We start from the raw sequence: 53,646 nt of genomic DNA, 5'->3' as shown, positions 1-53,646 counted from the left end.
GGATCTGAACCCGAGCCAACTCGACGGCCACATCCCCGACGTCCGCGACGATGCCCGCCAACGCGGCGAGATAGTCCTCGCCACCGGGGGTTTCCGTCGCGTCCGCCATACCTGCACTCTGCCACCGACCACCGACATCGACGCCTGGAAAACCGGTCGAGAACATCCGTTGTGCACACCCTCAAGATGAGAATCCGCTCATCCGTTCGGCGGGCCTCCGGCCTGTTTCACCTCGCCGTCGCTCACGTCGACGATCGGGGTGTCCGGCGCATCCTTCGCCGGACCGATCCCCACCGGGAGTCCGGCTTCGGGATGGTGCAAGTCGAACGCCGGCCGCTCGCTGCGGATACGCGGAATGCGCGTGAAGTTGTGCCGCGGCGGCGGGCAACTGGTAGCCCATTCGAGGGAGGCGCCGTAACCCCACGGGTCATCGACGGTGATCCTCGGTGCTCTCCGCGCCGTGACCCAGACGTTCAGGAGGAACGGGATCATCGACGCAGCGAGGATCATCGAGCCGACGGTGGACAGCTGGTTCTGCCACGTGAAGGCGTCCTGGCTGGCGTAGTCGGCGTAGCGTCGCGGCATCCCGTCGGCACCCAGCCAGTGGTGGATGAGGAATGTCGTGTGGAAGCCGATGAACAGCAACCAGAAGTGCATGAGACCGAGTCGCTCGTTCAGCATCCTGCCGGTCCATTTCGGCCACCAGAAGTAGAAGCCGGCGAACATCGCGAAGACGACCGTGCCGAACACCACGTAGTGGAAATGGGCGACCACGAAGTACGAGTCGTGCACGTGGAAGTCCAGTGGTGGAGAGGCGAGGATGATGCCGGTCAACCCGCCGAAGACGAAGGTGACCAGGAACCCGAGCGCGAAGGCCATCGGCGTCTCGAACGTGATCGAGCCCCGCCACATCGTGCCGATCCAGTTGAAGATCTTCACGCCCGTCGGAACCGCGATGAGCATCGTCAGCAGCGCGAAGAAGGGCAGCAGGACCGCTCCGGTCGCATACATGTGGTGCGCCCACACCGAGACCGACAGTGCGGCGATGGCGATGGTCGCGTACACGAGTGTCTTGTAGCCGAAGATCGGCTTGCGACTGAAGACCGGGATCACCTCCGAGATGATCCCGAAGAACGGCAGTGCGATGACGTACACCTCGGGGTGGCCGAAGAACCAGAACAGGTGCTGCCACAGCAGCACGCCGCCGTTCGCCTGGTCGAAGATGTGAGCGCCGAGGATGCGGTCCGCCGCCGCCGCGAAGAGCGCGGCCGCCAGCACCGGGAAGGCCATCAGGATCAGGATGCTGGTGATGAGGCTGTTCCAAGTGAAGATCGGCATCCGCCACATCGTCATGCCCGGTGCGCGCATCGTCATGATCGTCGTGAGGAAGTTCACTGCGCCGAGAATGGTGCCGAATCCGCTCATGCCGAGGCCGAGCATCCACAGGTCGCCGGCGGCACTGGGTGTGAAATCGTCGTTGGCGAGAGGCTGGTAAGCCGTCCACCCGAATCCGGCCGCGCCCTCGGGGGTGAGGTAGCCGCCGACTGCGATGAGGGAACCGAACAGGAAGAGCCAAAACGAGAACGCGTTCAGCCGAGGGAAGGCGACATCCGGAGCCCCGATCTGCAGGGGGACCAGCGTGTTCGCGAAGCCGGCGAACAGCGGCGTCGCGAACATCAGCAGCATGATCGTGCCGTGCATCGTGAACAGCTGGTTGTACTGCTCCTTGGTCGGCACCACTTGCATCCCCGGCTCGAACAGCTCGGTACGGATGATGAGAGCCAGGACCCCGCCGAACAGGAAGAACATCATCGACGCGATGATGTACATGTAGCCGATCGTCTTGTGATCGGTGGAGGTGATCCACCGCACGACCGTGTTGCCTTTCGGGCTGTCGGGGACCTGCTGGGTCGCCTGTCTGGGTGACGTGGTCGTCATGGTGCTGTGGTCCTCCGCTCGGCGCTCTGCGGGCGCCCACGGAGCGTGGGCCTGCGACCCTGCATCCCACCCGGGGGTTGACATCGGCACAAACAGGGACGACGGCTCGCGGTCCCAGCGATGCCTCTCCTTCTGGGGTCCGCTGACTCGGAAAGTCAATCCCCCTGGAGGGAGTCGCGGGTGCCACCGACTCTTGCCGGGACAGGAGGCCATGATGGTCGCAGCAGGAGGCCCACGCACCCCTTCGCAGGTCACGACGACCTCCAGGCCGGGGGCGTCTCAGAAGTACACCGCGCGGACGCTCGGCGTGGAGGAGGAGTTCCTCGTCGTCGACGGTCGGACGTTGCGGCCCGCCCCGCGGGCTGACGACGTGTTGAGGGTGCTCGCGGAGGCTGCGAACGAGGGCAGCTCCCCGGCCCTCGGCTCCATCGCCTTCCACGCGGAGATGAAGCGCGAGCAGATCGAAGTCGTCAGCCCGCCGGTGCGTACGCGCAGCGAACTCGCCGCGGTCATCGGTGAAGGCCGGCGCCGTGTCGATCGGGCTGCGATGTCGGTGGGTGCTCGCGCGGTGCCGCTGGCTACGGCACCGCATGCGTGCGATTCGCAGGTCTCCGACTCGCCGCGCTACACCGAGATGGCAGCGCGATTCTCGGCCACCGCGCGGGAGCAGCTGACGTGCGGCATGCATGTACACGTCGCGGTGGACTCGCCCGAGGAGGGCGTCGGCGTGCTCGACCGGATCCGGCCGTGGCTGCCGGTCATCCTCGCTCTCAGCGCCAACTCGCCATTCTGGCGAGGAACCGACACGGGGTACGCGAGCTACCGCTACCAGGCGTGGATGCGGTGGCCGACGGCGGGCCCGACCGATCTCTTCGGCTCACTGGACGCGTACCGACGCGAGGTTGCGGCGATGCTCAAGGCCGGCGTGTGCCTCGACGAGGGGATGATCTACTTCGATGCGAGGCTCTCGACCCACGCTCCGACGGTCGAAGTGCGGATCGCCGACGTCTGCCTCCGAGCCGACGATGCCGTGACGCTGCCCCTGCTTGTTCGGGCGCTGGTCGATCGGGCTGCTGCCGACTGGCGAGCCGGGATCGCGCCGCCGGCATGGCCGACGACCATCCTCCGGCTGGCGAGCTGGCGGGCAAGCAAGGAGGGCATCGGAGGAGAGCTCATGCACCCCGAACTGTCGCACCTCGTCCCCGCTGACATCGCCGTCCAAGCTCTGTTGGACCACGTCCGTGGTCACTACTTCTCCGTCGTGGAATGCGACCAGGTCGAGGCGGGCGTTGCGTCGATCGTCGAGAAGGGGGCCGGGGCCGCGATCCAGCGGGACGCGATGCGCGTCACCGGCACGGCCTCCGCCGCATTGTGGGAGGCGCTCCGCTTCGGTATGGATACCTCGCCGGCGCAATGAGCGGCACGAGGCCCTTCTGAAGGCGGATCACGACTAACCCGCTCGTCGCGACGACGCAACCCTTCCTTCGATCCCTCCGCGCCCGCCTACCGTGGCTCGCAACGACCTGGAGCGGAGTGAGTGATGAGGACCTACGACTATCTGATCGTCGGCGGCGGAATGGTGGCGGATGCGGCGGCGCGCGGCATCCGGGAACTGGATCCCGACGGCACGATCGGCATCCTCAGTGCGGACATCGACCCGCCGTACACTCGGCCTGCTCTGTCGAAGAAGCTCTGGACCGACCCGGACTTCACGTGGGACCAGGTGCCGCTCGGCACGGAGGAGGCGACCGGCGCCGAATTGCGACTCGAGACGCTCGTCACTGCCATCGACCGTGAGGCGCAGACTGTGTCGATCGGCGACGGGCATGAGCTCGGCTACCGGCGACTCCTGCTCGCGACGGGCTCGAAGCCGCGCGAGGTCCCTGCGCCCGAGGACGACCGGGTGCTCTTCTTCCGGTCGGCGGACGACTACCGCCGGCTGCGGGAGCTTTCCGCGCAGGGAGGTCGCGCGGTCGTCGTCGGCGGCGGTTACATCGGCGCCGAGCTCGCGGCGGCACTCGTGCAGAACGGCCTGGAGACCGAGTTGCTCTTCCCCTCCGAGATCCTCGGCGACGGCACATTCCCGCCCGAACTGGCGCAGCGGTACGAGCGGCTGTTCCGCGACGGCGGGGTCGAACTGCACCCGAATTCCCGGGTCGAGGAGGTGCGCACCGAGGGCAACCGCCTGCACGTCGTCCTCGAGGGCGGGGACGAGCGTCCCGCCGACATCGTCGTCCTGGGGCTCGGTGTCGACCCCGTGACAGACCTCGCTGAGCAGGCAGGTCTCGAGGTCGACGAGGGGGTCGTCGTCGACGAACACCTCGTCACGAGCGACGACGCGATCTGGGCGGCCGGCGACATCGCGTCCTACCGCGACCCGATCCTCGGACGCACCCGCGTCGAGCACGTCGACAACGCCACCGAGATGGGCGCCGCCGTCGGTCGGTCGATGGCGGGTGAACGGCTGCCGTACACGCACACGCCGTACTTCTACTCCGCCGTCTTCGGCGTCCGGTGGGAAGCGGTGGGCAGCCTCGATCCCGAGAAGGATCCGCTCGTCGTGGACCTCGACGATGACCGCACGGTCGTCTACTACCGCGACGATTCGGGTGCCCCCGTCGGCGTGCTCCTCTGGAACGTCGAGGACGCCCGCGATCTCGCTCGTGCGGTGCTGGTCGACGGCGAGACGGATGCCGAGGTGCTGCGGACACGCATCGGCTGAGCGCGCGCGGGTGGCTCTCGTCGCTCCGATCATGATGTGGTCGCCCTCGCGCACGGCCTGTGTGGGGTCAGCCGAGAAGCAGTCAGGTCCATCGATCGCATGGAGCGGATGCCGGCTGTCGTCGATCCGATCGCATCACCGCGACGAATCATCATCGTGAGAGGAATCGGGCGCCGAGAGGTGATGTCGACGACGCGAACGCGGTTGACGACGGATGCCGAGGCTCTAGGCCTCCGGACGGTCCGCGTCGCCACGGTGATCGGCGTCGTCTCAGTGCGCGTCGGCGTTCGACGTGGACCGGTCGCCACGGTGTTCCTGCACGGCGCCGCGGGGTCCTGGACGACATGGACGCCTCTCCTGAGGGAAGCCGCGCACATCGGGGCGCCCGTGCCGAACGTCGTCGCGCTCGATCTCCCGGGCTGGGGCGAGAGCGAGCTGCCGCGCGAGGGAATCGACATCGCACGCACGACCACGGCCATCATCGAGGTCGTCCGCCAGCTGGGATATCGCCGCGCGATCGTCGTCGGACATTCCCTGGGTGGTGCCCTGGCCTTGGACGTCGCCGCCCGTGCCCCCGAGCTGACGGACGCGGTGATCCTCGTGTCCCCGTCGGGCGCGGCCGTGTTCGACGCCGTCCGGCGACCGATCCGTGGCGGGCTGCGCCTGCCCTGGTTCGCGGGAATGCTCCTCGCGATGCGGTTCCTCCGCAGCCTGCGGGGCGCGGCGACCGGCTTCCTACGCCGCCTCGAGCGTGCGGAAGCGCTCCGCGCCCTGAGCTCGCCCCTCTTCGCAGCGCCTCGGGACATCGACCCGACCGTCGTTCGTGCGCTCGCGGAAGAGATCCGTCCCGCGGCGTTCGTCGCCGCCGCGCACGCAGCCGCCGCCTACGACGAGACGTCGTGGCGCGGCATCCGCTGTCCGGTCAAGGCTGTTCGCGGCGATCGCGATGTCTTCGTGGGCGCCGGCGACGATGCGGCGCTGTCGGCGCTGATCGCGGACTTCAGTGAGACGACCCTGCCGGGCGTCGGGCACTTCGCCGCGATCGAGAGGCCCGCGGCAGTGGTCGCGCTTGTGCGTTGCGCCATCGATTCTTCCGTCGACCCCGTGACGCGCGCTGCTTGACCTGGCCCCAGGGGCATGGTCGAGGCTGAGCACGTGACCGAACATGACGAGTGGATGACCGCCGGACGATTCGGCGCGGAGACGCTGCTGACGGCGAAAGCGCTGCGCATCTACGCGGAGCGCGGGCTGCTGCAGCCGCGACGCATCGATGAGAGCACCGGCTACCGCTACTACTCGACCGATCAGGTGCCGACCGGGTGGCTGATCGCTCTGCTCCGCTCAGCCGATCTGTCGCTCGATCGGATCGCGGCGATCATCGCGGCCGCCGAAGCCGATCCCGCCGCTGCGGTCACCCTGCTGGACGACGCGGTCGACGCGATGCATCGCCGCAACGAGTCCAACGCCGTCGTGCTCGCTCGAGCGCGGCTGCATCTCACGAAGGAGAACCCCATGTCCACTGTCGAGACCGCGATCGAAGCCGACCGCCCCGTGCTCAGCGTGATGCGTCGGATGGCGCCGCACGAGATGGACGAGGTCATTCACGCCGAGGTCGGCCGTCTGCGCGACCTCGCCGCGCGCAACGGTTTGCGCCCGACCGGCGACGCGTTCGGCGTGTTCCACGCCCCGGTGACCGACGACTCCGACGGTCCGCTCGAGATCGTCCTTCCGGTCGACGGGCTCATCGACGAAGCAGACGGCGTGCGCAGCTACCGGATGACCGGGGGTCGGGTCGCGCTCCGACACGCGGAAGGGCGCGAGACCTTCTTCCCCGAGATTCTCGCGCTCTACGACGAGGTGCATGCGTGGATCACGGATGCCGGGGCGACCCCGGTCGGCCCGCCCCGGGAGATCTGGCACAACTCACCCCGCGACGACGAGCCCCTGCGACTCACCGTCGCCTGGCCGTTCGCGGGCGGAAGCGCCTGACCCCGGGATCCGCCGTCAGAGCCGCCGGACCATCGCGACGACCCGCTGTGTCGCGACGAATCCGACGCTGTCGTACAGCCGGTTGGCGCCGGTGGGGGAGTCGGTGTCGACGTCGAGCACCGCGCGCTCGAGCCCCTCGGCCTTGATCGCCTCGAGCGCCGCCGCGATGACGAGCGGCGCGAGTCCCTGCTTGCGGTGAGATCGGATCACGCCGATCAGGTCGATGTAGGCGTGGGATGCCCCGAGCGTCGCGAAGTCCTCCTCGTTCACCGAGGCGAGGCAGAACGCGACGATCTGCCCGTCGTCGGTGACAGCGATCCGTGACAGGTCGGGGCGGAAGAACTCGCCTCCGACGAACTGCTGCCAACGTTCCTCGTTCGAGGGGAGGCTTCCCCAGTGATCGCGGAACGCGTCGTTGCGCGCGGCGAGGGCGTCGGCATCCTGAGCCCGGTCGTAGGGCACGACCGAGATCCCGTCGGGGGTGTCGAGCGTGTCCACGGGCTGAGCAAGGTTTCGTTCCATCGTCGAGAACCACCGCTCGGCGGTGTACCCCTGGGCCGCGAAGATGGCCGCGTGGTGGGTGTTGGGCTCCTCGACGTAGGCCTTGATCCGCCCCTCCGATCCGCCGTTCTCGAGCGACTGCGCCGATCGTGCGACCTGCTGCACCGCGCGAGCGTCGAGCCAGCGCAGCAGCGCGGTGCCGATGCCGCGCCGCCGCCAATCCGGGTGCACCGCTCCGCTGAGGTCGACCGACAGCATCCCGCCCGCGCGCGAGGGGTGGAGGGCGCTGACACCGGTGGCGACGATCTCGCCCTCGGCGGTGACGGCGACCAGGGTGTCGCGGGCGGGGGCGATGTGGCTGGACTCGAAGGTCTCGGCGACGTCTTGCCGCGGCGTGGTCCAGGTGGGGTGGTCGACCGCGTCGGCCGCGCTGACCACGGCGTGGATCGCATCGATGTCGGCGGAGGTCGCCGAGCGCCAGGTCTCGATCGCCGGATGCGAGGGCAGCTGAGGCTCAGGGGTCTTCTCGAGCCGATCGGCGAGGTGCAGGGGACTCACCGGGCCGACACTACTCGACGCCGTCGTTGGCTCGACCGCGCGCGCCGACGTCGGTACAACGCCGTTGTCCTGGCGCCGTCCGCCCCCTAGTGTCCGGTCATGGGGACAGACACACGTGCCGCGCTCGAGAAGCGCCTGCAACAACTCATCGACGAACGCAACGACGCCACACTCTCAGGCCTGCTGGTTAGCGGGCTCACCAGCGGCTACTTCAACGAACGCGTCCACGAGCTGAACGACGAGATCGCCGCACTGAGGCGCGAGATCGCCGCGGCGCCCGGGGACTGAAATGGCAGATCGTATCCCGCGGGAGTCTCACGCGACGCCCTCGCCCCGGGTGGTGGGCATCATTTTCGTCATCGCGAGCATCGCCGGCGGAGTGGCGGCAGGCGGGCTCATGCCCACGCCGTTGTGGTCGATACCGTCGGCCCTGGCGTTGACGCTCTGCACCATCGGGATGGGTATCGGCGTGCTCTGGACGCTGAGATCGTCGTGGTCGGAGAAGTGGTGGGAGCGGCGGGGCAGCGACGTGCCGGCCGGGCTGCGCGCTCGCCGCGCGTTCCGCAACGTCGGGATCGTCCTGCTGACGCCCCTGCCGATAGCCGTCGCCGCACTCGCGTGGCTCATCAGCGAAGGTGACGTCGAATGGCCGAGGGTCCTGTACGGGGGCTTCTTGGTGAGTGCCTACGGTGCCAGCGGGGTGCAGCTCATTCGGATGTCGCGCGGCGCCCGCAGCTCTCCGGGAATGCGGGCATCAGAGCGCCCCGACGGACGAGAGGATGCAGGGCCGGGGTGGCATCCGCTCGGAGGTCCGCTCGGCAGCACCATGCTCGGCGCATCCCTTGCTCCGTATGGGTTGTTGGTGCTCGGTGCCGCGAGCCAGCTCTACCTCGCCTTCGACGATGGATCAAACGGCGCCGTGTTCGGGGTCGCCTTCATCGCGGTGGCCGCGGTTGTCGCATTCCTCCTCTTCCGCCGTTTCAACCGACAGGCGGAGGTCGACGTCGACGCCGGGCTCATCCGTCTCGGTTCGACGACGGTCCCCTGGGAGGAGGTCACGCGCGCCGAACTCATGGCGCAGCCCTGGTGGACGGGGTCGCCGCGGACCCTGATCCTGGTGCTCGGCGACGCCGCGAAGGCCCGCGGCCGGATCGTCCTCCGTCGGCGCGAAGCCCTCGAGCTCAGCGGTGACGAGACCGACGTGCTCGAGCGCATCATCGAGGCATCCCGCATCGAGCTGCCGCGCGACAAGGACGATCCCCGCGGCAGGTTCTCGCGTCAGCTGTACCCCAACGCGTTGACGAAGGAGCAGGCCGCTGCGCTCGTCGCTGATCCGCCCACCATGGACGAGGACCTCCCCGTCGGCGCACCGACCTGAGCGCACGCGCCAACGCATGCGGCATCCGCCCCATATCCGCAAGTGCAGGTTTTCGACCGCCGCACCCGGCAGAGTGAGAGGCATCAGCTCGCCACGCGCGCCGCCTCCTCGGTTCATCCGATCGCGTGTTCGCTCCGAACACCTACAGAAGGGATGACATGAGCACTCACACCAGCGGTAAGCGGTTCACTCTCTGGGCCGCTCTTTCGGGTCTCGTCGCGGGCGCGGTGTTCCTCGCCATCGCCGAACTCGCGGCCCTCCTGTTCTCGAGCACGGCCAGTCCGATCCTCGCCGTGGGTTCGTTCGTCGTCGACATCGTGCCGCGGCCCCTCAAGGAGTTCGCCATCACGACGTTCGGGGAGTACGACAAGATCGCTCTGCTCGCGGGGCTCGGCCTCGCGGTCGCGATCGCGTCCGCCATCGCCGGCATCCTCGAGTACGTGCGGCCGCCCGTCGGAGTGATCGCGCTCTTCGTGGCGGGGATCCTGTCGGGCGCGGCGATCGTCACCCGTGCCGACGCCACGCCGCTGGCGTTCCTTCCCCCCACGCTCGGCACGCTCGGCTCCGCCGCGATCCTGTTCCTGCTCGGACGGTGGCTGCGCGGCTGGCGAGACGACGCCCGCACCGATGAGGCACAGGGCCTGGACCGCCGTCGCTTCCTTCTGACGACCGCCATCGCCGGGGCATCCGCTGTCATCGTCGGCGTCACCGCCCGCGCGGTGAGCGCGGCCACCGCCTCGGCCGAGGCCATCCGCCGCGCCGTGAAGCTCCCTGCGCCGAAGACGACCATCGACATCCCGGCCGGCGCCGAGCTCGACGTGAAGGGCATCAGCCCCCTGATCACCCCCAACGCGGACTTCTACCGCGTCGACACGGCGCTCACCGTGCCGACGGTCGACCCCTCGACGTGGCGGCTCGTCATCGACGGCATGGTCGACCAGCGCGTCGAGCTGACCTTCCAGGACCTGCTCGACATGGGCCTCGACGAGTACGCGATCACGCTCACGTGCGTCTCGAACGAGGTCGGCGGCGGGCTCGTCGGCAACGCCATCTGGCAGGGCGTGCCACTGCGTGAGGTGCTCAAGATGGCGGGTCCGAAGGCGGATGCCGACATGATCCTCTCCCGCAGCGTCGACGGGTACACGGCCAGCACCCCGCTGTCCGCCGGGACCGACGAGAACATCGACGCGATCCTCGCGGTCGCGATGAACGGCGAGCCGCTGCCGCCCGAGCACGGCTTCCCCGTGCGGATGGTCATCCCCGGTCTCTACGGGTACGTCTCTGCCACGAAGTGGGTCACCGAACTGAAGATCACGACCTTCGCCGCGGATGAGGCGTACTGGACCCCGCGCGGATACTCCGCCGAGGCGCCCATCAAGTTCTCGTCCCGCCTCGACACCCCCAAGAGCGGCACGCCCGTCGCGGCCGGAAAGGTGCCCCTCGCCGGCGTCGCGTGGGCGCAGACCGTGGGCATCGAGCGCGTCGAGGTCAGCATCGACGACGGCGACTGGCAGTCGGCGAAGCTGTCGACGCCCATCAACGAGGACACCTGGGTGCAGTGGGTCCTCGAGTGGGATGCCACGCCCGGGCCGCACTACGTGGCGGTGCGCGCGGTCAACAAGGACGGCGACACCCAGATCGAGGAGCGTGCACCGATCGCGCCCGACGGATCGACCGGCTGGCAGCGGTCGCTCATCACCGTCTCGTCGTGACCGCGCGGCCGTCTAGGGTGAGCCTGTGACCCCCGTGCGCGCCTTCGTCATCACCGTCTCCGACCGCTCGGCGGCGGGGGAGCGGGAGGACCGCGGCGGCCCCGCTGCCGTCTCGCTCCTCGACGCAGCGGGCATCGCGATCGCGGGCACCGCCGTCGTCCCCGACGGAGCGGATGCCGTGGCTCGGGCCCTCCGCGATGCGCTCGACTCCGGCGCTCGGCTGATCGTCACGACCGGCGGCACCGGCGTCGGACCGCGCGATCAGACCCCCGAGGGCACGCAGCGCGTCGTGACGCGACAGCTCCCCGGTATCGCCGAGGAGCTCCGCCGCGTCGGCCTCGCCGACACCCCCATGTCCGTCCTCTCCCGCGGGATCGCGGGTGTCGTCGACCCGGAGGGAGCGCTGGTCGTCAACCTGCCGGGCTCGACGCGCGCGGTGGTCTCCGGCATCCCGGTGATCGTCGCAGTCGCCCCGCACGTGCTCGACCAGGTGACGGGCGGGGACCACTCGTGAACACCGTCCGGATCGCCCGCCTCGAAGAGACCGCACTCGACCTCGACGCGCACCTGCGCGCCGTCGAGGACCCGCGGTACGGCGCCGTGACGACGTTCGTCGGACGGGTGCGCGACAACGATCCGGATGCCGCGGCCGCCGTCATCGGTCTCGAGTACAGCGCCCATCCCGACGCCGAGGCGACGCTGCATCGCATCGCGGCGGAGGCCGGGAACGCGTCGGCGGCCGTGGCCGTCAGTCATCGCGTCGGCAGTCTCGCCGTCGGCGACGCTGCGGTCGTCATCGCGGTCGCGTCGGAGCACCGCGCCGAGGCGTTCGACGTGTGCCGCGCGATCATCGAGACGATCAAGACCGACCTGCCGGTCTGGAAGCGTCAGCTCGAAGCGGACGGCACAACGGCGTGGAAGGGTATCGGCGGCTGAGGCCGACCCGTCAGCCCCCCGCGAAGGGGGGCAGCACGTCGATGAGACGCGCGTCGGCGAGCGAGGCGTCGCCGTCGGTCCGCACGCCGTCGACCAGCACGGCGCAGTCGGGCAGCACGAACCACAGCTTGGGGTGCTCGTCGAGGACGGCCGTGCGGAGCTCGGCGAGGGTCGCCTCCGACCGTTCCTCGCTCTCGGTGCCGGCGGCCTCGGCGGCGGCCGCGAAGTAGCGTACGAGGGTCATGACTGCTCCTCATCGGAGGTGCCGGACTCGCCGGGGCGCACCCAGTCGCCCGAGCGACCGCCCGACTTCGCGACGATGCGGATGTTCTCCATCACGACCGACCGGTCGAGACCCTTGATCATGTCGACGACCGCGAGCGCGGCGACCGAGACGGCGGTGATGGCCTCCATCTCGACACCTGTGCGGTCGGCTGTGCCGACGGTCGCCTCGATCTCGACGCCTTCGTCGGTGATCTCCAACTCGACGGATGCCCGGTGCACACCGATGACGTGCGCCAGCGGCAGCAGCGCGGCAGTCGACTTCGCCGCTTGGATGCCGGCGATCCGGGCTACGGCGAGCACGTCGCCCTTCGGTGCGGTGCCGTCGCGCAGCGCGGCGACGACCTCGGCGCTGCACCGGACGAACCCGCGGGCGGTCGCCGTGCGGACCGTCGGGGTCTTCGCCGTGACGTCGACCATGTGCGCCCGGCCGGCCGAGTCGAGGTGGGGGAAGCTCATCCCACCAGCATGACATCCACATCGTCGCCGGCGGCCACGCTCGCGACCTCGGCAGGGACGATCGCGAACGCCGATGCCCGTGCCAGCCCGCCCGCGAGGTGCGAGCCCGAGCCGCCCGCCGTCGCGGGCCGCACGGTCCGCGCGGCGAGGTCGACGACGGCCGGCAGGTACTGCCGGCGTCCCGGTGGTGTCGTCCACGACTCCGCCGCGGTCAGCGTCAGGCGCGGCCGCTGGGTCTCGGTGCGGCCCTGCAGCGCGAGGAGTGCAGGCCGCACGAACACCTCGAACGACACCGCGACGCTGACCGGGTTGCCGGGAAGGCCGAAGACGAGGCATCCGTCACCCACCGTCCCGAAGGCCTGCGGCTTGCCCGGCTGCATCGACACCTTCGCGAACTCGACCTCGCCGTGGCCGTCGAATGCAGCGCGCACCGGCTCGTACGCTCCCGCGCTGACGCCACCGGTGAAGACGATGACGTCGGCGCCGAGCTCGCGGGCATCGGCGGTGACCTGCGCGACCGCGTGACCGTCGTCGGCGACCCGCGCGGTCAGGACGAGGTCGGCATCCGCGTCGAGGACGAGCTGCGCGAGGAGCGGCCCGTTGGAGTCGGGGATGAGCCCACGGCGGATGGGCTCGCCCGGCGCGATCAGCTCGCTGCCCGTCGACACCACGGCGACTCGCGGCGCCCGGACCACCGCGACCGCGTCGATGCCGGCGGCGACGGCCGCAGCCACCTGGAACGGACCCATCCGCTCACCGGCGTCGATCACGACGTCGCCGGCGCGCAGGTCCGCGCCGCGGCGTCGGACGAACGCGCCGGATGCCGGGGCAGAGAGCACCTGGACGACGTCGAGGGAGTCGGCGAGCCCGCCTGCCGTGTCCTCGAACGGCACGATCGCGTCGGCGTCGGTCGGCGTCGGCGAGCCGGTCATGATGCGGGCTGCCTCGCCCTCCGCGAGGGGAGGGTCGGTCGCCACCCCGGCGGGGAGGTCGGCGACGACGCGCAGCGTGACCGGGTGATCGCCGCTCGCGGACGCGACGTCGGCGGCGCGCACGGCGAACCCGTCCATTGCCGAGTTGTCGAAGAGCGGGATGTCGTGGGCGGCGACGGCCGGCGTCGCCACCGTCCGACCCGCTGACTCGCGGACGGGGACCGTCTCGCTCGGCAGCGTGCGGACGGCGCCCAGGACGCGGGCGAGCTGGTCCTCGACGCTGCGCAGCGCGCTCATGCGCCGGCCGCCGCGGTCGCCGCCGAGCGGAGCGGGAGCTCGTGCTGGCGGCTCGAGAGCGCGTCGAGCACGAGCATGCGGCCGAGCAGCGGCTGGCCGACGCCGATCGCGAGCTTGACGACCTCGGTGGCCAGGATGCCGCCCACCTGCACGCAGAGTGCGCCGAGCACACCGACCTGCGCGCACGTCGGCGGGTCGCCCTCGGTGCCGACGGCGAAGAGGTCGTTCAGCACGACGGGGTCGCCCTCGGTCGGGCGCGACCAGAAGACGGTGACCTGCGCGTGCCATTCGCGCACGGCTCCCCAGACGAGCGGCAGACCGAGCGCCTCGGTCGCCGCCGCAACGGCGCGACGGGTGGCGAACGAGTCGCTCGTGTCGATGACGACGTCGGCACCCGCGAAGAACTCCTGCGCGTTGCTCTCGTCGAGGCGCGCGGTGACCGGGGTGACGACGGTGACGGGGGAGAGGGCGGCGACCGCGCGCACGGCGCTCTCGGTCTTGTGCACGCCGATGTCCTCGATGCGGTGGGCGATCTGGCGTTGCAGGTTGTGCAGCTCGACGGTGTCGTCGTCGATGACGATGAGCTCGCCGACTCCCGCGGCGGCGAGGGCGAGGATCGCCGGCGAGCCGATGCCGCCCGCACCGACGATGGCCACGCGTGTGTTCGCGAGACGTCGCTGCCCCTCGTCGCCGATGCCCTTCAGCACCGTGTGCCGCGCCGTCCGCTTGCGCTCGTCGGGATCCAACTCGGGTATGGGATCGACCAAGGGGTGCATGTCCTGAGTTTACGGGCGCGAGGGGATGCCGGGGCGCTGCCGCGCGATCGGCCCCAGTGCGCGATTCAGGTCGCAGATGCGGATACAACACGCTCTGAGAGCCGCTGGTGCGGCATGATCGAACCATGACGACGTACCGTGTCTCCCGAGCCGCTCGACTGCTGGGCGTGAGCGACGATTCCGTGCGCCGATGGATCGACCAGGGACTGCTGCCGGTGACGGATGCCGTGCCCGCCGAGATCCCCGGCGAGGCCCTCGCCGCCTTCGCCGTGAACATGGCGAACGACCCCGCCGACGGGTACGAGCACCGGTCGAGCGCGCGCAACAGCTTCATCGGGATCGTGACGCGGGTGCAGGTCGACGGGGTGATGGCGCAGGTCGACATCCAGTCCGGTCCGCACCGGGTCGTCTCGCTGCTGTCGGCCGAGGCGGTGCGTGAGCTGCAGCTCGAGGTCGGCACGCTGGCTCGGGCGTCGGTGAAGGCCACGAACGTCGTCGTCGAGCTGGCGGGGGAGTGACGTGCGCCGTTCCGCCGTCGCGTTCGCCGCGCTCGTGCTCGCACTGACCGGGTGCGCGGCGCCCGCCCCGGTACCTCCGGGCGACGAGGTGTCCGGTTCGCTGACCGTGTACGCCGCGGCGTCCCTGCAGGCGTCGTTCGACGAGATGTCCGCGGCGTTCACGGCGCAGCATCCGGGTATGCAGATCAGTCCCGTCTACGACGGCTCGTCGACACTCGCGACGCAGATCGCCGAGGGTGCCCCGGCCGATGTGTTCGCGTCGGCGGACGAGGCGACGATGGCGAGCGTGGCGGAGTTCTCGTCGGACCCGGCGGTGTTCGCGACGAACACCCTCGTGATCGTCGTCCCGGCGGGCAACCCCGAGAACGTCACGTCGCTCGCCGATCTGTCGGATGTGGTGGCGGTGCTGTGCGCACCCGAGGTGCCGTGCGGCGCGGCATCCGCTCGGCTGCTCGACGGCGCGGGCGTGACGGTCGACGCGGCGAGTCTCGAGCAGAACGTGACTGCCGTGTTGACCAAGGTCGCCGCGGGCGAGGCCGATGCGGGCCTCGTGTACGCGACGGATGTGGTCGGTCGCGACGACGTCGAGGCGATCGTCCCAGAGGGGAGCGCCGAGGTCGTGAATCGCTACGAGATCGCCGCGCTGACGGATGCCGCGAATCTGCAGACGGCCGAGGCGTTCGTCGACTTCGTGCTGTCGGATGCCGGGCAGCAGATCCTCGCGGACCGCGGATTCGGCGCGCCGTGAGCGACGTGCGTGGGTACGTCCCTCGAACCCTGTCGCTGCCCGCCGCGGTCGGGTTGGCGTTCCTGATCCTGCCGCTGGTCGCGCTGATCACCCGCGTGCAGTGGTCGACGTTCGTCGCCGACGTGACCTCGCCTGCGGCGCTGGCGGCGCTCGGGCTCTCGCTGGGCACGGGCGCGGCGGCCACCGCGATCTGCGTCGTGATCGGGGTGCCCCTGGCACTGCTCATCGCCCGGTCGGGTCCGCGTCTGGCGGCGACGCTGCGGGCGGCGGTGACGATTCCGCTGGTGCTGCCGCCGATGGTCGGAGGCATCGCGCTGCTGTACCTGTTCGGTCGGCAGGGGTGGCTCGGTGGGTGGGGGCTGTCGTTCACGACGCCCGCGGTGGTGGTCGCGCAGACGTTCGTCGCCCTGCCGTTCCTCGTCCTCGCCGTCGAGGGCGCGGTGAGGTCGACGGGCGTCGATTTCGAGCGGACCGCGGCGGCGCTCGGGGCCGGCCGGTGGACGATCCTGCGGCGCATCACTCTGCCGCTCGCGGCGCCGGGGATCGTCGCCGGTGTCGTGCTGTGCTTCGCGCGGGCGATCGGCGAGTTCGGCGCGACCGCCCTGTTCGCCGGCAACCGGCCCGGGGTGACGCAGACGATGCCACTCGCGATCTACACGGCGTTCAACGGCGCCGGCGTGACGCAGGGCACCGCCGTCGCACTCGCCTTGCTCCTGCTCGCCGCGGCGGTACTCGTGCTCATGCTCGTGCGCGGGTGGCGGCCGGGGGCGGTGCGATGAGCGGCCTCCAGGCGCGGGTCGTCGTGGACCGGCCGCGGTTCCGGGTGGATGTCACCCTCGACGCCGCCGCGGGACAGACGATCGCGGTGATGGGACCCAGCGGCGCCGGCAAGTCCACGGTGCTCGAAGCGCTCGCCGGTCTGCTGCCGCTCGACGACGGCGAGATCTCCGTCGCCGGTCGTACCGTCGAGCGGGCTTCCGCACCGCGGGTGCGGACGGCGCCGATGCACCGGGGGGTCGTGCTGCTCGGTCAGGACCCCCGCCTGTTCCCGCATCTGAGCGCGCGCGAGAACGTGGCGTTCGGTCCGCGCGCCGCCGGGACGCCCGTCGCGCAGGCGCGTGCCGAGGCCGACGCCTGGCTCGAGCGAGTGGGGCTGGCCGGTACGGGAGCGCGCATGCCGCGCGAGCTGTCGGGAGGCGAGCAGCAGCGCGTCGCGATCGCGCGAGCGCTGTCGGCGTCGCCGCGGGTGGTGCTGCTCGACGAGCCGCTCGTCGCGCTCGATCCCGTCACGGCGTCCGCGATCCGAGGGATGCTGCGCGAGCAGCTCGCCGGGACGACGACGGTCGCCGTCACGCACGACGCCGGCGACGCGGTCGCTCTAGCGGAGCGGCTGTTCGTGATCGAGGCGGGAGCCGTGGTGCAGAGCGGCGCGGTGCGCGAGGTGCTGGGAGCACCGGCATCCGCCTTCGTCGCCTCGGTTGCCGACATGAATCGGATGCCGGGGGTCTCGGCCCGTGGTGGGTGGCGGGGGTCGGCGGGTCAGGTGCTGACGAGCGCGGATGCCGCGTCGACGGCGCTCGCCGCTGGTGAGGGTCTGGCGCTCGCCGCCGTGTTCCGGCCGGGTGACGTGCGGATCGCGGACGGTGAGGGGCTGAACGCGTGGGCGGCGACGGTGGTCGGGGTGGAGCCGACGCTCGCGGGCACGCGGATCCGGACGACGGAGGGCGTGGTCGACGTGCCGGAGGCCGCGCTCTCGGTCGGCGACACGGTGTGGCTACAGGTCGACCGGGCGCGGGTGCGGTTCGTCGGCATGACGCGCGCGGCTACTTACGACTGACCCAGACGTTGTCCGAGATCATGTCCCGCCCCTCGCCGCTGCGGTAGCTGAGATCGGCGTTGACGCTGGCGGTGTCGCTGATCCGGACGGACACGTAATCGGGCTCGCACTTTGTCGTCTGCCAGACGTCGTCGAGGGTGAGCGACAGGCAGAGCGAGTCGTCGTCATCCGCCGCGCGAGCCAGATAGACGTCGTAGTCGTCGGCCTTGCCGACGTAGCGCAGCGTCGCGGCGTCGACCTTTCCGTCGGCCCCGCTGACAACGGATTCCGGTCGGTCCGCGGTGGTCTGCTCGCGGGCGAACTCCGCCGGCGAGCAGGCGGTCAGGAGCAGCGCGGTCGCGGCGAGGGTCGGCAGGGTGGCGCGGCGGAGGCTCATATGCCGGAAGCTAGCGCGCGATCCGGCGTCGAGCCGGGGATTGGTGCCGATTTCCCAGCCCAGGGCGGCTCTGTTCGCCCCGGCCGTGGACGCCGCCGATTAGGCTCGGAAAATGGCATGCCACGGGGGGACAGAGCGGTGACGGCCGTTCCGATCTCGCTAGGCCGCGCCGCGCCGCAGATCCCGTCGGGCGCTCTTCCAGATCCGGCCGTCGGCCTCGTCGACACGCACGGGCGTGTGCACCGGGACCTGCGCATCTCGCTGACCGATCGGTGCTCGCTGCGCTGCACGTACTGCATGCCCGAGCAGGGCAACGAGTGGCTGGCGCGCACGAGCATCCTGACGACGGACGAGATCGTCGAGATCGCAGAGGTGGCGGCGAGCCTCGGCATCCGCACGTTCCGGCTCACCGGCGGCGAGCCGCTGCTGCGGACCGACATCGTCGACGTGGTGCGTCGGGTTGCGGCGATCTCGGGACCCGAAGGTCCGGTCGAGGTGGCGATGACGACGAACGGGATCCGGCTGGCCGAGGTGCTGCCTGACCTGATCGACGCGGGGCTGACACGGCTCAACATCAGCATCGACACGATCGACCGCGAGCGGTTCGCCGCGCTGACGCGACGTGACCGGCTCGATGACGTGCTCGAGGGGATCGCGGCAGCCGCGGCATCCGATCTGAAGCCGTTGAAGCTCAACGCCGTCGCGATGCGGGGCGTGAACGACGATCAGCTCGTGGACCTCGTCGCGTTCGCGATGGAGGTGGGCGCGCAACTGCGGTTCATCGAGCAGATGCCGCTGGATTCGGGGCACACGTGGGATCGGAGCGCCATGGTGACGCGCGAGGAGATCCTGGCGGCGCTGTCGGAGCGGTGGTCGCTCGAGCCGGTGCCCGGCCGCGGCGGCGCTCCCGCCGAGAAGTGGCGGATCGACGGCGGCCCGCACGAGGTCGGCGTGATCGCGTCGGTGACGGCTCCGTTCTGCGGTGCGTGTGACCGGCTGCGGCTGACCGCCGACGGTCAGTTCCGCAATTGCCTGTTCTCGCTGACCGAGTACGACGTGACGAGTGCGGTGCGAGGGATGCCGGCGGATCCCGCGCCCGAGGATCGACGGCGCGTGATCGCCGAGGTGCTGCACGCGTGCGTGCTGGGCAAGCTGCCCGGGCACGCGATCAACGATCCGTCGTTCCTGCAGCCGGCGCGAGGGATGAACGCGATCGGGGGCTGAGCCTCCTCACGCCGACCCCGCGGCCGCGAGGTCGTCGCGGCGGCGCGCGAGGTAGGTGCGTTCGGCTGCGTTGCCGGCGAGGGCGATCGCGCGGTCGTAGGCCGCGCGTGCGTCGTCGCGGCGTCCCGTGCGGCGCAGCAGGTCTGCGCGCGCGGCGTGGAAGGCGTGATAGCCCGACAGCGCGCCGGCGAGCGGGGCGATCTCTCCGAGGCCGGTCGCGGCGCCGTGGAGCTCCGCGATGGCGACGGCTCGGTTCAGTCTGACGATCGGCGAAGCGTCGACCGCGAGCATCCTGTCGTACAGGGCGACGATCTGGCGCCAGTCGGTCTCTTCGGCCGAGGCGGCATCGGCGTGCACGGCGTTGATCGCGGCCAGCAGCTGGTAGCGGCCGGGCGCGGCGGAGCCTTCCGCGACCGCGGCGATTCGCTCGTGCACGAGCGTGTGCCCTTCGGCGATGAGCTCGCGATCCCACAGGCTGCGGTCCTGCTCGGGAAGGGTCACCAGCTCGCCGTCCGGGGACACGCGTGCCGCGCGGCGCGCGTCGATGAGCAGGGTGAGTGCGAGCAGCCCCGCGACCTCCCCTTCGTCGGGGAGGAGCTCGCGCAGCAGGCGCGCCAGCCGGATCGCCTCCGCTGTCAGTTCGACCCTCACCGCGTCTCCGCTCGAGGTGGACAGGTAGCCCTCGTTGAAGATGAGGAAGATCACCGTGAGGACGCCCGCAAGTCGCTCTCTGACGTCGGCTGCGGACGGCATCCGGAAGGGAACGCGCGCGGTGGCGAGGGTGCGTTTCGCGCGGGTGATGCGGCGCGCCATCGTGGTCGTCGGCACGAAGAACGCGTGGGCGATCTCGGCGACGGTGAGTCCGCCCACCATCCGCAGAGTGAGAGCGACTCGCGACGGCATCTTCAGTGCGGGGTGGCAGCAGACGAGCAGCAGCCGGAGCCTGTCGTCGTCGACGTCGCCGATCGGTGCACGAGGTTCGTCGTCGACGAGCAGCTGCGCCTCGTCGTGCTTGCGGCCGCGCTGAGAGTCCCGGCGCACGCGATCGATCGCCTTGCGGGTGGCCGTGGTGGTGAGCCAGGCCCCCGGGTTCGGCGGCACCCCTTCACGGGGCCAGTGCTCGACAGCGGCGACGAATGCGTCGGCCGCGGCGTCTTCGGCGAGCTCGAGGTCGCCGAAGCGGCGAGCGAGACCCGCCACCACCCGCGCCCACTCCTCGCGGTGGGCGCGGGTGATGTGGTCTGCAGCGGGGGGAGTGGTCACCCGGCTTCGGGGGTCTGCCGGTCGATGACGTCTTCGACGCCACCCGGGAAGCGGTGGACTTCTTGCGGCCAGTCGAGGCTGAGGGCCAGGCGGCCCGCCCAGTGGCGCGCGTCCTCGTCGGTCGGCACGTTGATCACGGTGAACCCGCCGAGGTGCTCCTTGGTTTCGACGAAGGGCCCGTCGGTGAACACCGGCTGGCCGTCGGTCAGCTGCACGCTGAAGAGCGCCGTCGAGGCATCGATGCCGCCGTCGGCGAAGACGAACACGCCTGCCTGCTTCATCTCCTCGAGCACCGCCATCGACGCCTGGCTCTTGGTCTGCAGCTGCTCGGCGGTCTGCGGGGGCACCCACTCGTCGTTGAACGCGATCAGGTAGTTCGGCACTGTCGTCTCCTCTTATCGAGATAGCGGCCGCGGCTCAGCGCGGCGGTCGCAGCGATCCGTTCGGGTCGCCCACACAGTCCACGAACGGCGACCCGCGAATACGACATTAGGACGCGAGAAGATTTCGAGAGAGGGAGAGACCGAGCCGATCACGTCGCTTCTTTGCCCCAGCGGCTCAGCGCAGCGATCGCGTCTGTCAGGTCCAGCCCGCGCTCGGTCAGGGCGTAAGCGCGGGTGTTGTGCTTCAACGGAAGTCGGCGGAGCACGCCTGCTGCTTCGAGTTCCTTCAGGCGGGTCGCGAGGATGTTCGTGGGTACGCCGAGGTCACGCTGAAGGTCGCCGTAGCGCTGCGGACCGTCGAGCAGCCGCTCCACGATGAGGAGTGCCCACCGCGCGCCGACGACATCGAGTGCTGCGGCGAGGTCGCTCACGAGGTCTGGTCGGCGTCCGGCTTCATCCAGAACGGGGAGTAGTGATAGCCGTCGGGGTCGTGGAACTGACGCTGGTACATGAAGGGGTAGTCGTCGGTGTCGCCGACGCGGCCGCCGGCGGCTCGCGCCCTCTCGATCATCGCGTCGACGGCTTCGCGGCTGTCGAGGTCGAACGAGACGGTGACCTTCGATGGGGTGTCGGGGCCTCCGATGAGGTCTTCGACGCCGCCGACGCTCGCGTACATCTCGCGGCTGCCCAGCATGACGTACTGGTCGGGGGCGATCGCGAAGCACGACACGTTGTGGTCGGACATCTCGGCGTTGAGGGTCCAGCCGATGGCTGTGTAGAAGGCCGTGGCACGTTCGACATCGACCACGGGGCAGGTGATGAAGAGGCTCATGTCGCCATACTTGCAAAATACAAGTACGCGGTCAAGAGGTCTGAAGCCGGCTACTGCAGCTCGGTTACGAAGCCCACCGTGTTGCCGTCGGGATCCGTGAGGCTGAAGAATTCGACGACGCCTTCGAACCGCTGGATGTCCGAGACCTCGAAGCCGAGACCCCGCAGTCTCGCGTGCTCACCCGTCGCATCGGGGACGCTGAAGGTCACCGAGATCCCGTGGGTGCCGGCGAGCTCAGGGTTCAGGGCCAGCTGCAGCCATACGGAGCCGAGGCTGAACTCCACCAAGCCGTCCAGCGGCCGCAGGTCGACGTCCCCGAGCTCAAGGGCTGATCGGTACCAGTCGATCGCTGAATCAAGGTCGCGGACGGGTACGCCGACGGTGGTGGCTCTGATCTCCATGTGGTCAACGTACCCGCGACCTATGACCATCGACCGGGCATGGCGGGGAGGGTGCGCTGTCGACGCGAGCTCGTCAGCCTCAGAACGGGCGGCGCCCGGGAGCCGGGCCGCGCCGGTTGTCGGATGAGTTCCCGTCGACGAGCGAAGGCAGGTGAACCGGAGGTTTCGCCGCCCTGGGAGGCTCCTGACTCTTCCAAACCGCGCAGTGAGCCGCTCCGGATCACCACCGTGCGGAAGAACATCGAAACTGATCACGACATCATCACCGGGAGCCCCGCCGCCGCGGCCCCTGCACCTGCATCGCTCGCCGCAGACGCCACCACGTCCTCGCCCACTCGCACTCCCGCCGGGCGTTCCTGGCGCTCACGTCTCCTCGGCCAGCTGACGGGGTTCGGCCTCGTCGGTGGTCTCGCGTTCATCGTCGACCTGGCGGTCTACAACCTCGTGCGGGCGACCGTCCTCGACGATTCACCCATCTGGTCGAAGGTGGTGAGCGTCTCGGTCGCCACCGCGGTGGCGTGGCTAGGCAATCGCTATCTCACGTTCCGGCGAGAGCGCTCGCCGCATCCGCTGCGCGAAGCCGCGCTGTTCGCTGTCGTGAACGTAGTGGGTCTCCTGATCGCGGCGGGGTGCCTGTTCGTGTCGCACTACGTCTTCGGTTTCACCTCGCAGCTGGCCGACAACATCTCGGGCAACGGCGTCGGGCTCGTGCTCGGCACGGCCTTCCGATTCGCCGCGTACCGGTGGTTCGTCTTCGCTCCCCGCACGCGCACACTGCGTCTTCCCCGCACGGCCCACCTGCCCTCAACCGCACCGACCGGAGGCATCTCGTGATCCCCACGCCCACAGGATTCGCCCCGCTGCGTCTTCGCGCGCAGGCCACCCCGGAACCGCTGTTGACTCCGGTCGCACCCGCGCCCGGACAGCAGGCGCCCGAGGTGACCGAATCTCCGATGCCGGTGCAGCAGACGGCTCCATCCGGGGTCGTGCTGCCGGACTGGTCCGTGGGCGAGTGGTTCGGCTACAGCGGCATCATCGCCCTCGCGCTCGTCCTCACGGCGATCGCCGTGACGACGCTCTGGTGGATGCTGCATGCCTGGCGATCCGCCGACGACCTGCGTGCGACGCAGTTCAGCGCCTCGCCTCGCCCTTCCCGGCATCGGTTCACGCTCCTCGTCCCGGGTCGCCACGAGGAGGAGGTGATGGGGCAGACCCTGGATCGCCTCGCGCAGCAGGACCACCCCGACTTCGAGATCATCGCGATCGTCGGTCATGACGACCCCGGAACAGAACTCGTGGTGCGAGAGGCTGCCGCCCGGCATCCCGACCTCATCACCGTGGTCGTCGACGACAGCGTGCCGAAGAACAAGCCGAAGGCGCTCAACCGCGCGCTGCAGTTCGCCACCGGCGACATCGTCGGCGTGTTCGACGCCGAGGATGAGGTGCACCCCGGACTGCTCACCGTGGTCGACTCCAAGTTCCAGGAGACCGGCGCGGACGTCGTGCAGGGCGGCGTACAGCTGATGAATTTCGAGACGACCTGGTGGTCGTTGCGAAACGTGCTGGAGTACTACTTCTGGTTCCGCTCGAGGCTGCACTTCCACGCCCGCTCGAAGTTCATCCCCCTCGGCGGCAACACCGTCTTCGTCACGCGTGATCGTCTCGAGTGGTCGCGCGGGTGGGACGACCAGTGTCTCGCCGAGGACTGCGAACTGGGCGTGCGGCTCTCGAGCGACGGCGCGAAGGTGGCCGTCGCCTACAATCCCGAGTACGTCACGCGCGAGGAGACGCCACCGACCCTCACCTCGCTGTACAAGCAGCGCACGCGCTGGAACCAAGGCTTCCTCCAGGTGCTCGGAAAGGGCGAGTGGAAGAAGCTCCCTACCCTGCGCCAGCGGATGTATGCCCGGTACCTGCTGAACATGCCCTTCATCCAGGCTGCCACCGGCCTGTTGATCCCGATCTCGATCGTGTTCATCCTCCTCGTCAAGGTCCCCACCGTCGTCGCCCTCGTCACCTTCCTCCCGCTCATTCCGACCGTCGTGACGCTCGTCGTCGAGGCGGCCGGGCTCGCCGAGTTCGGGCGGGTGTACGGCCGGAAGGTGCGCCTGCGCGACTATGCCCGGCTCGTACTCGGCCTGGTGCCCTACCAGGTGTTCCTGGCGGCGGCTGCTGTCCGGTCCGTCGTCCGGCAGCTGCGTGGCGACGGGAGCTGGGAGAAGACCGAGCACACCGGTGCCCACCGTGACTCGCCTGCAGCCGATGGCGCGGCGAGGGACCGTGGCTCGGATGAACTGATCGCCGTCGCCGCATCGGAGGAGAGCAAGTGACCTCGACACTCGACCGCACGAGCCTCGACGCAGCGTCGGCGGCGCCGACGCTGCCCGGTGCAGCCGAACGGAGTCCGCGCGCCGGCATCCGTGCGACATCCGTCTGGCGCGAACGCCTCATCGACCTCGCCTGGCTCGTGCCCGCACTCGTCGTCGGCATCGTCGTCAACGTCGTGAACCTCGGCGGCTCGCCCCAGCGGATCGACGACGAGGGGACCTACACGGCACAGGCGTGGGCCATCGGCAACCTCGGTGAACTGACGCACTACACGTATTGGTACGACCACCCCCCGCTCGGGTGGATCCAGATCGCCGGTTACGTCGGGCTCACCGGCGGGTGGGACCGGTACGAGGTTGCCGTCATCGCGGCTCGAGAGGCGATGATCGTCGCCACGGCGATCGCGGCGATCCTGCTCTGGGTCATCGTGCGGCGCATCGGGTTCGCCCGGCCGACCGCGTCGGTTGCAGCCGCCGTCTTCCTGTTGTCCCCGCTCGCGGTGCAGTTCCACCGGCAGGTGTACCTCGACAACATCGCGACGGCCTGGCTGCTGGCGGCGATCTTCCTCGCCATGAGCCGTCACAAGCAGCTGCTCGGATACATCGGCGCGGCCGCGGCCTTCGGTGTCGCTGTCCTGACGAAGGAGACATACCTCCTCGCCCTCCCGCTGCTCGTGTGGTTCATGTGGCGCGGTGCGGATAAGACCACCAGGCGCTACACGCTGTCGGTGTCAGCCGCAGTGCTGGCGCTGTTCGGCCTCACCTACGTGGCGTTCGCCCTGGTCAAGGGCGAGGTCATGCCCGGTGCCGGACGCGTCAGCCTCTTCGAGGGCCTCACTTTCCAGCTGGCCTCCCGCGAGGGGAGCGGCTCGCTCTTCGATCCCGACAGCCTCATGTCGCGCACCGTCGGCATGTGGTGGCAACTGGACTCGATCCTCATCGTCGCGGCCCTCGCTGCCGCGATCGCTGCGCTGTTCGTAGCGCGACTGCGGGCATGGGCGATCACGCTGCTCGCGCTCACCGCGTTCATGTTCCGCGGCGGGTACCTGCCGGTGCCTTATGTCATCATCATGCTGCCGCTCGCCGCGATCGTGGTCGCCGGCGTCGGACAGGTGGCTGTCGAGTTGCTGCGAGGCCGCGGCTCCCGGCATTCGATCGTTGTGCGGGCCGCCGGTGGAGTCCTGGCGGCGGGCACCGTCGCCGCACTCGTCGCGGCAGGTCCGCTCTGGGCCACGCAGTTGCGTGGCTTCCTCCTGGCCGATCTCGACCGGCCGCTGCGCGACGCCGAGCAGTGGATGGCGGACAACGCCGCCTCAGATGCTCGGATGCTCGTCGACGACGCGATGTGGGTCGACCTCGTCGAGAGGGGATTCGTCCGCGAGAACGTCGTCTGGTACTACAAAGCGGACACAGACTCCGATGTGCAGGCGCTGGCCCCCGAAGGCTGGCGTGACTACGACTACGTGGTCACCACTGACTCGATGCGGACCTTCCCGACGGAGTTCCCGACCGTCCGCCAGGCGATCGACAACAGTGTCGTCGTGGCCACCTTCGGTGAGGGCGCCCAGATGGTCGAGGTCCGCTACGTCGACAGCGAGCAGTCCGGCCTGGAGCAAGCCGGCGACGACGGTCTCTACGCAGCGCGATCCCTCGCGGGACAGCAGCTGTCGAGTAATCCCGACGTCGGCATCCCGGCGGAGGCGCGCGACCTGATGACCTCCGGCGTGGTCGACGGCCGGATCCTGCTGACCCTCGCCCAGTTGTCCTCGCTCGGGCAGATCGACGTCGCCGAGATCACTCAGCTGAACGGTGACCGTTCGGGTGTGCACAGGCAGTTGGTCATCAGCTCCTTCGCCGGCGAGGACGCGCGCGGTGACGCCGCGGGGGCGGATGCGGCGCTGCGCTTCTATCGCTCGCTCACCGGCGCCCTTGCGCCCCTGTCAGCAGAACGCAGCGATGCCGGCGTCGTCATCACCTTCTCGCCTGTCGAGCCGCTCGACCTCCTGCCGCGACCGGCGGCGTGATCCCGACGCCGGCGGAACATCCGTCGGCGCATCCCGAAGGAAGGAACACCATGATCCGTAACACCTCTCCCTCCCCGGCGCCTCATGTCTCTCGGCGGGGCGCCAGAGGGCTTGCCCTCGCAGTCGCAGCCGTTGTCCCGTTCGCCATCGGTGTCGCGGTCGCCCCCGCCGCATCCGCCTCCACCGCCGAACCCGGCGGCTGGGCTCGGGTGGCACACCTCTCTCCCGACACGAAGGCCGTCGATGTTCAGCTGACCGCGCTCGCCGGCGGCGACGTCGTGTACGAGCTCGACGACGTCGCCTACGGCGCAGTGAGCGACTACATCCCGCTCGCCGAAGGCACGTACGTCGTTTCGATGGTGCCTTCGGATGCCGCCGACGACGCCGAGCCCGTGGTCCAGCAGTCCGTCGACGTGGCAGCCGGGGACCCCCTCACCGTCGCCGCGTACGGCCGAAACGCCGAGCTCGACACCGTGGTCTTCGAAGACGACCTCTCGGCACCCGCGAAGGGCGAAGCCCGGGTGCGCGTCATCCAGGCTTCGACCGTCGAACCGCTCGTGAGTGTCGACACGGCGGCCGGCCGACCCATCGCGAGTGACGTGCCGACAGGGTCCGCGACCGATTACGCGGCGGTGGCCGCCGGCGAGTGGGACCTCGAACTCGCGGGCGTCGATGACGTCTCGTCCGCCGGCGTCGATCTCCCCGCGGGTTCGGTCTCGACGATCTTCGTGCTCGACACCGCGTCCGGTGCGCTGACGGCGAAGGCCGTCACCGACTCGGCGACCCTCGCCGACATGCCGGTCGGCGGCATCGAGACCGGTGGAGGCGGCACGGCCGGTGACGGGGAGGCACCGGTCGGCCTCTTCGTTGCCGGCGCGCTGCTCGTCGGCGCGGCCGGCGTGACGATGTACGCGCGTCGTCGTCGCACAGCCGGGACAGCCGGATGACACGGGCCGCCCGTGCGCTCGTGGTGACGTCGGCCGCGGCTGTCCTTGCGCTGGCGGTCACGGCGTGCTCGGGTCCTGAGGCGGACGCGCCGGCATCCCCCACGGAGGATGCCGCGACGACCGCCGACGCCTTCCTCGAGACGTACGTCGACGGTGGACGCGTCGCGCGTACCGATCAGGGTGGCGACACCGTCAGCGAAGGGCAGGCCTACGGCCTGCTGCTGGCGGTGGTCGCCGGCGACGAGCCGGTCTTCGATGAGATCTGGGACTGGACCACCACCAACCTCCAGCGGGAGGACGGTCTGCTCGCCTGGCGGTGGGACGACGGGGCCGTGGTCGATGACCAGCCCGCATCGGATGCCGACCTCGACGCCGCACGTGCGCTCGTCCTCGCGGGCGACGCGTTCGACCGCGACGATCTCCGCGCCGACGGTGTGGACCTCGGCACGGCGCTCCTCGACGAGATGACGGCATCCACCGCACTCGGCAGGATCCTGCTGCCCGGGCCGTGGGCTACGGCGTCGCCCCATGCCTATAACCCCTCGTACGCGTCGCCGGCAGCCTTCGCCGTGCTGTCCGAGGCATCGGGCGACCCTCGGTGGGACGAGCTCGCCGAGGGCAGTCGAGCAGCGACCGAAGCGCTGCTCGATGCGAACGCGCTACCGACGAACTGGGCCACCGTCGCGACAAACGGTACGGTCGCGATCGCGGGCGCCGCAAACGGCGAGGGGGAGCCGGAGTACGGGTATGACGCCGCGCGCGCGTCGATCCGCTACGCCGAGTCGTGCGATCCGGAGGATGCGGCCATCGCTGCGCGCATCGCGTCGGCGCTCCCCGAGGATGAGGTTCTCCCCGCCGAGCTGGACTCGGGTGCCGGGGCTGTGACCAGCGACCAGCATCCTGTGGCGTATGCCGCGCGAGCCGCAGCATACGCGGCGGACGGGCGCGGCGGCGACGCGGAAGCCGATCTCGGCCGGATGACGGCGACCGCAGCGGAGGCGCCCACCTATTACGGCGACGCGTGGACGGCGCTCGCGGAGGCGATGCTGACGAACGACGCCCTCGCCGGCTGCCCGCCGCTCGCGGCATCCGAAGCGGATGCGGCGACCTCGAGTGCCGGAGCCCTACAGGATCCGGTGGCCGAGGAGGCGGTGTCGGCCGCCGTCCCGGAACACGTCTCGATTCCCGCCATCGGTGTGGAGTCTGACCTCATCGGGCTCGGCCGCGGGGCGGATGGGTGGATCGAGGCGCCCGCCGACTACAACGATGTCGGCTGGTACGAGGACGGTGTGGTGCCGGGAGACATCGGTCCAGCCGTGATTGCCGCGCATGTCGACTCACCGTGGGCGGCCGCCGTCTTCCATGACCTTGGAAAGCTGCAGCCGGGCGACACCGTGTCGGTCTCGCGCAGCGACGGCACAACGGCGGAGTTCGTCGTCACCGGCATCCAGAACGTCAAGAAGCACGACTTCCCCACCGCATCCATCTACGCACCGGTTCCGACTCCCGAGCTCCGGCTCGTGACCTGCGGGGGACCGATCAGCTCCGAGACGGGCCTGTACGAGGACAACGTCGTGGTCACCGCGGTCGCGGCCTGAGCCGCCGACAGCCGGCGATCCGTCAGACAACGAAAGGCATCGACATGACCAGCGCGCTCACCATCATCCCCACCTACAACGAGTCCGAGAACATCGAAAGCATCGTCGAGCGCGTCCTCGCCGTGGGCCGATCCGACGTTCTGATCGTCGACGACGCGTCGCCGGACGGCACGGGCGACATCGCCGATTGCCTTGCTGCCGCGAATGGCCGTGTGCACGTCCTGCATCGCACGGCGAAAGACGGCCTCGGGCGTGCCTATCTCGCAGGCTTCGCATGGGGTCGTCGGCGGGGTTACGACGTGCTGATCGAGATGGATGCTGATGGCTCGCACCAGCCGGAGTCTCTGCCGATCATGCTCGACGAGCTGGCCACGGCTGACATCGTGCTCGGCTCCCGGTGGGTGCCGGGCGGCCGCGTCGTGAACTGGCCGCTGCATCGCAAGGTGCTCAGCATCGGCGGCAACGTCTATGCCCGGCTTGCGCTCGGGATCGACGTGCGCGACGCTACGGGCGGATATCGCGCCTACCGCGCGAGCGCACTCGATCGCATCGGGTTGGACGGTGTCGCATCGCAGGGCTACTGCTTCCAGCTCGACCTGCTGTGGCGCGGGCTGGAACGCGAGCTGCGCGTCGTCGAGGTCCCCATCACCTTCATGGAGCGGGAGCTCGGCGTGAGCAAGATGAGCGGCAACATCGTTCGCGAGTCGCTCGTCATGGTGACGATGTGGGGGATACGCCGTCGTCTGAGCGCAGTCCGTGAATTGGTGCTGCATCACCGTCGTCTGCCGTCCGTGCGTGCGAACACCCGGCGGCTCGCCCCGTCGTGACCGGTCTCGAACGCGGGAATCGGTCGATTCGGGTTGAGCCGGCGGTCGCGCCCCGCCGTGATCGTGCCGCGGCCTCGAAGTACACGGTCGAGTACTCGCCGTGTCGTCGTCGAGGTGACGCGTCACGCCCGAGAGTCGAATGCGATCAGGTAGTTCAGCCCTGTCGTCTGCACTTATCGAGATAGCGGCCGCGGCTCAGCGCGGCGATCGCGAACAGTTTCGGGGAGCCCGTACCCGAGTCACCGGCGGAACCGCAAGGCTCTGCCTTTCAGCTCGGGTCACGCGCACACTCCACGTGTGAACCTCGCGCACGATGCCTCCTCTTCGGCCCGCCTGAGTGACGGACCGTTCGAGAGTGCGACGGCCGCTGTGCTCGACGAGGCCGACCTCATCAACGGGTTCGGGGTGGACGTTGCAGCAACACTCGCATGGGCGGTTGGTGCGGGGGCCGCGCGAGGCGACGGGCGTTCGCTCGCCGACGACTGGTCATTCCTCGCCGCGGTTGCGAGCCGGGATGTCGGTGCGGCGCGCATCCTTGAACCCCACCTCGACGCGCTCGACATCCTCGACCAATCCCGACGCGACGGCTACGAGATCGATCTCGCGTCGATCCAGGCGGACGTCGAATCCTCGTGGGGAGTGTTCGCCGCCGAAGGCGCCGGGACTCGGCTGGAGGCTGACGCCAACGGCTCTGGGTGGCGGCTGACGGGAACGAAGCCGTGGTGTTCGCTCGCGCAGCACCTGAGCCACGCACTCGTCACGGCTTGGGTCGGCGACGAGCGTCGTCTTTTCGCCGTGGCTCTGCAGCGCCTCGAAGTGTCACCGCACACGGGACCGTGGCACGCACGGGGACTGCATCAGGTTGTGAGCGCGCCGGTGGACTTCGCCGCGGCTCCGGCCGTGCCCGTCGGTGAACCGGGCTGGTACCTGCGTCGCCCCGGCTTCGCGGCAGGCGGCATCGGAGTGGCGGCGTGCTGGTGGGGTGGTGCTCTGCCGATCCGCGACGCTCTGATCCACGCGGCACGGCGCGAGGGTGCAGATCAGCTGTCGCGCGTGCACCTGGCTCGAGTGGATGCCGCGCTCTGGACGGCGAGGCTCGCCCTGCGATCGGCGGCGCACCAGACGGAAGGGCTGCCGGTGGCATCCCACCCCGGCACCTCCGCCGCCCGCGTCCGGACGATCGTCGCCGGCGCGGTCGAGACGACGCTCGCCGAGTCCGCTCGAGCTCTCGGACCGCTGCCCCTCGTGGCGGACGAGACTCACGCTCGCCGCGTGGCCGACCTCGAGATCTACCTGCGACAGCACCACGGCGAACGCGACCTGGCGCGCATCGGCGCCGACATCACGGAAGGGCTGGGTGCATGGTGAGCTTCAGCCACCGAGATCCGGGAACGGACGAAGCGGTGTGGCGGAAAGCGTTCCTAGGCCGGGAGCTGCCGTCGTTGGATGAGACGTTCGAGCGCCTCGTCGTCGTCGCGGCCCACCCCGACGACGAAACCCTCGGCGTCGCGGGACTCATGGCCCGCACCGTCAGTCGTGGCGCGAGCGTCACCGTTCTCATCGCGACCGACGGCGAGGGCTCTCATCCGGACTCGCCGTCGCACACCCCCGTCGATCTGGCCGCGGTGCGACGGCGCGAGGTCGCCGCAGCGCTCGATCAACTGAGCCCGTCGATCGACGTGCAGTTCCTCGCCCTCCCGGACGGCGGCACGGACGACCATCGCGACGCGATCGCGGAGGCGCTCCGCGCGCTGCTGCAGGGACAGGGAGCGCATCTCGTCGTGGTGCCCTGGTCAGGCGACAGTCACCGCGATCATCGCGTCGCTGCGGAAGTGACGGCCGAGGTGTGCGCGGACCTCGGGGTCCCGTGGCGGGAGTATCCGATCTGGCTCTGGCACTGGGGGTCGACGGAGGACGTACCCTGGGGTGACCTCGAGGTGGTTCAGCTCGATGAGCCGACGGTGGAGCTCAAACGCACCGCGATGCATCACCATCGCAGCCAGATCGCCCCGCTGTCGTCGGCGCCGGGGGATGAGGTGATGCTCCACGAGGGGATGCAGGCGCACTTTGACCGGCCGCTCGAGGTCCTCATCCGCCCTGCTGGTCGCAGTCTGGCGGAGAGCTTCTTCGAGGATTTCTATCGTCGCAACGGGGACGACCCGTGGGGTTTCGAGTCGCGCTGGTACGAGCAGCGTAAGCGCACGATCACTCTGGCCAGCGTGCCTCGCGAACGGTACGCCTCGGCCCTCGAACTGGGCTGCTCGACCGGCGTTGTGACGGAGCTCCTCGCCGATCGGTGCGACGCCGTGCTGGCAGTCGATATCGCGGACGCGCCGCTCGCGATCGCACGCCGTCGCCTCGGCGATCGCGAGCACGTTCGCCTCGAGCGTCTCGCGCTCCCGGGGGAGTGGCCCGTCGGCACCTTCGACCTCGTCGTGTTGTCGGAGGTCGGCTACTACTGGAGCGCTGCGGACCTGACCCGCGTCGTCGACCTGATTCGGAATGCGATGGATGCCGGTGGCCACCTGGTCGCGTGCCACTGGCGGCATCCGGTCGCGGAGTATCCGCAGTCCGGAGACGATGTGCACGCGGCACTTCGCGCGGCCGAGGGTCTCGTCCGACTCGTGCTGCACGAGGAGGAGGACTTCGTGCTCGAGGTCTATGGACTCGCGGGCGCCCGCTCGGTCGCCGCCGAGACGGGGCTCATCGCATGACAGCGGGCGGTACCCCAGCGGTGGCGATCGTCGTCCCGGTGCACAACGAAGCCGAACTCCTCGACGACTGCCTCGCCGCACTCACCGCTGCTATCGAGCACACCCGACGGACGCATCGGGGAGTGCAGATCTCGACGGTTGTCGTCCTCGACGCGTGCGCGGATGCCTCGGCCCGGATCGCGCGGTCGTGGCCGGTGCGAACCATCGACATCGACGCGCGGAACGTGGGGACGGCTCGACGCCTCGGCGTGGCCGCGGCCGTCGCTGAACTGGGTTCCCCGCCCGCCGACGTGTGGATCAGCACCACGGACGGAGACTCGGTCGTTCCTGTCACCTGGCTCAGCCACCAACTTGACCTCCGCGCGGCGGGTGCCGATGTCGTGCTCGGCACCGTTCGGCCGGACTTCGCCGACCTCACACTCGAGCACGCGGAGCACTGGCTGCACACGCATCCGCGTGGCCGTCCGGCCGGCAACGTTCACGGCGCCAATCTCGGCCTGCGTGCCGGCGTGTACCTCGCGGCGGGAGGGTTCGCCGACCTCGAGCAGCACGAGGACGTCGCGCTCGTCCGTGCTGCGCGAGCCCAGGGTGCCCGTGCTGTCGCGACGGACGAGAACGAGGTGGTCACATCCGGCCGATTCTTGGGGCGGACGCCCGGAGGGTATGCCGCATTCGTCCGCGCGACTCACGAACGAATCGCCGGGGCCGGCTGAATCGTCTCAGGGGTCGGAAGGTAGTCGGTGGCGTCCGCATCGGCAAGGGGCGCGGTGGGACGGGGAGACCAGCGGATCGTCGGGATCCCCAACCCCCGGAGGAACCATGTACTTCCACGTTCAAGAGTTCATCAACGAGATCGCACAGGACGAGCCGGATCCCGCGGCCGCCAACGCACTGCAGGAGGGTCTCGGCGGACAGTTCGGTGAGATGCGCACGATGATGCAGTACTTGTTCCAGAGCATCAATTTCCGCGGTCCGTCGGGCAAGCCCTACAAGGACCTCATCCAGGGCATCGGCACCGAGGAGATCAGTCACGTCGAGCTCATCGGCACGACCATCTCTCGTCTGTTGGATGGGTCACCGAGGTACAAGGGAAAGCCGTCAGACCCTGTCGACGAGCCCGGCGCGGGTGGTGCGACGCCGCTCAGCATCGCCGTTGATCACAGCAACATCCACCACTATCTGGTCGGTGCGCAGGGTGCGCTCCCGGTGGATTCCGCCGGCAATCCCTGGATGGGCAGCTACGTCTACAACTCCGGCAACCTCGTGCTCGATCTGCTGTACAACCTGATGCTGGAGTCGACGGGTCGACTGCAGAAGTGCCGGCTGTACGAGATGACGGACAACAAGATGGCGCGAAGCACGATCTCGTACCTCATCGTGCGAGACCAGGCGCACGAGAACGCGTACGCGAAGGCTCTCGAGACCCTCGGAGTGAATTGGCGTACGTCGCTTCCGATCCCGAAGACGAACGCCGAGCAGTTCCCCGAGGTCAAGCGTCTCGTCGACCTGGGGCTGCAGAGCAAGCAGTATTCGTTCGATTTGGGCAATCAGTCCGAAGCCGGTCGCATCTTCCAGGGTGCGTCGCCGTCAAACGATGGCACCGACTTGGATGCGAGTGAGCAGGCGCCCGTGGGATCGCCGATGACCATCTCGCCCGAGCGACCCGAGGAGTTCTCGCCCGGCGCGGACAAGGACCTCCGTGCGCTCATCGAGGCGACCGCGGCGATGGAGATGGCCGACATCGACGCCACGTTCGGACGCATGAAGTAACCGGAGGATGCGGCGGCCCCGACCCTGTTCTGCGGGGTCGGGGTTCAGTGGGTGGAGCACCTTGCGCTCGCCGCACCCGTCAGCGAGCCTGAGTCCATGTGGGATCGCGAGACAGCGGCGGCAGCCGCCAACGAGTGGATCGGCCGATACGTCCGCGCGTGGGAGACCAACGACCCGGACGACATCCGGTCGCTGTTCACGCCGGAGGCGGAGTATCGCGATGGCCCGTCGACGACCCCCTGGATCGGTCACGATGCGATCCTCGCAGGTTGGCTCGGGCAGAAGGACTACCCCGGCACATGGTCGTTCGAGTATGAGCTCACCGCGGTCGACGGGGACATCGCGATCATTCGCGGTCGAACCAGCTACCCGAGTTCGACGACGAAGAGTCGGCAGTACGACAACCTCATGGTCATTCGTTTGGCGGATGACGGTCGGGCGAGCTCGTTCACCGATTGGTTCGTGACACCGGACACCACGGGGACAGAGGGTTAAGGACGTGCCGGGGCCGAACGCCGCTCCGCGGTGGGTTCAGCCGCGACGAGGCAGCGGATCGCCTTCGTCGCGCAAGCGAGGCTCGACGCGTCGCGCGGGACGCAGCCCCGACTTGTCGCAGTAGAACGCACGGATGGCATCCATGTCCGCGCCGACGTCGCCGGTGAGGGTGAGAGTCGGTCCCAGTCCGGTCGTCATGGTGGTGCGATCCACGTACCCGAGCGTGACGGGAAGGCCGGCCTCGCGGGCGATGCGGTAGAAGCCCGACTTCCAGTGTCCGACGCCGCCGCGCGTGCCTTCGGGCGTCACGACGAGGCCGAAGACCTCGCCCTCGCGGATGCGACGGACGAGAGTGTCGACCACTCCGGCGGGGTTCGCTCTGTCGACAGGGATGCCGCCGATCGAGCGCATCAGCGGGCCGCGCCAGCCGCGGAAGAGGCTTTCCTTGCCCAACCAGCGGAACCGCATCCTCAGGCGCCAGGCGATCGCCAGCATGAGCACGAAGTCCCAGTTGGAGGTGTGCGGCGCCCCCAGGACGACGGTGGGGCGAGGCGGCGCGGGCTCGGTCGCGAGCGTCCATCGGCTGAACGTCCAGTAGGCCCGGGCGAGGAGGCGGAGCATTCCGCAACCGTAACGCTCGCGTGTGCTCCCCGGACCCGAGGGGCGCCGGGTCAGCTCTCAGGTTCCAGAGGTATCCTGATACCGATAGGCGGACTTCTCATTCGTCTCGCCCCGGCTGTGTGGTAACAGTCGGGGCTTTCTTGTTGCGCGGGCGGGCCGCTGCACCCTTGGCCGATTCTGCTTCGCAGGTAACGTGGCCCGCATGAGCCGACGTCGGGTGTGGACTGCCGCTGTGATGCTCGCCGCGCCGACGTTGCTCGCGGGGTGTGTCTTCACGACCGATCTGGACGATGACCCGACCACGACTCCGCCGGCCGTGACGCCTTCTCCCGTCCCGTCCGTTTCCAGCCCTCCCGCGACGGTCGATGGCGATTACGCCGTGCCCGCCGTCGCTGACGACGAGCTCTCGCGGATCACATTCGTCGCCGAGGGGGCCAACGGCATCTCCGAGGGAGAGGCGACCGTCTCGGGTGTGGTGGAGGCCGGCGAGCGGTACGTGATCGACTTCGATTGCAGTCCGTCGACTGCGCGAGTGACGCTCGAATGGGCCCCGGCCCCCGCCCCAGGCGAGGAGCCGGCCAATCCCGTGGGGCCGACGTCCGTCACCCAGGATTGTGGTGCGCCCGGCCAGATCGAGGGGATCGCCTATGACGCGGACACCCCCGTGCAACTCAAGATGTTCGCGCACGAATTGAATGCGGGCTGGGCCGTCCTCCGCCCCGGCGGATGACAGCAGAGGTGGGCCCCGTGGGGCTCGAACCCACGACCCGCGGATTAAAAGTCCGATGCTCTACCGACTGAGCTAGAGGCCCTCAGCGTCCCAGCCTAATGGGGGAGCGGCGCGGCATCCGTCACTCGGCGCTCTTCGCACTGCCGAAGATGATGCCGAGCATCATCCCGAACGACAGGCCGAAGCCGACGCCGAGCCCGATGTTGTCGAGGAAGAGCAACCCGACGATCACGCCCCCGAGCATCCCGAACGCGATCCAGAGGCCGAACGACATCCCGTTCATGTTCTTGTTCGCCATACCTCGACGCTAGGGAAGGCGCCGACCCGCGGCGTCCCCCGCACGAGGGAAAAAGAAGGCGGCGCCGCCGAAGCCCGCAGAGCTTCGACGACGCCGCCGGTCAAGAAGACCGTGATCACATCGGGGGCATCAGCACCGTGTCGATGAGGTAGACGGTCGCGTTGGCGGTCTGAACGCCACCGCAGATCACCATGGCCTCGTCGTTGACCATGAGCTCGTCGCCCGAGCCGGTGACCTCGAGGTCAGCGCCCTGAACGGTCGCGTGCGTGCCGACGATCTCGTCGGGCGCGATCTGGCCGGGGACCACGTGGTAGGTGAGGATCGACGTCAGCGTCTCGGAGTCCGTCTTGAGACCCTCGATGGTCTCGGTCGGGATCTTGGCGAAGGCGTCGTCCACCGGAGCGAAGACGGTGAACTCGTCACCGTTCAGGGTGTCGACGAGGTTGACGTCGGGGTTCAGCTGGCCGCTGACAGCAGCGACGAGCGTCTTGAGCAGCGGGTTGTTCGACGCTGCGGTGGCCACCGGGTCCTGCGCCATGCCGGCGACCGAGCCGGCGCCGTCCGGAACAGCAGCGGCGTAGTCCGCGCAGCCGGGGCCGACGAGGTTGGCGGCGGGGTCCATCGTGTCCTCGGTCATCTCGGGCGAGGGCGACTCCATCGGAGCCTGCGACGACTCGGTGCCCTCGCTGCTGGTGCCGCCCTCGGGAGCGGAGCTCGACGAGCACCCGGCGAGAGCGAACGCACCGACCAGCGTCAGAGAGAGTGCTGCGGTCATCTTCTTCTTCGTGCTGAACATGTTGTCCTCCATGTGTTGGGACCGCCCTCTGCGGCGGCGATGTCTGGTCTTCGGAACCACTAGGCGAATGGATTGCACATTTCCCGAGATTCTTTTTCGCGGCTTCCGATGAAGCGGGTGCCGACGATCACGAAACGCTCTCGATTCCGCTGTTCGCCGGGGTTTCGCGCCCCGCCATCCGGGTTCCGCTACGCGGGAATGGCATGCTGGGGAGTAATGGTTATCGACGGTGTGGACGTCCCTGAGGACGGGCAGTCGGCGGATCACGCCGGCGATCTGCTCGTCCGCATCGCTGACGGCGACCAAGCGGCTTTCGCTGAGCTCTACGACATGCTGTCGTCGCGTGTGTTCGGCCTCATTCGACGCGTCCTCGTCGACCCGTCCCAGAGTGAGGAAGTGCTGCAAGAGGTCTTCCTCGAGGTGTGGCAATCCGCTTCCGGTTTCGCTCCGAACAAGGGGCAAGGAAGAAGCTGGATCCTGACGATGGCTCATCGTCGGGCCGTCGACCGGGTGCGCTCAGCTCAATCGAGCGTCGACCGGGATATGCGTGTCGGAGCCCGAGACGCTTACACACAAGAAGAAGGCATCGCCGAGCAGGTCGAGATGAAGATCGAAGGACGTCGTGTCGTGCGCGCACTCCGGTCTCTGCCCGACCCGCAGCGTGAGGCCCTGACCCTCGCGTACTTCGGGGGATACAGCCAAAGTGAGATTGCGACGCTCCTCGGAGCACCGCTGGGAACGATCAAGACACGCATGCGCGACGGACTGAACCGCCTACGACAGGAGATGGGGGTGACACTGTGAACGAGAAGGAGTTCGCTGAGCTTTCGGCAGGGCACGCGCTCGCTGCGCTGTCCCCGGAGGACGAGCGCGCGTACCACGAAGCGCTGGCCGCCCACCCCGAGTGGCAGGACCAGGTCGACCTCGACGCGCAGGTCGCCGGTTTCCTCGCCGAGGGTGCGGGCGAAGAGGCCCCGCCGGTGGAGATCCGTGCGCGACTGCTCGCGCAGATCAGTGGGATGCCGCAGCTCGGGGCGCCTGCTGTGGCCGCTGAGCGTGCGGGCGACGCTGAGCCCGCTGTCGCTGAGCCCGCTGTCGCCGAGCCCGCTGCCGCCGCCGAGCCTGCCGCCGAGGAGGAGCCTCGCGAGCACGTGGTCGCGGGACCGTCGACCGAGGCGATCCAGACCGTGGAGCGCCGAACCTGGACCCGTGGACTGTTCGCCCTCGTGGCTTCGGCCGCCCTGCTGGTCGGCGTCGGCTGGGGTGTCGGCTCGCTCGTCGAGCGCGCCCGCACGCCGATCGAGGTGCAGGCGCTCGAGCAGATCGAGTCCGCACCCGACGCGCAGACGGTCACCGGTCAGTTCGCCGACGGCGGCGAGGCCGTCCTGCACTGGTCTGATGAGCTCGACAAGGTCGTCCTCACCACCGACGACGCCCCCGAGATCCCTGCGGACCGCTCGTTCGAGCTGTGGTTCGTTCGCGGCGATCAGCCGATCTCGGCAGGGGTGTTCGACCCGTCCGACGAGGTCACCGCGCTGCTGTCTGGCGAGTTCGAGCCGGGTGATGTGGTCGCTGTGACGGTCGAGCAGAAGGGCGGATCGCCTGACGGTTCGCCCACCACCGACCCGATCATCACGATCCCCACCGCCTGACTCGCCGCGCTGCTCGGCGCTGCGGTGCGGGGTAGCCTGGAGCGATGTCTGACGCGTCCCGCGACTTCCACAAGCCGGTCCGCCGTTCCCCCGACTCGTTCGATCGAAACTTCGCCGCGGACGATCCCGCCGAGGCCAGCCGCGTGGCGCACGCCACGGCATCCGCTCTGCTCTCGCGCGTGCGCGAGGCGCCGCACGACGAGGTCATCGACCGGCTCGTGACCTTCACCGACGCGCACGGCATCGCGACCATCGCGGAGCTGTGGGCGCAGTCGCCGGCCCGGTCGCTGCCGGGCGCGCTGTGGCGGCTGTACCTGCTGCAGCTGATGATCCACGACGATCCCGCGACGTCCGCGCTGCTGTACGAGCGCGGCCGCACGCGCCTGTCGTCGGCCGATGTCGTCATCGCAGGCGCGCCGACGCCGGCCAGTCCCGACGAGCTCGTGTCGCTCATCGACCTGATCCTGCGAGGGGTCTTCGCGGGCGACTTCGCGCTCGCGCTCGAGCGTGCCGCGGCCTTCTCGCGCGTCGTCTCGGCGGGCGCGACCGATCTGGCCGACGACTACGACGAGAGCGAGCCGGGACGGGCGTCGCAGTTCACCACGCGGGCCCTGCGCCTCGACACGTACGCCGGGGATCTCACGGCGGCTGCGGCGCTGTGGCGCCGCGACGGCCTGACCTGAGCCCGGGTGCGAAAGTGCCGGGCCGCAGAACGCCTCTCGGCGCGTGGCCGCTCGCAGCGGCTGAAGATGGAGCCCGGGGTTACTGCGGCCCGGCTAAGACAGTGTAACGGAGGGGCTCCCGGGGTATTCCTCCTGGTCGGCGAATTCGCTGCGGCCGGGCGTGTCGGGGCGCGTGCGGGGGGCGCGTGCGCGGATGCAATGGATGCGCGGCGGCACGCGGCATCCGCGGGTCACCTGGCGGCGTGTCGCGCGGGATCTGTTGCATCCGCGAACGACGCCCGTGACGGATGCCGCCGCGTAGGCTCAACGCATGGCCTGGCGCTTCGCTCTGATGATCGACCCCGCGGCATCCGACGATGCGCGCACCGACTTCGCCGACACCTTTACCGAGGTGGATCCGTCGGCCCCCGCGCTCACCGTGGGCGAGCTGAGCACGCAGCGCGGTGACGGGATCTTCGAGTCGATCGGCGTCGTCGAGGGGCACGCGCAGGAGGTCGAGCCGCACCTCGAGCGTCTCGCGCACTCGGCGGAGATCTGCGAGCTGCCGGCGCCGAACCTGGCGCAGTGGCGCGAGGCGATCCAGCGCGCGCAGGCCGCGTCGGGGGAGGGTGAGGCGGTCATCAAGCTGATCCTGAGCCGGGGCGTCGAGCACGGCCCGACCCCGACCGCGTGGGTGACGGTGGCGCCGGCGGCGGACTTCACGACGCCGCGCACCGAGGGCATCGCGGTGGCGGTGCTCGACCGTGGGTACAGCATCGATCTGCCGGGGCGGGCGCCGTGGCTGCTGCTGGGGGCGAAGACGCTGTCGTACGCGGTGAACATGGCCGCGATCCGTGAGGCGAAGCGCCGTGGAGCCGACGACGCCGTCTTCGTGAGCTCCGACGGTTTCGTGCTCGAGGCGCCGACCGCGTCGCTGATCATCCGGCGGGGCGACACATTCGTGACGCCGGCGCCGAACGGCGGCATCCTGCACGGGACGACCCAGCTGAGCCTCTTCGAGCATCTCGCGGCGCAGGGATTCGAGACCGCCTACGAGACGCTGCCCGTGTCGGCCCTGTACGACGCGGATGCCGCCTGGCTCGTCTCGAGCGTGCGCCTGGCCGCCCCTATCATCGCCGTCGACGACCGCCCCCTCACCGTCGACGCCGAGCTCACCGCATCCTTCAACCAGTACCTGCTCAGCCCCCGCGACTGACCTGCCCGGGGTAGCCGTTCACGGATGCAAGGGATCGCGCCCGACGCACCGCCTTTCGCGCCGCGGATGCCGCGTGTCGCCTCGCATCCATTGCATCCGCGCACGCGCACGCCGCCTGACCGCGTCACCCCCCGAGCCCGTCAGCCGATGCAATGGATCGCGCGCGACACGCCGCCGATCCGGCCGGGGATGCCACGTGTCGCCCGGCATCCATTGCATCCGCATACGCGGATCAGGACGCGCGCGCGAGCGCCGCGAGGATCGCGCGCTCGACGAGGTCCCAGTCGTGCAGCACCATCGCGTAGTCGAACCGCAGGGTCGTGTAGCCCCACATCGCCGCGTTCGCGTCGCGGACGAGGTCCTTGTGCCGCAGCGACTCGCCGTCGTGGTTCTCCCGCCCGTCGACCTCGACGATGATCCGATCGCCGATCAGCGCATCGACGACGCCGACACCCGCGATGCGCACTTGGGTCCGCACCGTCAGGTCGAGGCCGCGCAGCCGCCACCGCAGGAGCGACTCGAGTCCGCTGTCGGCGTCATCACGACTGAGCGACATCGCCTCGCGGCCGGCTGAGTTGAGATTCTGCGCGAGCCATCGCATGTCGTCGCCGTCCAGCATCCGCTGCCGTCGCGCCGACTCGAAGGCGACGAAGAACGTCTCGACGCCGCGACACATCAGGATCTGTCGCAGCACACGCGCGAGCGACGGCTCGCGGCGCGACTCGCCCACCCCGGGAGCGTCCCAGTGCTCGGTGCACGCACAGTCCGCGTCGTAGGAGCGCCCGCCCGGCCGCATCCACACATGCGGAGACGCCTCGTCTCCCAGCACCCACAGCCCGCGGTGCCGCGCCGCCGCCACACACGCCATCGCCCCGCCGTGATGCGCGATCGCCACCGCCTCGGCGCACGCCTCCGGAGTCGCGAACACCCCGACCCGCACCCGCCGCAGCTCACCCGTCCGCAACGCGCGCTGCACCCGCCGCAGCGACCAGCCACCGTCGAGCAGCTGCCGCAGTCGGAGGATCGGATGCCGGAGCTCGCACATCCCCCGATCGTCGCCGCGCCGGTCGTCCCCGCATCCGGCAGGCCGGCAGATGGGGACAGCCCCCGAAACCCGCACCCCGGGGAGGAAGCCGCGCGCGGATGCAACAGATCCGCCGCGGCACCCCGCCTCAGACCGAGCGGATGCCGCGTGTCGCCCGGCATCCATTGCGTCCGCGCAGGCACCCCACCCGCGATAGCCGTCGCCCTCCTGCGGCGCCACTGTGCGCGGATGCAACAGATCCGCCGCGACACCCCGCCTCAGACCGAGCGGATGCCGCGTGTCGCCCGGCATCCATTGCATCCGCGCACGCACCCCACCCGCTAAGGCGAACAGCCCGCCCCCACCCCACAAAAAGGACGCGCCGGCACGGAACCCGAATCCGTGCCGGCGCGTGTGCGGCGTCGCTGGCCCCCCGGCCGCGACGCGCGTGTCATCCGAAGCGGCCCGAAACGTAGTCCTCGGTGGCCTGGACGGACGGCTTGGTGAAGATGGTGCCGGTCTCGTCGTACTCGATGAGCTTGCCGGGCTTGCCGGTGCCGGCGATGTTGAAGAACGCCGTCTTGTCCGAGACGCGCGACGCCTGCTGCATGTTGTGCGTAACGATGACGATCGTGTACTCGCTCTTGAGCTCCTGGATGAGCTCCTCGATCGCGAAGGTCGAGATCGGGTCGAGGGCCGAGCAGGGCTCGTCCATCAGCAGCACGTCGGGGGAGACGGCGATCGCGCGCGCGATGCACAGGCGCTGCTGCTGACCGCCCGACAGGCCCGAGCCGGGCTTCTCGAGCCGGTCCTTGACCTCGTTCCAGAGGTTCGCGCCGCGCAGCGACTTCTCGACGAGGGCGTCGGCGTCGGACTTCGAGATGCGCGAGTTGTTGAGCTTCACACCGGCCAGCACGTTGTCGCGGATCGACATCGTCGGGAACGGGTTCGGGCGCTGGAAGACCATGCCGATCTGCCGGCGCACGAGCACCGGGTCGACGCCCTGCCCGTAGAGGTCCTCGCCGTCGAGCAGGACCTCACCCTCGACGCGCGCGCCGGGGATGACCTCGTGCATGCGATTCAGCGTGCGCAGGAACGTGGACTTGCCGCATCCGGACGGGCCGATGAAGGCCGTCACGCTGCGGGGCTCGATGTCGAGGGACACGCCCTCCACGGCGAGGAAGTCGCTGTAGTAGACGTTCAGGTCGTTGACTTCGATGCTCTTGGACACTTCGGGTGCTTTCTGTCGGATGCCGCGGGTCAGCGGCCGAACTTGGGGGCGAACTTCTTCGCGACGAAGCGTGCGATGAGGTTCAGCGCCATGACGATGATGATGAGGGTGAGCGCGCCCGCCCAGGCGCGCTCCAGCGCCGCCGGGACGTTCGTGCCGGGGTTCTGGAACTGGTCGTAGACGAACACCGGCAGCGTCATCATCGGGCCGTCGAACGCGTCCATGTTGAGCGACTGGGTGAAGCCGGCTGTCAGCAGCAGCGGCGCGGTCTCGCCGATGACACGCGAGATCGACAGCATGATGCCGGTCGTGATGCCCGCGACGGATGTCGGGAGCACGACCTTGACGATCGTCAGCCACTTCGGCACGCCGAGGGCGTAGCTCGCCTCGCGCAGCTCGTTGGGCACCAGGCGCAGCATCTCCTCGCTGGAGCGCACGACGACCGGGATCATCAGCACCGAGAGGGCGAGCGAACCCATGAAGCCGGTGTTGAGCCCGGGCCCGTAGAGCAGCGCGCAGACGGCGACGATGAACAGACCCGCCACGATCGAGGGGATGCCGGTCATGACGTCGACGAAGAAGGTGATCGCCTTCGCCAGGCGTCCGCGGCCGTACTCGACGAGGTAGATCGAGGTCATGAGACCGATCGGCACCGAGATGAGCGCCGCCCACCCGGTGACGATGAGCGTGCCCCAGATCGCGTGGATGGCCCCGCCGCCCTCGCCGACGACGTTGCGCATCGAGTACGAGAAGAACATCGGGTCGAAGCGCGCGATGCCGTTGACGATGACCGTGAACAGCAGCGAGATGAGCGGCAGCAGCGCGATCGTGAAGGCGATCGAGACGAGCACCGTCGCGAGACGGTCGGCGGCCCGTCGGCGCGTCTCGACGACGCTCGAGAGGATCACGAGCACGATCGCGAACAGCACCACGCCGAGGAAGACGGCCGCCGCGATGTTGAAGTCCGCGACGTCGCCGCCACCGTTGATGATGGCGAAGAACACGCTCGACAGGGCGAGGGCACCGGCCAGCAGCACCCACGGCATCCACTTGGGCAGCTGACCCGCGGTGAGCGAATTGCCCACCGGCGTGGGGGTCGCGGAGCGGGTGAGAGTCGTCGTCATCAGTTCGCTCCAGAGAACTCGGCGCGACGGTTCACGATCCACCGCGCGAGCGCGTTGACGGCGAAGGTCACGAGGAAGAGGATGAGGCCCGTCGCGATGAGGACGTTGACGCCTTCGCCGTACGCCTCACCGAAGTTGAGGGCGATGTTCGCCGGGATCGGCGTCGGGTTGTTGGAGTTCAGCACCTGGAAGGTGACCGCGCCGGTGGCCGACAGCACCATCGTGACCGCCATCGTCTCGCCGAGCGCGCGGCCGAGCCCGAGCATCGCGCCCGAGACCATGCCGCCGCGGGCGAACGGGAAGACGGCCATGCGGATCATCTCCCAGCGCGTCGCACCGAGGGCCAGTGCCGCCTCCTCGTGGAGGACGGGCGTCTGCAGGAAGACCTCTCGCGTGATGGCCGTCATGATCGGCAGGATCATGACCGCGAGGACGAGAGATGCCGTGAGGATCGTGCGTCCGGTGGGCGACACGGCGCCGGCGAAGATCGGGATCCAGCCGAGGTTCTCGTTCAGCCAGAGGTAGAACGGCTGCAGGATCTGCGAGAAGACCAGGGCGCCCCACAAGCCGTAAACGACCGAGGGGATCGCGGCGAGCAGGTCGATGACGTAGCCGAGAGCCGACGCGAGTCGGCGCGGGGCGTAGTGGGAGATGAAGAGCGCGATCCCGATGGCGAGCGGCGTCGCGACGACGAGCGCGATGACGGACGCCCAGAGGGTGCCGAAGACGAAGGGCCAGACGTACTCCCAGAACGGCCTGCCGTTCAGGAACTGGGTCTCGTCGGGGTTCGCGGTGAAGGCAGGCACGCTCTCGACGATGAGGAACAGCGTCACCGCCGCGAGGACGATCAGGATGATGATGCCCGCGCCGAGCGCGGTGCTGGAGAAGACGAGGTCGCCGCGGCGTCGCATCTGTCGCCTCTGAGGCGCCTGGTCGGTGGCCAGGTCGGTGGTGGGGGGCATCGCAGTCCTCGGGTCGGAAGCGGGCGGACGTGGGGCTGCGGGTGACCCTCGGAGAGGGCCACCCGCAGCAGAGGTGTTACTGTGCGGCGCCGATCATGTCGATCGCGGTCTGCGCCTCGGAGGCGACCTCGCTCGACAGCGGGGCGGAGCCGGCGGCCTCGTTCGCGGCCTTCTGGCCGTCCTCGCTGACGATGTACGAGAAGTAGTCCTTCACGATGGCCGCGACGTCGGCGTCCTCGTACTGCTGGCAGCCGATGAGGTAGCTCACGAGGGCGATCGGGTAGGCGCCGGCCGGAGCCTCGGCGGGGTTCACGTCGTAGACGAGGTCGCCGTCGGCACGGCCGTCCTCGAGCGGCGAGGCCGCGACGAGCTCGGCAGCGGCCTCGGACGAGAACGGCACGAACTCGTCGCCCACCTGGATGGCGGCCGAGCCGAGGTCGCCGACGCGCGAGGCGTCGATGTAGCCGATGGTGCCGTTACCGGCCTTGACGGCCGCCTCGACGCCGGAGGTCTGCTGCGCAGCCTCGGAGCGCTGGGTGTCGACCGGCCAGGCGTCGTCGTCCTCGTAGGGCCACGCGTCGGGCGCGACCGAGGCGAGGTAGGCCGTGAAGGTGCCCGTGGTGCCCGACTCGTCACCGCGGAAGACCGGGGTGATCGCGAGGTCGGGCAGCTCGACGCCCTCGTTCAGCTCGGCGATCTTCGGGTCGTTCCACTTCTCGATCTGCTCGTTGAAGATCTCGCCGATGACATCCGCGGTCAGGTTGAGCTCGGTGACGCCTTCGAGGTTGAAGACGACGGCGACGGGGGAGATGTAGGCGGGAACCTCGACGATGTCGTCGGTGGCGCAGGCGCCGAAGCCGCCCGTGGCGATCTCGTCGGTGGTGTAGGCGCGGTCCGAACCGATGAAGTTGCTCGAGCCGGCGAGGAAGTTGTCGCGGCCCGTGCCCGAACCGGTCGGCTGGTAGTTGACCGTGACGTCCGGGTTGGCGGTCTGGAAGGCCGCGGTCCAGGCCTGCTGAGCGGCACCCTGCGACGAGGCGCCGGTGGCCTTGACGGTGCCCGACAGCGTGCTGCCGCCGTCGGAGGGCTGGCCACCGCCAGCAGGGGTGCCCTCGTTGGCGGCACAGGCCGACAGGGAGAGGACGGCGACGGCTGCGACAGCGCCCACGCGGGCGATGCGGTTGAGCTTCACGTGTGAATTCCTTCGGGTGATCGGGACACCCCGGTGCGGGGCTGGCTCGACGGTAGGAGTCGCTGGTGACCAGGTTCCGCTCGACAGGTGAACGACAGGTGAACGGGTCGGGTCCGATCGTCTGTCGCTCAGCCGATTCACACGTTGGCGGGATGCGTCTCGATCGCGACGATGCCCGAACCGGGGTTCGTGGCGGACAGGTGCGCGACGGAGAATCCCCCCACCTCGAGGTCGGAGGCGCTCTCGATGTACGACCCCTTCAGGCTCCCGGTGGCCAGCGCCAGCTCGCTCATGATGGTGGGGATCACCGGCCGGTGCGAGCACAGCACGGCCGGTTTGCCGGACCGGACGCGCTTGCCGACGACGGTGCGCACGTCCGCGTGCCCGTCCTCCCAGGCATCCTGCGAGATCAGGTCGGTCCGGCGGATGTCGCGGCCCAGCGCCTTCGCGAGCGGTGCCACGGTGTCGACGCAGCGGACGGCGTCGCTCGAGACGACCCGACGGATGCCGAACGAGCGCAGGGGACCGACGGCCGCCTTGGCCTGGCGCTTGCCGCGGTCGGTGAGGGGGCGGGCGGCATCCTTCCCCTTCCAGTCCTCGCGCGGGGTCGCCTTGCCGTGGCGCAGGACGACGATCGGGAACGTGGCCAGCACGCCGTCGTCGACGAGCCGCAGGAAGTTCTCGAGGATCTCCACATCGACCGGGTAGCTCAGCCGCTCGAGCGCCTTCTTCGGCGTCAGCCACTCGATCGCGGCGATCTCGCGGTTCGGAACGAAGGACGACGCCCGGATCGCCTCCTCGGTCGCCTCCGTGCTCCAGTAATGGACGATCTTCGTGCGTTTGCTGGGCAGGCGGTACTTCGAGATCCCGACGGGAACCCCGAGGTGCACACGGATGCCGGTCTCCTCGAAGATTTCGCGCACGGCCGTCTCGGCGAGCGTCTCGCCCGGATCGACCTTGCCCTTGGGCAGGGTGATGTCGCGGTACTTCGTGCGGTGGATCGCGAGGACGAGCAGCCTGCCCTCGACCATCCGCCAGACGACGCCGCCCGCGGCGTAGACCGCGGTCTCCGTCATCGCACCGCCCGTGCCCGCCGACGGCGGAGCACCTGCGACATCGTCTTCTCCTGCAGGTCGACGAGCGGGTTGCCCTCGGCGTCCAGGTGGTGACGGGTCCACTCGCCCTCGGCGCCCAGGTGCCACGAGCTCGTCGTGTCCGACATCGCCAGCTCGAACAGGGAGATCAGCTCGTTGACGTGCGCGGGCTCGGTGACGCGCACGAGCGCCTCGACGCGGCGATCGAGGTTGCGGTGCATCATGTCGGCGCTGCCGATGAACACCTGCGGGTCGCCGTTGTGCTCGAAGGTGAAGATGCGCGAGTGCTCCAGATACCGGCCGAGGATCGACCGCACGGTGATGTTGTCGCTCACCCCCGGCAGGTCCGAGCGCAGCGAGCAGATGCCCCGCACCCACACGTCGACCTTCACACCCGCCTGGCTCGCGCGGTAGAGGGCGTCGATGATCTGCTCGTCGACCATCGAGTTGACCTTGATGCGCACGTGGGCAGGCTTGCCGGCCAGCGCGTTGCGGCGCTCGCCGTCGATGAGGCGCAGGAGCCCCTTACGCAGGTGCAGCGGGGCGACGAGGAGGCGCTTGAACTTCTTCTCGATCGCGTAGCCGCTGAGCTCGTTGAACAGGCGCGTCAGGTCGCGACCCACCTGCTCGTTCGCAGTGAAGAGGCCGTAGTCCTCGTAGATGCGGCTCGTCTTCGGGTTGTAGTTGCCCGTGCCGATGTGGCTGTAGCTGCGGAGGACGCCGTCCTCCTCGCGGATGACGTGCAGGAGCTTGCAGTGCGTCTTGAGGCCGACCAGGCCGTAGACGACGTGCACGCCGGCCTTCTCGAGCTTGCGCGCCCACACGATGTTCGCCGCCTCGTCGAAGCGCGCCTTCACCTCGACGAGCGCGAGCACCTGCTTGCCGTTCTCGGCCGCGTCGATGAGTGCCTCGACGATCGGGCTGTCGCCCGACGTCCGGTACAGCGTCTGCTTGATCGCGAGCACGTGCGGATCGCGCGCCGCCTGCTGCAGGAACGACACCACGCTCGTCGTGAACGATTCATACGGGTGGTGGACGAGGACGTCCTCCTTGCGGATCGCCGCGAAGATGTCGGCGCGCCCGTTCTGCTCCGCGGGCTGGAAGGGCGTCGAGGTCTTCGGGACGTGCGCGGGGTAGCGCAGGTCGGGGCGCTCGATCTGCGACAGCGAGAAGAGTCCGCGCAGATCGAGGGGAGCCGGCAGCCGGTAGACGTCGTTCTCGGTGATGTCGAGCTCGTCGAGAAGCAGCGAGAGGGTCACCTCGTCCATGTCCTCGGTGATCTCGAGGCGGATCGGCGGGCCGAAGCGGCGGCGGAGGAGCTCGGCCTCGAGCGCCTGGATGAGGTTCTCGGTCTCGTCCTCCTCGATCACGACGTCCTCGTTGCGCGTGAGGCGGAACGTGTGGTGCTCGAGGATCTCCATCCCCGGGAACAGGTCGGCGAGGTTCTCGGAGATCAGTTCCTCGATCGGCAGGTACCGCACGGTGGAGCCGTTCTTCGCCACCTCGATGAGGCGCGGGAGCATGGGCGGCACCTTGAGGCGGGCGAATTCCTGGCGGCCGGTGCGCGCGTTGCGGATCCGCACGGCGAGGTTGAGCGACAGGCCGGAGATGTAAGGGAACGGGTGGGCCGGGTCTACAGCGAGCGGCATGAGCACCGGGAAGACCTGCGCCGAGAAGTAGTCGTAGAGCGTGCTCCGCTCGGAGTCCGACAGCTCGGCCCAGGAGACGACCTCGATGCCCGCGTCGGAGAGGGCGGGGCGTACCTGCTCGGACCACACCGCCGCGTGACGCTCCTGCAGGGCGTGCGCGGCCGTGGCGAGGTCGGTCAGCACGTCGAGGGGAGCGCGGCCGACGTTGGTCGGCACGGCGAGTCCGGTGAGGATGCGGCGCTTGAGACCGGCGACCCGCACCATGAAGAACTCGTCGAGGTTGCTGGCGAAGATCGCGAGGAAGTTCGCACGCTCCAACGTCGGCAGGTTCGGATCCTCCGCCAGCTCCAGCACGCGCTGATTGAATGCGAGCCAGCTGAGCTCGCGGTCGAGGTAGCGGTTGTCGGGCAGCTGCGAGTCGTACGCTTCGACGACGTCGTCGAAGTCGTCGTCGTCCGCGTCGCCCAGTCCGGAGTCGTGAACCTGGGTGTCGATCATCTCCACATCATTGCAGGGGACGGTGACGTGTGCGTGAACACGGTCACGGATGCCGCGGCATCCGGCTCATGCCGATGGTGTCGGCAGCTGCTCGTCCTCGTAGACGTTGAAGCGGTAGCCGACGTTGCGGACCGTGCCGATGAGCTGCTCGAGGTCACCGAGCTTGGCGCGCAGGCGGCGGACGTGCACGTCGACCGTGCGGGTGCCGCCGAAGTAGTCGTAGCCCCACACCTCGCTGAGCAGCTGCTCGCGGGTGAACACGCGGGAGGGGTGCGTCGCGAAGAAGTGGAGGAGCTGGAACTCCTTGTAGGTGAGGTCCAGCGGACGACCGTGGACCTTCGCCGAGTACGAGGACTCGTCGATCGTGATCCCCGAGGTCTGGATCCGCGTGGAGACCTGTTCCTTCGAGACCCGTCCGACGGCGAGTCGGATGCGGGCATCGACCTCGGCGGGGCCGGCGCCGACCAGCACGACGTCGTCGATGCCCCAGTCCGGGGATACGGCGGTGAGTCCGCCCTCGGTCACGACCAGGAGCAGGGGCGCGTCGAGCCCGGTCGTCGTGAGGATCTTGCACAGCGACTTGGCCGCGACGAGATCTCGGCGCGCATCGACGAAGACGACGTCGGCGTTCGGGGCGTTGACCAGCTGCGCCGCCTCGGCCGGGATCTGGCGGACGCGGTGGCTGAGGAGTTCGAGTGCAGGCAGGACGGAGTCGCCGCCGGCGGCGGAGCTCAGAACGAGCAACTGTGCCAAGGGGGACCCTCCGGTGCGGACTCGGAACCGCGTCTCATCTTAGGGGCTCGTCCGGTGCGCGCAGCGCCGGGGCGCCGTCCGGCTCGCTCGTACGCGCGACGTCGCAGCCGGTACGTCAGAATGGGTGGCATGACCGCACCCGAGATCCTTCCCCGTCGACGGGCTGCCGGCGTGGTCGCGGTCTGGGTGGCCGCAGCCCTGGTCGCGCTCGCGGTGGGAGTGTTCGTCGACCCGGACTGGCGGGGTGCGTGGCTTCTCGTCGGCTTCGGATTCTGCTTCTTCCTGGCCTTCGCGGTGCAGCTCGCCTCGGGTCGGTCGCAGGGTTTCATCATCCGGATCGCCGCGAGCGTCCTCGGCGCGATGCTGGTGATGGGTCTCCTCGGCGCGGGGTTCGCCCTCGCCGAGCTGTTCGCGGGCTGACGCCCCGCAACCCAGGGCCGCGACGGTGTCCCCGGCCGCTAAAGTGGACGGCATGGATCTCGTCGCACTCGAACTCTTCTTCGTCGGGCTGCTCGGCCTCGCATCGCTCGCGATCGCGTTCGTGTCCGGCGTCGTCGTCTGGAACCTCTACCGCGGTCAGCGCTGACACCGTGATCGATCTGCCGACCGACCTTCCGGCTGATCTGGTCCCGCTCTCCTGGCTGCTCGGCGTCTGGGAGGGTACCGGCGTCCTCGAATACGACGCCCAGGGTCGTTCCATGTCGGGCGAGTTCTCCCATCGCGTGAGTTTCAGCCATGACGGCGGCGACGCCCTCAACTACGCGGCGACCGCCTGGTTCGAGGATGCCGACGGCCGCCGCCGCGACCTCGTCGCCGAGACCGGCTACTGGCGGCTGTCCCGCCCTGCGACCGAGCAGGACGCCGGGCCCGCTCTGCTGCCGGCACTGGCGCCTCGCAGCGAGGCGCGCACCGTGCACGACGTCGAGGCTCTTCGCACGGCGCAGGACGGGTTCGAGATCCAGGTCGCCCTCGTGCATTCCGACGGCATCAGCGAGCTCTACCTCGGGCAGGTGCGGGGACCGCGCATCGACATCGCCACCGACGCGATCGTCCGTCCGGCGGGTGCGAAGGAGTACGGCGCCGCCACCCGGATGTACGGCCTCGTCGACGGCCACCTGCTGTGGGCGTGGGACATCGCGGCGCTCGGTTCCGAGCTCTCGTCGCACGCCTCGGCCCGCCTTGCGAGGGTCCAGTGAACCCCGACGTCCTCGCCCGCGTCCCCGGCGCTGTCGTCGACGACCGCGGGCTCGCGCACCTGGGTAATCCGGTCCGCGAGCAGCGCGACCTCGCCGCCGGCGCCGCCGTCGCCCCCCTCGGCGATCGCACGGTCCTCACCGTCTCGGGCGAGGACCGGCTCTCCTGGCTCGACTCGATCACCTCGCAGGCGCTGACCACCCTCGCCCCGGGTGCGGGCACCGAGCTCCTCGTCCTGGACCCGCAGGGGCACGTCGAGCATGCGGCATCCGTCGTCGACGACGGGGAGCGCACCTGGCTCATCGTCGACCGGGATCGTGCCGAAGCGCTCCTCACCTGGCTCACGCGCATGCGCTTCCGCCTGCGCGTCGATCCGCAGGACGGCTCCGCCGGCTACGCCGTGATCGGCGGGACCGCCGCCGCGGTCGACGCCCTGCATGGGGAGGTCGTGTGGCGGGACCCGTGGCCCCGCGTCAGCTCCGGCGGCTGGGGATACTCCCCGGTCGAGCCGCATCCCGGTGCCGAGCGCGACTGGGCCGAGGCGGTCGTGTCCCTTTCGTCGCTCGACGACCTCGCCGCCGCGGCGGAGCGGGGTGACGTCCGACTCGCGGGCTACCTCGCCGTCGACGCGCTGCGCGTCGCCGCGTGGCGCCCCCGGGCCGCGACCGAGGCCGACGGCCGGACCCTCCCGCACGAGGTCGACTGGCTGCGCACGGCCGTGCACCTCGACAAGGGCTGCTACCGCGGGCAGGAGACCGTCGCCAAGGTACACAACCTCGGACACCCGCCGCGCCGTCTCGTCGCTCTGCAGCTCGATGGATCGGACGCCGACCTGCCCGAACCCGGCGCCGCCGTCCGGCTGGACGGTGCGGACGTCGGGGCTGTCACCTCGGTCGCCCGCCACCACGAGGAAGGCCCGATCGCCCTCGCGATCGTGAAGCGCTCCGTCCCGGTCGACGCCGCCCTGACCGTCGCCGTCGCCGACGGTGAGATCGCCGCGGCGCAGGAGGTCGTCGTCCCGCCGGATGCCGGGCGCGCGGCATCCGTCCCGCGTCTGCCCCGGCTGTCGCAGCGCCGGTGACGATGGCGCCCGAGCCGACCACCACGGTTCCGGTGCCGACCGCCCGGAAGTATCCGCGCGAGGGATGGGCCCGCCTGCGCGGATCCGCCGTGGCGATCCTGCAGCTCGTCGTCGCCGCGAGCGCGGCCTTCTCGATCGCGCATTACGGGCTGGGGCACCCGGCTCCGCTGATCGCGGCGACTGTCACGATCTCGAGTCTGGGTCTGGTCCGTGACGCCCGGCCGTGGCGCGTCCTCGAGACCGTCATCGGCATGGTGCTCGGGGTCTTCGTCGCCGAGCTGGTCGTCTTCGCCGCCGGGAGCGGATGGTGGCAGCTCGCCCTCACTCTGGCGGTGAGCCTCTCGATCGCCCGATTCGTCTCGCCGCAGGCGGGGTTCGCGATCGCGGCGGCGATCCAGTCGATCATCGTGGTCGTCGTCCCGTCGCAGACGCCGTTCCTGCGCCTGCTCGACGCCCTCATCGGCGGCGCGATGGCGCTGCTGGTCACGGCGCTCATCCCGCGCAGCCCGCTGCGCACGGCTCTCGCGGACGCGACGCGGCTGTTCGCGGATTTCGAGACCGCCGCCGGCACGGTCGCGCAGGGACTGCGTCGGGGCAGCCGCGTGCGCGCGGAGCGAGGTCTCGAGAAGGCTCGCGACCTGCAGGGACGCGTCGACGACTTGCGGGTCTCGGTCGAATCCGGTGCCGCCATCGCCCGCATCTCGCCGTTCCTGCGCCGCCAGCGGTTCGAACTCGAACGCTTCGAGCGGATGCGGCAGGCGATGGACCTCGCCGTGCGCAACCTCCGGGTCGTCGCACGGCGGTCGGTCTACCTCGTCGACGACGGCCGTGAGCGCGACGTCGCCGCCGACCTGCTGCTCGAACTGGTCCGGGGTGCCGATCTCGTGGCCTCCTCGCTGACCGACATCTCGGACGAGCCCGCGGCGCGCGAGGTGCTGACGGCCGTCGCCGCGCGGCTCGATCCCGTGGCGCTCGTGCCCGACGGCTCGCTCGGCGATCAGACCCTCATCACGGCGCTGCGTCCGCTCGCGACCGATCTCCTCTGTGCGACGGGCCTCGGTCCGGACGAGGCCCGGGCGCGCCTGCCGCGCGTCTGAGTACGCGC

The 53,646-nt window shown here is 69.6% G+C and carries 57 protein-coding genes and 1 tRNA gene; 34 read left to right on the top strand and 24 right to left on the bottom strand.

Translation table 11 applies throughout. The features are described 5' to 3' along the window. Nucleotides 1-198: 198 nt before the first annotated feature. The gene (gene ctaD, locus AB0259_RS15380; RefSeq protein WP_366223290.1) at nt 199-1,938 is read right to left on the bottom strand and encodes a cytochrome c oxidase subunit I; all 1,740 of its coding nucleotides are present in this window, start codon (nt 1,936-1,938) and stop codon (nt 199-201) included. A 214-nt stretch (nt 1,939-2,152) separates the two neighbouring features. On the opposite strand from ctaD, the gene AB0259_RS15375 reads away from it, so the two are divergent. The 4 genes from AB0259_RS15375 (at nt 2,153) to AB0259_RS15360 (ending at nt 6,649) form a co-directional block, all read left to right on the top strand. Next, entirely contained in the window at nt 2,153-3,355 is a 1,203-nt protein-coding gene (locus AB0259_RS15375) for a glutamate--cysteine ligase (protein WP_366223289.1), read from the top strand. 123 nt (nt 3,356-3,478) lie between these two features. After that, nucleotides 3,479-4,660 (top strand): NAD(P)/FAD-dependent oxidoreductase, encoded by a 1,182-nt coding sequence (locus tag AB0259_RS15370; protein WP_366223288.1) that lies wholly within the window; start codon nt 3,479-3,481, stop codon nt 4,658-4,660. Nucleotides 4,661-4,843: 183 nt separating this feature from the next. Next, nucleotides 4,844-5,782 (top strand): alpha/beta hydrolase, encoded by a 939-nt coding sequence (locus AB0259_RS15365; protein WP_366223287.1) that lies wholly within the window; start codon nt 4,844-4,846, stop codon nt 5,780-5,782. Between the two features lie 33 nt (nt 5,783-5,815). Beyond that, entirely contained in the window at nt 5,816-6,649 is an 834-nt protein-coding gene (locus AB0259_RS15360) for a MerR family transcriptional regulator (RefSeq protein ID WP_251582291.1), read from the top strand. Nucleotides 6,650-6,664: 15 nt separating this feature from the next. Here the strand turns inward: AB0259_RS15360 and AB0259_RS15355 are convergent, their stop codons facing one another. Then, nucleotides 6,665-7,708 (bottom strand): GNAT family N-acetyltransferase, encoded by a 1,044-nt coding sequence (locus AB0259_RS15355; RefSeq protein WP_366223286.1) that lies wholly within the window; start codon nt 7,706-7,708, stop codon nt 6,665-6,667. Between the two features lie 99 nt (nt 7,709-7,807). Here AB0259_RS15355 and AB0259_RS15350 point away from each other — a divergent pair, with 99 nt between their 5' ends. The 5 genes from AB0259_RS15350 (at nt 7,808) to AB0259_RS15330 (ending at nt 11,734) form a co-directional block, all read left to right on the top strand. Next, on the top strand, nt 7,808-7,996 hold the full coding sequence (locus AB0259_RS15350) for a hypothetical protein (protein WP_366223285.1): 189 nt from the start codon (nt 7,808-7,810) through the stop codon (nt 7,994-7,996). Nucleotides 7,997-8,048: 52 nt separating this feature from the next. Continuing rightward, nucleotides 8,049-9,086 (top strand): hypothetical protein, encoded by a 1,038-nt coding sequence (locus tag AB0259_RS15345; RefSeq protein ID WP_366223284.1) that lies wholly within the window; start codon nt 8,049-8,051, stop codon nt 9,084-9,086. Between the two features lie 158 nt (nt 9,087-9,244). Continuing rightward, a complete protein-coding gene (locus tag AB0259_RS15340; RefSeq protein ID WP_366223283.1) occupies nt 9,245-10,798 on the top strand; it encodes a molybdopterin-dependent oxidoreductase in 1,554 nt (517 codons plus the stop codon). Between the two features lie 25 nt (nt 10,799-10,823). Beyond that, complete coding sequence (locus AB0259_RS15335) at nt 10,824-11,312, top strand: MogA/MoaB family molybdenum cofactor biosynthesis protein (RefSeq protein ID WP_251582302.1); 489 nt, start codon at nt 10,824-10,826, stop codon at nt 11,310-11,312. Beyond that, nucleotides 11,309-11,734 carry a molybdenum cofactor biosynthesis protein MoaE gene (locus AB0259_RS15330; protein WP_366223282.1) on the top strand — a complete coding sequence of 142 codons (426 nt, stop codon included), beginning with the start codon at nt 11,309-11,311 and terminating at the stop codon, nt 11,732-11,734. The genes AB0259_RS15335 and AB0259_RS15330 overlap by 4 nt, the downstream gene beginning before the upstream one ends. Nucleotides 11,735-11,744: 10 nt before the next feature. Here AB0259_RS15330 and AB0259_RS15325 read toward each other — a convergent pair whose 3' ends face one another. From AB0259_RS15325 to AB0259_RS15310, 4 genes are read right to left on the bottom strand one after another with little or no spacing between them, the layout of a single operon-like run. After that, on the bottom strand, nt 11,745-11,978 hold the full coding sequence (locus tag AB0259_RS15325) for a MoaD/ThiS family protein (protein ID WP_251582308.1): 234 nt from the start codon (nt 11,976-11,978) through the stop codon (nt 11,745-11,747). Then, nucleotides 11,975-12,475 (bottom strand): cyclic pyranopterin monophosphate synthase MoaC, encoded by a 501-nt coding sequence (gene moaC, locus AB0259_RS15320; protein WP_366223281.1) that lies wholly within the window; start codon nt 12,473-12,475, stop codon nt 11,975-11,977. The genes AB0259_RS15325 and moaC overlap by 4 nt, the downstream gene beginning before the upstream one ends. Further along, a complete protein-coding gene (gene glp / locus AB0259_RS15315) occupies nt 12,472-13,704 on the bottom strand; it encodes a gephyrin-like molybdotransferase Glp (protein ID WP_366223280.1) in 1,233 nt (410 codons plus the stop codon). The genes moaC and glp overlap by 4 nt, the downstream gene beginning before the upstream one ends. Then, on the bottom strand, nt 13,701-14,480 hold the full coding sequence (locus AB0259_RS15310; protein ID WP_366223279.1) for a HesA/MoeB/ThiF family protein: 780 nt from the start codon (nt 14,478-14,480) through the stop codon (nt 13,701-13,703). The genes glp and AB0259_RS15310 overlap by 4 nt, the downstream gene beginning before the upstream one ends. A gap of 125 nt (nt 14,481-14,605) precedes the next feature. Here AB0259_RS15310 and AB0259_RS15305 point away from each other — a divergent pair, with 125 nt between their 5' ends. The 4 genes from AB0259_RS15305 to AB0259_RS15290 are packed head-to-tail and all read left to right on the top strand — an operon-like array spanning nt 14,606 to nt 17,583. Then, nucleotides 14,606-14,998: a TOBE domain-containing protein gene (locus AB0259_RS15305; RefSeq protein ID WP_251582317.1), complete on the top strand. Its 393-nt coding sequence runs from the start codon at nt 14,606-14,608 to the stop codon at nt 14,996-14,998. Nucleotide 14,999: 1 nt separating this feature from the next. Then, nucleotides 15,000-15,746, top strand: a complete 747-nt coding sequence (gene modA, locus AB0259_RS15300; protein WP_366223278.1) for a molybdate ABC transporter substrate-binding protein — start codon at nt 15,000-15,002, stop codon at nt 15,744-15,746. After that, the gene (gene modB, locus AB0259_RS15295; RefSeq protein WP_366223277.1) at nt 15,743-16,525 is read left to right on the top strand and encodes a molybdate ABC transporter permease subunit; all 783 of its coding nucleotides are present in this window, start codon (nt 15,743-15,745) and stop codon (nt 16,523-16,525) included. Before modA ends, modB begins: the two co-directional genes overlap by 4 nt. Further along, nucleotides 16,522-17,583, top strand: coding sequence for an ABC transporter ATP-binding protein (locus AB0259_RS15290; protein WP_366223276.1), 1,062 nt, complete (start codon nt 16,522-16,524; stop codon nt 17,581-17,583). The genes modB and AB0259_RS15290 overlap by 4 nt, the downstream gene beginning before the upstream one ends. Here the strand turns inward: AB0259_RS15290 and AB0259_RS15285 are convergent. Then, nucleotides 17,570-17,959, bottom strand: coding sequence for a hypothetical protein (locus AB0259_RS15285; RefSeq protein ID WP_366223275.1), 390 nt, complete (start codon nt 17,957-17,959; stop codon nt 17,570-17,572). The genes AB0259_RS15290 and AB0259_RS15285 overlap by 14 nt on opposite strands. Before the next feature lie 138 nt (nt 17,960-18,097). Between AB0259_RS15285 and moaA the strand changes: the two genes are divergently transcribed. Next, the gene (moaA, locus tag AB0259_RS15280; RefSeq protein WP_366223274.1) at nt 18,098-19,183 is read left to right on the top strand and encodes a GTP 3',8-cyclase MoaA; all 1,086 of its coding nucleotides are present in this window, start codon (nt 18,098-18,100) and stop codon (nt 19,181-19,183) included. Between the two features lie 6 nt (nt 19,184-19,189). On the opposite strand, the gene AB0259_RS15275 is transcribed toward moaA, so the two are convergent. The 5 genes from AB0259_RS15275 to AB0259_RS15255 all read right to left on the bottom strand — a co-directional run bounded on the left by AB0259_RS15275 (nt 19,190) and on the right by AB0259_RS15255 (nt 22,062). Then, the gene (locus AB0259_RS15275) at nt 19,190-20,446 is read right to left on the bottom strand and encodes a DUF6596 domain-containing protein (protein WP_366223273.1); all 1,257 of its coding nucleotides are present in this window, start codon (nt 20,444-20,446) and stop codon (nt 19,190-19,192) included. Next, nucleotides 20,443-20,829: a YciI family protein gene (locus AB0259_RS15270; protein ID WP_251582338.1), complete on the bottom strand. Its 387-nt coding sequence runs from the start codon at nt 20,827-20,829 to the stop codon at nt 20,443-20,445. The genes AB0259_RS15275 and AB0259_RS15270 overlap by 4 nt, the downstream gene beginning before the upstream one ends. 149 nt (nt 20,830-20,978) lie before the next feature. Then, nucleotides 20,979-21,260 carry a helix-turn-helix domain-containing protein gene (locus AB0259_RS15265; protein WP_366223272.1) on the bottom strand — a complete coding sequence of 94 codons (282 nt, stop codon included), beginning with the start codon at nt 21,258-21,260 and terminating at the stop codon, nt 20,979-20,981. After that, nucleotides 21,257-21,661: a VOC family protein gene (locus AB0259_RS15260; RefSeq protein ID WP_366223271.1), complete on the bottom strand. Its 405-nt coding sequence runs from the start codon at nt 21,659-21,661 to the stop codon at nt 21,257-21,259. The genes AB0259_RS15265 and AB0259_RS15260 overlap by 4 nt, the downstream gene beginning before the upstream one ends. Nucleotides 21,662-21,711: 50 nt before the next feature. Further along, nucleotides 21,712-22,062 (bottom strand): VOC family protein, encoded by a 351-nt coding sequence (locus AB0259_RS15255; protein WP_366223270.1) that lies wholly within the window; start codon nt 22,060-22,062, stop codon nt 21,712-21,714. 228 nt (nt 22,063-22,290) lie between these two features. On the opposite strand from AB0259_RS15255, the gene AB0259_RS15250 reads away from it, so the two are divergent. From AB0259_RS15250 to AB0259_RS15200, 11 genes are all read left to right on the top strand, one after another. After that, the gene (locus tag AB0259_RS15250) at nt 22,291-22,896 is read left to right on the top strand and encodes a GtrA family protein (RefSeq protein ID WP_366223269.1); all 606 of its coding nucleotides are present in this window, start codon (nt 22,291-22,293) and stop codon (nt 22,894-22,896) included. After that, complete coding sequence (locus tag AB0259_RS15245) at nt 22,893-24,392, top strand: glycosyltransferase family 2 protein (RefSeq protein ID WP_366223268.1); 1,500 nt, start codon at nt 22,893-22,895, stop codon at nt 24,390-24,392. The genes AB0259_RS15250 and AB0259_RS15245 overlap by 4 nt, the downstream gene beginning before the upstream one ends. Beyond that, the gene (locus tag AB0259_RS15240) at nt 24,389-26,413 is read left to right on the top strand and encodes a hypothetical protein (RefSeq protein WP_366223267.1); all 2,025 of its coding nucleotides are present in this window, start codon (nt 24,389-24,391) and stop codon (nt 26,411-26,413) included. Before AB0259_RS15245 ends, AB0259_RS15240 begins: the two co-directional genes overlap by 4 nt. 50 nt (nt 26,414-26,463) lie before the next feature. Next, the gene (locus tag AB0259_RS15235) at nt 26,464-27,360 is read left to right on the top strand and encodes a DUF4397 domain-containing protein (protein WP_366235855.1); all 897 of its coding nucleotides are present in this window, start codon (nt 26,464-26,466) and stop codon (nt 27,358-27,360) included. After that, a complete protein-coding gene (locus AB0259_RS15230) occupies nt 27,357-28,958 on the top strand; it encodes a class F sortase (protein ID WP_366223265.1) in 1,602 nt (533 codons plus the stop codon). Before AB0259_RS15235 ends, AB0259_RS15230 begins: the two co-directional genes overlap by 4 nt. Nucleotides 28,959-29,002: 44 nt before the next feature. Further along, nucleotides 29,003-29,785, top strand: a complete 783-nt coding sequence (locus AB0259_RS15225) for a polyprenol monophosphomannose synthase (protein ID WP_366223264.1) — start codon at nt 29,003-29,005, stop codon at nt 29,783-29,785. 297 nt (nt 29,786-30,082) lie between these two features. Then, nucleotides 30,083-31,153 (top strand): acyl-CoA dehydrogenase family protein, encoded by a 1,071-nt coding sequence (locus AB0259_RS15220; protein ID WP_366223263.1) that lies wholly within the window; start codon nt 30,083-30,085, stop codon nt 31,151-31,153. A gap of 74 nt (nt 31,154-31,227) precedes the next feature. Further along, nucleotides 31,228-32,499 carry a PIG-L family deacetylase gene (locus AB0259_RS15215; protein ID WP_366223262.1) on the top strand — a complete coding sequence of 424 codons (1,272 nt, stop codon included), beginning with the start codon at nt 31,228-31,230 and terminating at the stop codon, nt 32,497-32,499. Further along, entirely contained in the window at nt 32,496-33,212 is a 717-nt protein-coding gene (locus tag AB0259_RS15210; protein WP_366223261.1) for a glycosyltransferase, read from the top strand. The genes AB0259_RS15215 and AB0259_RS15210 overlap by 4 nt, the downstream gene beginning before the upstream one ends. 106 nt (nt 33,213-33,318) lie before the next feature. Then, a complete protein-coding gene (locus AB0259_RS15205) occupies nt 33,319-34,269 on the top strand; it encodes a manganese catalase family protein (protein ID WP_366223260.1) in 951 nt (316 codons plus the stop codon). Nucleotides 34,270-34,365: 96 nt separating this feature from the next. Next, on the top strand, nt 34,366-34,764 hold the full coding sequence (locus AB0259_RS15200) for a nuclear transport factor 2 family protein (RefSeq protein WP_366223259.1): 399 nt from the start codon (nt 34,366-34,368) through the stop codon (nt 34,762-34,764). 36 nt (nt 34,765-34,800) lie between these two features. Here AB0259_RS15200 and AB0259_RS15195 read toward each other — a convergent pair whose 3' ends face one another. After that, nucleotides 34,801-35,385: a 1-acyl-sn-glycerol-3-phosphate acyltransferase gene (locus tag AB0259_RS15195; protein ID WP_366223258.1), complete on the bottom strand. Its 585-nt coding sequence runs from the start codon at nt 35,383-35,385 to the stop codon at nt 34,801-34,803. Nucleotides 35,386-35,620: 235 nt separating this feature from the next. Here AB0259_RS15195 and AB0259_RS15190 point away from each other — a divergent pair, with 235 nt between their 5' ends. Next, the gene (locus AB0259_RS15190; protein ID WP_366223293.1) at nt 35,621-36,115 is read left to right on the top strand and encodes a hypothetical protein; all 495 of its coding nucleotides are present in this window, start codon (nt 35,621-35,623) and stop codon (nt 36,113-36,115) included. A gap of 9 nt (nt 36,116-36,124) precedes the next feature. Here the strand turns inward: AB0259_RS15190 and AB0259_RS15185 are convergent. From AB0259_RS15185 to AB0259_RS15175, 3 genes are all read right to left on the bottom strand, one after another. After that, nucleotides 36,125-36,197 (bottom strand) — tRNA-Lys (locus tag AB0259_RS15185). A 39-nt stretch (nt 36,198-36,236) separates the two neighbouring features. Next, nucleotides 36,237-36,413 (bottom strand): hypothetical protein, encoded by a 177-nt coding sequence (locus AB0259_RS15180; RefSeq protein WP_366223257.1) that lies wholly within the window; start codon nt 36,411-36,413, stop codon nt 36,237-36,239. A gap of 115 nt (nt 36,414-36,528) precedes the next feature. Continuing rightward, nucleotides 36,529-37,209, bottom strand: a complete 681-nt coding sequence (locus tag AB0259_RS15175) for a fasciclin domain-containing protein (protein ID WP_366223256.1) — start codon at nt 37,207-37,209, stop codon at nt 36,529-36,531. Nucleotides 37,210-37,425: 216 nt separating this feature from the next. Here AB0259_RS15175 and sigK point away from each other — a divergent pair, with 216 nt between their 5' ends. The 4 genes from sigK to AB0259_RS15155 all read left to right on the top strand — a co-directional run bounded on the left by sigK (nt 37,426) and on the right by AB0259_RS15155 (nt 40,739). Then, the gene (gene sigK / locus AB0259_RS15170; protein WP_366223255.1) at nt 37,426-38,013 is read left to right on the top strand and encodes an ECF RNA polymerase sigma factor SigK; all 588 of its coding nucleotides are present in this window, start codon (nt 37,426-37,428) and stop codon (nt 38,011-38,013) included. Then, nucleotides 38,010-38,861, top strand: coding sequence for an anti-sigma factor (locus AB0259_RS15165; protein WP_366223254.1), 852 nt, complete (start codon nt 38,010-38,012; stop codon nt 38,859-38,861). The genes sigK and AB0259_RS15165 overlap by 4 nt, the downstream gene beginning before the upstream one ends. Before the next feature lie 44 nt (nt 38,862-38,905). Then, nucleotides 38,906-39,544 (top strand): DNA-directed RNA polymerase subunit beta, encoded by a 639-nt coding sequence (locus AB0259_RS15160; protein ID WP_366223253.1) that lies wholly within the window; start codon nt 38,906-38,908, stop codon nt 39,542-39,544. Nucleotides 39,545-39,854: 310 nt separating this feature from the next. Next, nucleotides 39,855-40,739: an aminodeoxychorismate lyase gene (locus AB0259_RS15155; protein ID WP_366223252.1), complete on the top strand. Its 885-nt coding sequence runs from the start codon at nt 39,855-39,857 to the stop codon at nt 40,737-40,739. Nucleotides 40,740-40,971: 232 nt separating this feature from the next. Here the strand turns inward: AB0259_RS15155 and AB0259_RS15150 are convergent, their stop codons facing one another. The 8 genes from AB0259_RS15150 to AB0259_RS15115 form a co-directional block, all read right to left on the bottom strand. After that, nucleotides 40,972-41,784 (bottom strand): DUF559 domain-containing protein, encoded by an 813-nt coding sequence (locus AB0259_RS15150; RefSeq protein WP_366223251.1) that lies wholly within the window; start codon nt 41,782-41,784, stop codon nt 40,972-40,974. A gap of 430 nt (nt 41,785-42,214) precedes the next feature. Next, entirely contained in the window at nt 42,215-42,994 is a 780-nt protein-coding gene (gene pstB / locus AB0259_RS15145) for a phosphate ABC transporter ATP-binding protein PstB (protein WP_251582391.1), read from the bottom strand. Between the two features lie 29 nt (nt 42,995-43,023). Further along, a complete protein-coding gene (gene pstA / locus AB0259_RS15140; protein ID WP_251582393.1) occupies nt 43,024-44,118 on the bottom strand; it encodes a phosphate ABC transporter permease PstA in 1,095 nt (364 codons plus the stop codon). After that, nucleotides 44,118-45,080, bottom strand: a complete 963-nt coding sequence (gene pstC, locus AB0259_RS15135) for a phosphate ABC transporter permease subunit PstC (RefSeq protein WP_251582395.1) — start codon at nt 45,078-45,080, stop codon at nt 44,118-44,120. Before pstC ends, pstA begins: the two co-directional genes overlap by 1 nt. 76 nt (nt 45,081-45,156) lie before the next feature. Then, nucleotides 45,157-46,272 (bottom strand): phosphate ABC transporter substrate-binding protein PstS, encoded by a 1,116-nt coding sequence (locus AB0259_RS15130; protein WP_251582397.1) that lies wholly within the window; start codon nt 46,270-46,272, stop codon nt 45,157-45,159. 137 nt (nt 46,273-46,409) lie between these two features. After that, entirely contained in the window at nt 46,410-47,348 is a 939-nt protein-coding gene (locus AB0259_RS15125; protein WP_366223250.1) for an NUDIX domain-containing protein, read from the bottom strand. Continuing rightward, nucleotides 47,345-49,513, bottom strand: coding sequence for an RNA degradosome polyphosphate kinase (locus tag AB0259_RS15120; protein ID WP_251582401.1), 2,169 nt, complete (start codon nt 49,511-49,513; stop codon nt 47,345-47,347). The genes AB0259_RS15125 and AB0259_RS15120 overlap by 4 nt, the downstream gene beginning before the upstream one ends. 66 nt (nt 49,514-49,579) lie before the next feature. Beyond that, on the bottom strand, nt 49,580-50,266 hold the full coding sequence (locus AB0259_RS15115; RefSeq protein ID WP_251582403.1) for a response regulator transcription factor: 687 nt from the start codon (nt 50,264-50,266) through the stop codon (nt 49,580-49,582). 129 nt (nt 50,267-50,395) lie between these two features. On the opposite strand from AB0259_RS15115, the gene AB0259_RS15110 reads away from it, so the two are divergent. The 4 genes from AB0259_RS15110 (at nt 50,396) to AB0259_RS15095 (ending at nt 53,638) form a co-directional block, all read left to right on the top strand. Then, a complete protein-coding gene (locus AB0259_RS15110; protein WP_251582405.1) occupies nt 50,396-50,686 on the top strand; it encodes a hypothetical protein in 291 nt (96 codons plus the stop codon). Nucleotides 50,687-50,856: 170 nt separating this feature from the next. Next, nucleotides 50,857-51,462, top strand: coding sequence for an FABP family protein (locus tag AB0259_RS15105; protein ID WP_366223249.1), 606 nt, complete (start codon nt 50,857-50,859; stop codon nt 51,460-51,462). Beyond that, on the top strand, nt 51,459-52,541 hold the full coding sequence (locus AB0259_RS15100) for a glycine cleavage T C-terminal barrel domain-containing protein (protein ID WP_366223248.1): 1,083 nt from the start codon (nt 51,459-51,461) through the stop codon (nt 52,539-52,541). Before AB0259_RS15105 ends, AB0259_RS15100 begins: the two co-directional genes overlap by 4 nt. 2 nt (nt 52,542-52,543) lie before the next feature. Then, entirely contained in the window at nt 52,544-53,638 is a 1,095-nt protein-coding gene (locus AB0259_RS15095; RefSeq protein WP_366223292.1) for an FUSC family protein, read from the top strand. Nucleotides 53,639-53,646 lie beyond the last annotated feature (8 nt).

The organism is Microbacterium sp. NPDC080005, assembly GCF_040702445.1.
In the GTDB taxonomy this organism is placed as follows: domain Bacteria; phylum Actinomycetota; class Actinomycetes; order Actinomycetales; family Microbacteriaceae; genus Microbacterium; species Microbacterium oleivorans_D.
Note: the sequence above shows the minus strand (reverse complement) of the source record. Positions and strands in the feature narration are given on the sequence as shown.

Coding starts and splice junctions, on each gene's coding strand:
- ctaD (WP_366223290.1), bottom strand. CDS start 1,938: ATGACGACCACGTCACCCAGACAGGCGACCCAGCAGGTCCCCGACAGC.
- AB0259_RS15375 (WP_366223289.1), top strand. CDS start 2,153: ATGGTCGCAGCAGGAGGCCCACGCACCCCTTCGCAGGTCACGACGACC.
- AB0259_RS15370 (WP_366223288.1), top strand. CDS start 3,479: ATGAGGACCTACGACTATCTGATCGTCGGCGGCGGAATGGTGGCGGAT.
- AB0259_RS15365 (WP_366223287.1), top strand. CDS start 4,844: ATGTCGACGACGCGAACGCGGTTGACGACGGATGCCGAGGCTCTAGGC.
- AB0259_RS15350 (WP_366223285.1), top strand. CDS start 7,808: ATGGGGACAGACACACGTGCCGCGCTCGAGAAGCGCCTGCAACAACTC.
- AB0259_RS15340 (WP_366223283.1), top strand. CDS start 9,245: ATGAGCACTCACACCAGCGGTAAGCGGTTCACTCTCTGGGCCGCTCTT.
- AB0259_RS15325 (WP_251582308.1), bottom strand. CDS start 11,978: ATGACCCTCGTACGCTACTTCGCGGCCGCCGCCGAGGCCGCCGGCACC.
- moaC (WP_366223281.1), bottom strand. CDS start 12,475: ATGAGCTTCCCCCACCTCGACTCGGCCGGCCGGGCGCACATGGTCGAC.
- glp (WP_366223280.1), bottom strand. CDS start 13,704: ATGAGCGCGCTGCGCAGCGTCGAGGACCAGCTCGCCCGCGTCCTGGGC.
- AB0259_RS15310 (WP_366223279.1), bottom strand. CDS start 14,480: ATGCACCCCTTGGTCGATCCCATACCCGAGTTGGATCCCGACGAGCGC.
- AB0259_RS15305 (WP_251582317.1), top strand. CDS start 14,606: ATGACGACGTACCGTGTCTCCCGAGCCGCTCGACTGCTGGGCGTGAGC.
- AB0259_RS15290 (WP_366223276.1), top strand. CDS start 16,522: ATGAGCGGCCTCCAGGCGCGGGTCGTCGTGGACCGGCCGCGGTTCCGG.
- AB0259_RS15285 (WP_366223275.1), bottom strand. CDS start 17,959: ATGAGCCTCCGCCGCGCCACCCTGCCGACCCTCGCCGCGACCGCGCTG.
- AB0259_RS15260 (WP_366223271.1), bottom strand. CDS start 21,661: ATGAGCCTCTTCATCACCTGCCCCGTGGTCGATGTCGAACGTGCCACG.
- AB0259_RS15255 (WP_366223270.1), bottom strand. CDS start 22,062: ATGGAGATCAGAGCCACCACCGTCGGCGTACCCGTCCGCGACCTTGAT.
- AB0259_RS15235 (WP_366235855.1), top strand. CDS start 26,464: ATGATCCGTAACACCTCTCCCTCCCCGGCGCCTCATGTCTCTCGGCGG.
- AB0259_RS15230 (WP_366223265.1), top strand. CDS start 27,357: ATGACACGGGCCGCCCGTGCGCTCGTGGTGACGTCGGCCGCGGCTGTC.
- AB0259_RS15225 (WP_366223264.1), top strand. CDS start 29,003: ATGACCAGCGCGCTCACCATCATCCCCACCTACAACGAGTCCGAGAAC.
- AB0259_RS15210 (WP_366223261.1), top strand. CDS start 32,496: ATGACAGCGGGCGGTACCCCAGCGGTGGCGATCGTCGTCCCGGTGCAC.
- AB0259_RS15205 (WP_366223260.1), top strand. CDS start 33,319: ATGTACTTCCACGTTCAAGAGTTCATCAACGAGATCGCACAGGACGAG.
- AB0259_RS15200 (WP_366223259.1), top strand. CDS start 34,366: ATGTGGGATCGCGAGACAGCGGCGGCAGCCGCCAACGAGTGGATCGGC.
- AB0259_RS15195 (WP_366223258.1), bottom strand. CDS start 35,385: ATGCTCCGCCTCCTCGCCCGGGCCTACTGGACGTTCAGCCGATGGACG.
- AB0259_RS15190 (WP_366223293.1), top strand. CDS start 35,621: ATGCTCGCCGCGCCGACGTTGCTCGCGGGGTGTGTCTTCACGACCGAT.
- AB0259_RS15180 (WP_366223257.1), bottom strand. CDS start 36,413: ATGGCGAACAAGAACATGAACGGGATGTCGTTCGGCCTCTGGATCGCG.
- AB0259_RS15175 (WP_366223256.1), bottom strand. CDS start 37,209: ATGTTCAGCACGAAGAAGAAGATGACCGCAGCACTCTCTCTGACGCTG.
- sigK (WP_366223255.1), top strand. CDS start 37,426: ATGGTTATCGACGGTGTGGACGTCCCTGAGGACGGGCAGTCGGCGGAT.
- AB0259_RS15160 (WP_366223253.1), top strand. CDS start 38,906: ATGTCTGACGCGTCCCGCGACTTCCACAAGCCGGTCCGCCGTTCCCCC.
- AB0259_RS15155 (WP_366223252.1), top strand. CDS start 39,855: ATGGCCTGGCGCTTCGCTCTGATGATCGACCCCGCGGCATCCGACGAT.
- AB0259_RS15150 (WP_366223251.1), bottom strand. CDS start 41,784: ATGTGCGAGCTCCGGCATCCGATCCTCCGACTGCGGCAGCTGCTCGAC.
- pstA (WP_251582393.1), bottom strand. CDS start 44,118: ATGACGACGACTCTCACCCGCTCCGCGACCCCCACGCCGGTGGGCAAT.
- pstC (WP_251582395.1), bottom strand. CDS start 45,080: ATGCCCCCCACCACCGACCTGGCCACCGACCAGGCGCCTCAGAGGCGA.
- AB0259_RS15125 (WP_366223250.1), bottom strand. CDS start 47,348: ATGACGGAGACCGCGGTCTACGCCGCGGGCGGCGTCGTCTGGCGGATG.
- AB0259_RS15120 (WP_251582401.1), bottom strand. CDS start 49,513: ATGATCGACACCCAGGTTCACGACTCCGGACTGGGCGACGCGGACGAC.
- AB0259_RS15110 (WP_251582405.1), top strand. CDS start 50,396: ATGACCGCACCCGAGATCCTTCCCCGTCGACGGGCTGCCGGCGTGGTC.
- AB0259_RS15095 (WP_366223292.1), top strand. CDS start 52,544: ATGGCGCCCGAGCCGACCACCACGGTTCCGGTGCCGACCGCCCGGAAG.